General features: G+C 30.9%; 60 protein-coding genes and 1 riboswitch (2 of these 61 only partly in view). Of the genes, 51 read left to right on the top strand and 9 right to left on the bottom strand.

Going from position 1 to position 57,671, the window contains the following annotated elements; genetic code table 11:
* Positions 1-23, top strand: partial view of a glycyl radical protein gene (locus tag EDD60_RS09150; RefSeq protein ID WP_066451024.1) — the 3' end only. The gene continues 2,332 nt to the left of window position 1, outside the view; the window shows 23 of its 2,355 coding nt (coding positions 2,333-2,355); its start codon lies off the left edge, out of view; it ends in the stop codon at positions 21-23.
* Positions 1-924, top strand: partial view of a glycyl-radical enzyme activating protein gene (locus EDD60_RS09145; protein ID WP_066451020.1) — the 3' portion only. It extends 15 nt beyond the left edge of the window; only the last 924 of its 939 coding nucleotides appear in the window; its start codon lies off the left edge, out of view; it ends in the stop codon at positions 922-924. Before EDD60_RS09150 ends, EDD60_RS09145 begins: the two co-directional genes overlap by 38 nt.
* A gap of 12 nt (positions 925-936) precedes the next feature.
* Complete coding sequence (locus tag EDD60_RS09140; protein ID WP_066451017.1) at positions 937-1,617, top strand: fructose-6-phosphate aldolase; 681 nt, start codon at positions 937-939, stop codon at positions 1,615-1,617.
* A gap of 104 nt (positions 1,618-1,721) precedes the next feature.
* Positions 1,722-2,489 carry a nucleoid occlusion protein gene (gene noc, locus EDD60_RS09135; RefSeq protein ID WP_066451116.1) on the top strand — a complete coding sequence of 256 codons (768 nt, stop codon included), beginning with the start codon at positions 1,722-1,724 and terminating at the stop codon, positions 2,487-2,489.
* A gap of 193 nt (positions 2,490-2,682) precedes the next feature.
* Complete coding sequence (locus EDD60_RS09130) at positions 2,683-3,522, top strand: PD-(D/E)XK nuclease family transposase (protein ID WP_132226381.1); 840 nt, start codon at positions 2,683-2,685, stop codon at positions 3,520-3,522.
* Between the two features lie 55 nt (positions 3,523-3,577).
* Positions 3,578-3,680: riboswitch (TPP riboswitch) on the top strand.
* 53 nt (positions 3,681-3,733) lie between these two features.
* Complete coding sequence (gene thiM, locus EDD60_RS09125; RefSeq protein ID WP_066447729.1) at positions 3,734-4,558, top strand: hydroxyethylthiazole kinase; 825 nt, start codon at positions 3,734-3,736, stop codon at positions 4,556-4,558.
* Positions 4,545-5,189 (top strand): thiamine phosphate synthase, encoded by a 645-nt coding sequence (thiE, locus tag EDD60_RS09120; protein ID WP_066447726.1) that lies wholly within the window; start codon positions 4,545-4,547, stop codon positions 5,187-5,189. Before thiM ends, thiE begins: the two co-directional genes overlap by 14 nt.
* Complete coding sequence (locus EDD60_RS09115; RefSeq protein ID WP_066447724.1) at positions 5,186-5,824, top strand: HAD family hydrolase; 639 nt, start codon at positions 5,186-5,188, stop codon at positions 5,822-5,824. The genes thiE and EDD60_RS09115 overlap by 4 nt, the downstream gene beginning before the upstream one ends.
* A 1-nt stretch (position 5,825) precedes the next feature.
* Positions 5,826-6,608, top strand: coding sequence for a bifunctional hydroxymethylpyrimidine kinase/phosphomethylpyrimidine kinase (thiD, locus tag EDD60_RS09110; RefSeq protein ID WP_066447722.1), 783 nt, complete (start codon positions 5,826-5,828; stop codon positions 6,606-6,608).
* Between the two features lie 102 nt (positions 6,609-6,710).
* Positions 6,711-7,427 carry an ABC transporter ATP-binding protein gene (locus tag EDD60_RS09105; RefSeq protein WP_066447719.1) on the top strand — a complete coding sequence of 239 codons (717 nt, stop codon included), beginning with the start codon at positions 6,711-6,713 and terminating at the stop codon, positions 7,425-7,427.
* Positions 7,424-8,164 carry an ABC transporter permease gene (locus tag EDD60_RS09100; RefSeq protein WP_066447717.1) on the top strand — a complete coding sequence of 247 codons (741 nt, stop codon included), beginning with the start codon at positions 7,424-7,426 and terminating at the stop codon, positions 8,162-8,164. The genes EDD60_RS09105 and EDD60_RS09100 overlap by 4 nt, the downstream gene beginning before the upstream one ends.
* 11 nt (positions 8,165-8,175) lie before the next feature.
* Complete coding sequence (locus tag EDD60_RS09095; protein WP_132226380.1) at positions 8,176-9,018, top strand: MerR family transcriptional regulator; 843 nt, start codon at positions 8,176-8,178, stop codon at positions 9,016-9,018.
* Positions 9,019-9,042: 24 nt separating this feature from the next.
* Here EDD60_RS09095 and EDD60_RS09090 read toward each other — a convergent pair whose 3' ends face one another.
* Positions 9,043-10,077: a lactonase family protein gene (locus tag EDD60_RS09090; protein WP_132226379.1), complete on the bottom strand. Its 1,035-nt coding sequence runs from the start codon at positions 10,075-10,077 to the stop codon at positions 9,043-9,045.
* Positions 10,078-10,250: 173 nt separating this feature from the next.
* Between EDD60_RS09090 and EDD60_RS09085 the strand changes: the two genes are divergently transcribed.
* The 3 genes from EDD60_RS09085 (at position 10,251) to EDD60_RS09075 (ending at position 13,379) form a co-directional block, all read left to right on the top strand.
* Positions 10,251-10,742, top strand: a complete 492-nt coding sequence (locus tag EDD60_RS09085) for an Lrp/AsnC family transcriptional regulator (protein ID WP_066447703.1) — start codon at positions 10,251-10,253, stop codon at positions 10,740-10,742.
* On the top strand, positions 10,742-11,911 hold the full coding sequence (locus EDD60_RS09080) for an aminotransferase class I/II-fold pyridoxal phosphate-dependent enzyme (protein WP_066447700.1): 1,170 nt from the start codon (positions 10,742-10,744) through the stop codon (positions 11,909-11,911). The genes EDD60_RS09085 and EDD60_RS09080 overlap by 1 nt, the downstream gene beginning before the upstream one ends.
* Before the next feature lie 94 nt (positions 11,912-12,005).
* Positions 12,006-13,379 (top strand): [FeFe] hydrogenase, group A, encoded by a 1,374-nt coding sequence (locus tag EDD60_RS09075; RefSeq protein ID WP_066447698.1) that lies wholly within the window; start codon positions 12,006-12,008, stop codon positions 13,377-13,379.
* Between the two features lie 14 nt (positions 13,380-13,393).
* On the opposite strand, the gene EDD60_RS09070 is transcribed toward EDD60_RS09075, so the two are convergent.
* Genes EDD60_RS09070 through tgt form a run of 3 tightly spaced genes read right to left on the bottom strand, consistent with a single transcriptional unit; the run spans position 13,394 to position 16,183 of the window.
* Positions 13,394-14,023, bottom strand: a complete 630-nt coding sequence (locus tag EDD60_RS09070; protein WP_066447694.1) for an epoxyqueuosine reductase QueH — start codon at positions 14,021-14,023, stop codon at positions 13,394-13,396.
* Positions 14,023-15,048 (bottom strand): tRNA preQ1(34) S-adenosylmethionine ribosyltransferase-isomerase QueA, encoded by a 1,026-nt coding sequence (gene queA / locus EDD60_RS09065; RefSeq protein ID WP_066447731.1) that lies wholly within the window; start codon positions 15,046-15,048, stop codon positions 14,023-14,025. The genes EDD60_RS09070 and queA overlap by 1 nt, the downstream gene beginning before the upstream one ends.
* 1 nt (position 15,049) lies before the next feature.
* Entirely contained in the window at positions 15,050-16,183 is a 1,134-nt protein-coding gene (tgt, locus tag EDD60_RS09060; RefSeq protein WP_132226378.1) for a tRNA guanosine(34) transglycosylase Tgt, read from the bottom strand.
* Between the two features lie 561 nt (positions 16,184-16,744).
* On the opposite strand from tgt, the gene EDD60_RS09055 reads away from it, so the two are divergent.
* Entirely contained in the window at positions 16,745-17,368 is a 624-nt protein-coding gene (locus EDD60_RS09055) for a helix-turn-helix domain-containing protein (RefSeq protein ID WP_082787388.1), read from the top strand.
* A gap of 252 nt (positions 17,369-17,620) precedes the next feature.
* Positions 17,621-18,787 carry an MFS transporter gene (locus EDD60_RS09050; RefSeq protein WP_066447689.1) on the top strand — a complete coding sequence of 389 codons (1,167 nt, stop codon included), beginning with the start codon at positions 17,621-17,623 and terminating at the stop codon, positions 18,785-18,787.
* Positions 18,788-18,806: 19 nt separating this feature from the next.
* Here the strand turns inward: EDD60_RS09050 and EDD60_RS09045 are convergent, their stop codons facing one another.
* Positions 18,807-19,748 carry a TIGR03943 family putative permease subunit gene (locus EDD60_RS09045; protein WP_066447687.1) on the bottom strand — a complete coding sequence of 314 codons (942 nt, stop codon included), beginning with the start codon at positions 19,746-19,748 and terminating at the stop codon, positions 18,807-18,809.
* The gene (locus tag EDD60_RS09040; protein ID WP_066447684.1) at positions 19,748-20,842 is read right to left on the bottom strand and encodes a CobW family GTP-binding protein; all 1,095 of its coding nucleotides are present in this window, start codon (positions 20,840-20,842) and stop codon (positions 19,748-19,750) included. Before EDD60_RS09040 ends, EDD60_RS09045 begins: the two co-directional genes overlap by 1 nt.
* A gap of 159 nt (positions 20,843-21,001) precedes the next feature.
* Here EDD60_RS09040 and EDD60_RS09035 point away from each other — a divergent pair, with 159 nt between their 5' ends.
* From EDD60_RS09035 to EDD60_RS08965, 15 genes are all read left to right on the top strand, one after another.
* Positions 21,002-21,430, top strand: a complete 429-nt coding sequence (locus EDD60_RS09035; protein WP_066447682.1) for a MarR family winged helix-turn-helix transcriptional regulator — start codon at positions 21,002-21,004, stop codon at positions 21,428-21,430.
* 12 nt (positions 21,431-21,442) lie between these two features.
* Positions 21,443-23,167, top strand: a complete 1,725-nt coding sequence (locus tag EDD60_RS09030) for an ABC transporter ATP-binding protein (RefSeq protein ID WP_066447681.1) — start codon at positions 21,443-21,445, stop codon at positions 23,165-23,167.
* Entirely contained in the window at positions 23,167-25,026 is a 1,860-nt protein-coding gene (locus EDD60_RS09025) for an ABC transporter ATP-binding protein (protein WP_066447678.1), read from the top strand. The genes EDD60_RS09030 and EDD60_RS09025 overlap by 1 nt, the downstream gene beginning before the upstream one ends.
* Positions 25,027-25,156: 130 nt before the next feature.
* Positions 25,157-25,960 (top strand): PHP domain-containing protein, encoded by an 804-nt coding sequence (locus tag EDD60_RS09020; protein WP_132226377.1) that lies wholly within the window; start codon positions 25,157-25,159, stop codon positions 25,958-25,960.
* A gap of 56 nt (positions 25,961-26,016) precedes the next feature.
* Positions 26,017-26,628, top strand: a complete 612-nt coding sequence (locus EDD60_RS09015; RefSeq protein ID WP_066450313.1) for a recombinase family protein — start codon at positions 26,017-26,019, stop codon at positions 26,626-26,628.
* Between the two features lie 138 nt (positions 26,629-26,766).
* Entirely contained in the window at positions 26,767-27,606 is an 840-nt protein-coding gene (locus tag EDD60_RS09010) for a GGDEF domain-containing protein (RefSeq protein ID WP_066450307.1), read from the top strand.
* Positions 27,607-27,809: 203 nt separating this feature from the next.
* Positions 27,810-28,895: a 3-phosphoserine/phosphohydroxythreonine transaminase gene (gene serC, locus EDD60_RS09005; protein ID WP_066450304.1), complete on the top strand. Its 1,086-nt coding sequence runs from the start codon at positions 27,810-27,812 to the stop codon at positions 28,893-28,895.
* 10 nt (positions 28,896-28,905) lie between these two features.
* Entirely contained in the window at positions 28,906-30,057 is a 1,152-nt protein-coding gene (locus EDD60_RS09000) for a 3-phosphoglycerate dehydrogenase family protein (RefSeq protein WP_066450301.1), read from the top strand.
* A 113-nt stretch (positions 30,058-30,170) separates the two neighbouring features.
* A complete protein-coding gene (locus EDD60_RS08995; protein WP_066450297.1) occupies positions 30,171-31,133 on the top strand; it encodes a hypothetical protein in 963 nt (320 codons plus the stop codon).
* A 132-nt stretch (positions 31,134-31,265) separates the two neighbouring features.
* The gene (locus tag EDD60_RS08990) at positions 31,266-31,484 is read left to right on the top strand and encodes a FeoA family protein (protein ID WP_195600128.1); all 219 of its coding nucleotides are present in this window, start codon (positions 31,266-31,268) and stop codon (positions 31,482-31,484) included.
* 2 nt (positions 31,485-31,486) lie between these two features.
* Positions 31,487-31,708 (top strand): FeoA family protein, encoded by a 222-nt coding sequence (locus EDD60_RS08985; protein WP_132226376.1) that lies wholly within the window; start codon positions 31,487-31,489, stop codon positions 31,706-31,708.
* Between the two features lie 47 nt (positions 31,709-31,755).
* On the top strand, positions 31,756-33,930 hold the full coding sequence (feoB, locus tag EDD60_RS08980; protein WP_066450287.1) for a ferrous iron transport protein B: 2,175 nt from the start codon (positions 31,756-31,758) through the stop codon (positions 33,928-33,930).
* Positions 33,908-34,072 (top strand): FeoB-associated Cys-rich membrane protein, encoded by a 165-nt coding sequence (locus tag EDD60_RS08975; RefSeq protein WP_165973140.1) that lies wholly within the window; start codon positions 33,908-33,910, stop codon positions 34,070-34,072. The genes feoB and EDD60_RS08975 overlap by 23 nt, the downstream gene beginning before the upstream one ends.
* 117 nt (positions 34,073-34,189) lie before the next feature.
* Positions 34,190-34,942, top strand: coding sequence for a DeoR/GlpR family DNA-binding transcription regulator (locus EDD60_RS08970; protein ID WP_066450321.1), 753 nt, complete (start codon positions 34,190-34,192; stop codon positions 34,940-34,942).
* Positions 34,939-35,301: an HIT family protein gene (locus tag EDD60_RS08965; protein WP_066450284.1), complete on the top strand. Its 363-nt coding sequence runs from the start codon at positions 34,939-34,941 to the stop codon at positions 35,299-35,301. Before EDD60_RS08970 ends, EDD60_RS08965 begins: the two co-directional genes overlap by 4 nt.
* Positions 35,302-35,322: 21 nt before the next feature.
* Here EDD60_RS08965 and EDD60_RS08960 read toward each other — a convergent pair whose 3' ends face one another.
* Positions 35,323-36,219 (bottom strand): glycyl-radical enzyme activating protein, encoded by an 897-nt coding sequence (locus EDD60_RS08960; RefSeq protein WP_066450281.1) that lies wholly within the window; start codon positions 36,217-36,219, stop codon positions 35,323-35,325.
* A 181-nt stretch (positions 36,220-36,400) separates the two neighbouring features.
* Between EDD60_RS08960 and EDD60_RS08955 the strand changes: the two genes are divergently transcribed.
* Positions 36,401-38,812 (top strand): glycyl radical protein, encoded by a 2,412-nt coding sequence (locus EDD60_RS08955; protein WP_066450280.1) that lies wholly within the window; start codon positions 36,401-36,403, stop codon positions 38,810-38,812.
* Between the two features lie 22 nt (positions 38,813-38,834).
* On the opposite strand, the gene EDD60_RS08950 is transcribed toward EDD60_RS08955, so the two are convergent.
* A complete protein-coding gene (locus EDD60_RS08950; protein WP_066450277.1) occupies positions 38,835-39,569 on the bottom strand; it encodes a class I SAM-dependent methyltransferase in 735 nt (244 codons plus the stop codon).
* Positions 39,570-39,618: 49 nt separating this feature from the next.
* Positions 39,619-39,960: an SdpI family protein gene (locus EDD60_RS08945; RefSeq protein ID WP_066450272.1), complete on the bottom strand. Its 342-nt coding sequence runs from the start codon at positions 39,958-39,960 to the stop codon at positions 39,619-39,621.
* A 187-nt stretch (positions 39,961-40,147) separates the two neighbouring features.
* On the opposite strand from EDD60_RS08945, the gene EDD60_RS08940 reads away from it, so the two are divergent.
* From EDD60_RS08940 to EDD60_RS08855, 18 genes are all read left to right on the top strand, one after another.
* Positions 40,148-40,999: a phosphate ABC transporter substrate-binding protein gene (locus tag EDD60_RS08940; RefSeq protein ID WP_066450269.1), complete on the top strand. Its 852-nt coding sequence runs from the start codon at positions 40,148-40,150 to the stop codon at positions 40,997-40,999.
* 138 nt (positions 41,000-41,137) lie between these two features.
* Complete coding sequence (locus tag EDD60_RS08935) at positions 41,138-41,959, top strand: phosphate ABC transporter substrate-binding protein (RefSeq protein ID WP_082787448.1); 822 nt, start codon at positions 41,138-41,140, stop codon at positions 41,957-41,959.
* 10 nt (positions 41,960-41,969) lie between these two features.
* Complete coding sequence (gene pstC / locus EDD60_RS08930; RefSeq protein WP_066450267.1) at positions 41,970-42,902, top strand: phosphate ABC transporter permease subunit PstC; 933 nt, start codon at positions 41,970-41,972, stop codon at positions 42,900-42,902.
* Positions 42,895-43,758 carry a phosphate ABC transporter permease PstA gene (pstA, locus tag EDD60_RS08925; RefSeq protein ID WP_066450266.1) on the top strand — a complete coding sequence of 288 codons (864 nt, stop codon included), beginning with the start codon at positions 42,895-42,897 and terminating at the stop codon, positions 43,756-43,758. The genes pstC and pstA overlap by 8 nt, the downstream gene beginning before the upstream one ends.
* Entirely contained in the window at positions 43,759-44,514 is a 756-nt protein-coding gene (gene pstB, locus EDD60_RS08920) for a phosphate ABC transporter ATP-binding protein PstB (protein WP_207905311.1), read from the top strand.
* A 44-nt stretch (positions 44,515-44,558) separates the two neighbouring features.
* Entirely contained in the window at positions 44,559-45,218 is a 660-nt protein-coding gene (phoU, locus tag EDD60_RS08915) for a phosphate signaling complex protein PhoU (protein WP_066450264.1), read from the top strand.
* Between the two features lie 11 nt (positions 45,219-45,229).
* The gene (locus EDD60_RS08910) at positions 45,230-45,916 is read left to right on the top strand and encodes a response regulator transcription factor (protein WP_066450262.1); all 687 of its coding nucleotides are present in this window, start codon (positions 45,230-45,232) and stop codon (positions 45,914-45,916) included.
* Entirely contained in the window at positions 45,909-47,633 is a 1,725-nt protein-coding gene (locus tag EDD60_RS08905) for a sensor histidine kinase (RefSeq protein WP_132226375.1), read from the top strand. The genes EDD60_RS08910 and EDD60_RS08905 overlap by 8 nt, the downstream gene beginning before the upstream one ends.
* A 45-nt stretch (positions 47,634-47,678) precedes the next feature.
* Positions 47,679-48,005 (top strand): PTS lactose/cellobiose transporter subunit IIA, encoded by a 327-nt coding sequence (locus EDD60_RS08900; RefSeq protein WP_243646663.1) that lies wholly within the window; start codon positions 47,679-47,681, stop codon positions 48,003-48,005.
* A gap of 56 nt (positions 48,006-48,061) precedes the next feature.
* Complete coding sequence (locus EDD60_RS08895; RefSeq protein WP_066450257.1) at positions 48,062-49,345, top strand: PTS sugar transporter subunit IIC; 1,284 nt, start codon at positions 48,062-48,064, stop codon at positions 49,343-49,345.
* A gap of 66 nt (positions 49,346-49,411) precedes the next feature.
* Entirely contained in the window at positions 49,412-51,244 is a 1,833-nt protein-coding gene (locus EDD60_RS08890; RefSeq protein ID WP_066450256.1) for a BglG family transcription antiterminator, read from the top strand.
* The gene (locus tag EDD60_RS08885; RefSeq protein ID WP_243646662.1) at positions 51,241-51,912 is read left to right on the top strand and encodes a hypothetical protein; all 672 of its coding nucleotides are present in this window, start codon (positions 51,241-51,243) and stop codon (positions 51,910-51,912) included. Before EDD60_RS08890 ends, EDD60_RS08885 begins: the two co-directional genes overlap by 4 nt.
* Entirely contained in the window at positions 51,909-52,673 is a 765-nt protein-coding gene (locus tag EDD60_RS08880; protein ID WP_066450318.1) for a ChbG/HpnK family deacetylase, read from the top strand. The genes EDD60_RS08885 and EDD60_RS08880 overlap by 4 nt, the downstream gene beginning before the upstream one ends.
* A 70-nt stretch (positions 52,674-52,743) precedes the next feature.
* Positions 52,744-54,114: an FAD-dependent oxidoreductase gene (locus EDD60_RS08875; RefSeq protein ID WP_066450254.1), complete on the top strand. Its 1,371-nt coding sequence runs from the start codon at positions 52,744-52,746 to the stop codon at positions 54,112-54,114.
* 52 nt (positions 54,115-54,166) lie between these two features.
* The gene (locus EDD60_RS08870; RefSeq protein ID WP_066450252.1) at positions 54,167-54,970 is read left to right on the top strand and encodes a zinc ribbon domain-containing protein; all 804 of its coding nucleotides are present in this window, start codon (positions 54,167-54,169) and stop codon (positions 54,968-54,970) included.
* A gap of 15 nt (positions 54,971-54,985) precedes the next feature.
* Positions 54,986-55,741, top strand: a complete 756-nt coding sequence (locus EDD60_RS08865) for a hypothetical protein (RefSeq protein WP_066450251.1) — start codon at positions 54,986-54,988, stop codon at positions 55,739-55,741.
* Positions 55,742-55,857: 116 nt separating this feature from the next.
* Positions 55,858-56,769: a hypothetical protein gene (locus tag EDD60_RS08860; RefSeq protein ID WP_066450248.1), complete on the top strand. Its 912-nt coding sequence runs from the start codon at positions 55,858-55,860 to the stop codon at positions 56,767-56,769.
* Positions 56,769-57,485 (top strand): ABC transporter permease, encoded by a 717-nt coding sequence (locus EDD60_RS08855; protein WP_066450245.1) that lies wholly within the window; start codon positions 56,769-56,771, stop codon positions 57,483-57,485. The genes EDD60_RS08860 and EDD60_RS08855 overlap by 1 nt, the downstream gene beginning before the upstream one ends.
* Positions 57,486-57,671: the final 186 nt, after the last annotated feature.

Raw genomic sequence — 57,671 nt, 5'->3', positions numbered from 1 at the left:
GAACAGCATATGAAGATATCTAAAGCATTGGTATTTGATATCAAACGATTCGCTGTTCATGATGGTCATGGATTACGAACAACAGTTTTCTTTAAAGGTTGTCCTTTGCGTTGTCAATGGTGTCAAAATCCGGAAGGACTTTCATCTAAACGTCGTCCAATTTATTTTGAAAATAGTTGTATCCATTGTCGTCGTTGTGAACAATTTGCAAAAGCTGATCAAATGACATATCAAAATAATCGACCTTATTTCAATTTAGAATACCAAGGTGATTTTGATAATTTGATAAAAGCCTGTCCAGCTTCTGCCATTCGTTATGATAGTCAAGAATATGATATTGAAGAACTTATTGAAAAAATTAAAGCAGATGAAGTTTTCTTTAGAAATGGTGGAGGTGTCACTTTCTCAGGTGGAGAACCTTTTATGCAAGGAACGTTCTTAATTGAAATACTCAAAAGATGTAAAGAAGAAGGAATCCATACTGCGATAGAAACATCTTTATATACATCATTAGACTTGTTACAACAAGCCTTACCTTATTTAGATTTAATCTATGCTGATTTTAAAATCTTTGATGAGAAAAAACATCAAGAATATACAGGAGTATCTTCCTTAAAGATAAAAAATCATATACAATATATATTAGAAAGTGAACATAAAAACAAGGTTATTATCAGAACACCATTGATTCCTTTAATGAGTGCAACTGATAACAATATAATATCCATTGCTAAATTCTTAGTGAATATAGATAGTGAAGTTAAATATGAATTATTAAATTATAATCCATTGGCTTCATCAAAATATTCATTAGTTGATTTAGAATATGGATTAGGAGAATATCAAATGTTTAATAAGAAAGAAATGCAACATTTCTATGACATTGTTTATTCTACAGGTTTAAAAAATTTAATTATTGAATAGGAGAAAAGGAAAATGGAATTTATTATTGACACAGTAGACTTAGAAGAAATTAAAGATGCAGTAGATCACATGCCAATTGTAGGAGTGACAAGCAATCCATCAATTGTTAAAAAAACAAGTCCAAAGAACTTCTTTGAACATATGCGTGAAATTAGAAGTATTATTGGAATGGATAGAAGCTTACATATCCAAGTTATTTCTAAAGATTGTGAAACAATCGTTAAAGAAGCTCATCGTATTTTAGCAGAAATTGATGATCAAGTTTATATTAAAGTACCAGTTTCTTATGAGGGAGTTAAAGCAATTAAAATCTTAAAGAGTGAAGGTGTTCATGTCACTGCAACTGCGGTTTATGATTTAATGCAAGCTTATATGGCTTTAGCAGCAGGAGCAGATTATATTGCACCATATGTCAATAGAATTGGAAACTTAGGAAGTGATCCAATGGAATTAATTAATGAATTATCTTCTCGTATTACAATGGATGGTTATGATTGTAAGATTATAGCAGCAAGCTTTAAGGGTGTTCAACAAGTGAGAGATTCATTGAATTATGGAGCACATGCGATTACAGCACCAGTAGATGTATTAAAGACAATCTTTAAAAACCCAAGTATTGAAAAAGCTGTTGATGATTTCAATAGTGACTGGTATGCAATGTATGGAGAAGGAACAGGAATCTGTGATTTATAGAAGGAGATTATTCCTTCTTTTTATTTTTCTACAATGAAACAATTCTTTTGTTTTGATAGGAAAAATGTTATAATATGAAACGTATTGTAGAGGGAGTGAAGTTTGTGAAAGAACCAATGTATAAATTTATTGATATTAATAAGCTTGAAGCGAATGAAAAACAACCAAGAACACATTTTGAAAAAGAAAAGATTCAGGAATTGTCTGTTTCTATTCAACAAAATGGTTTATTGCAACCTATTGTAGTAAGACCATATCAAGGAAAATATCAAATTGTTGTAGGAGAAAGAAGATTTCGAGCATGTAAATTAGCAGGTTTACAAGAAGTTCCTTGTCTTGTTCAAGAGCTTGATGAAAAGCAGACTGCTACAGCAGCTATTGTTGAAAATATTCAAAGAGAAAATTTATCTCCTATTGAAGAAGCTTTAGCTTATCAACAATTATTAGATACACAAAATCTAACTCAGGAACAATTAGCTCAAAAAGTTGGTAAAAAACAATCAACAATTGCTAATAAATTAAGACTATTACAATTACCAATGACTGTTCAAGAAGCAGTAAGACGTAGAGATATTACAGAACGTCATGCTAGAGCTTTGTTAAAACTTGATACAACAGCCAAACAAAATAATATGTTAAGAGAAATTATGGATAAAGGTTTAAATGTTGAACAAACTGAACAGAAGATCAAGAGTAAGATTGAACCTAAAAAACCAAAAGCAAAAACAAAGAGTATTTCTCAGAACTTAAAAATTGCGATGAATACAATCCAACAAGCAATTCAAATGGTAGAACAAGCGGGTGTAGAAGTGATTGCTGATACACAAGAATTAGAAGATGAAGTGATATATACAATTCGAATGAAGAAATAGAACAATTCTATTTCTTTTTTTTCAAAAATAAAAAGAAAAATTGAATTTTTTTGCGTATATAAGTAGTAGGGAAGGTTTTTTTGTACATATGATCTTAAGGACTCTTTTTGTGTTTTCTATATCTATTTACTATAAGCAAATATTGTTGTATAATCTTTGTATAAGAGATCCTTCCCTAGAAAGAAGGTGTTCTATGACTACAAGTGTTCTAGAAAAAAGTTTGTCCTATGATGATCTCATTGCCTCGCTTAGACTGATCGATGATGACTTTATGAGAATCATCTTCAAGAATCAGGATTGTATTCAGCTCCTCTTGGATATTATCCTTGATGAGCATGTGGAAATCATTGAGAATGATTCCCAGTATGACCTTAAGAATCTCCTTGGCAGATCACTGACAATTGATGTATTGGTTAAAGACAATAGGGGTCATTACATCAATATCGAAGTACAGAGAGATGAAGCAGGCGCCCATCCCAAGCGGGCAAGGTATCATCAGAGTCTGATTGATTCATTTCTAAGCTTTCCAAATGAGAAATGGAGAGAGATTCCAAAGACAATTGTTATATTTATAACGGAAGAAGATGTATTGGGATATGATCTACCTATCTATCATGTGAGAAGAAGGATTGTTGAAAATGGAGAGAGCTTTGATGATGAAACAGAAATCATCTATGTGAATGCATCAATACAGGATGATACTGAGCTAGGGAGACTGATGCATGACTTTATGTGCAAAGAAGTTGAGAGTATGAATTATGAAGTGTTGAAGAAACAGGTAGGGTATTACAAAGAGAGTGAAGGAGGAAAGAGAGAGATGTGTGAAATCTGGCAGAAGATAAGAGATGAAGGTTACATGGAAGGAGAAAAATATGGTGAAATTAAAGGATATGCTGAGGGAGAGATGAATAAAACGATTGAATTTATAAAGAAGTTAATCACGAAGCATAGTTATACAATTGATGAGGTAATGGATTTACTAGATATACCAGAATCTCAACATCAACAGTATATTGAAAAGATATTATCATAATGATATCTATGTATTGAATGACATTGACGAGTTTGTTAGGAAAGATTATAATAAATATATCAAGAACGGGAGCTTATATATAGGCTGAGAGGAAGTTGTGAACTTCGACCGCACCTGATTTGGGTAATGCCAACGTAGGGATAGGAACTTAGATTTTGTGAAGTGATATACCATACGTGGCATATCACTTTTTTGTTGATGGAGGAATAATATGTTTGAAAAAATAATGAATAATGTAAAGATTCAAAAACCTTTAGTACATTGTATAACCAATTCAGTAACAATGAATGATTGTGCCAATGCTATATTAGCAGTTCATGGAAGTCCAATTATGGCTGATGAAATTAAAGAAGTGGAAGATATTACATCTATATGCCAAGCCTTAGTGATTAATATTGGAACTTTAAATGAAAGAACTGTAGAAGCTATGATAAAAGCAGGACAGAAGGCCAATGCTTTGAATCATCCGGTTATTTTAGATCCGGTAGGAGCAGGAGCAAGTTCATTTCGCAGTGAGACAACATTTCGGTTATTAAATAAAATACAATTCAGTGTGATACGAGGAAATATTTCTGAGATAAAAACAGTTTATCAAGGTATTGGAACAACCAAGGGTGTTGATGCTGATATCAACGATATTGTTAATGAAGAAAATCTTGATGAAACAATTGATTTTGCTAGAGAATTAAGTCAAAGGACAGGTGCTATTATCGCCATTACGGGAGCAATTGATATAATTGCTGATGCCAACCATGCCACTATTATAAGAAATGGTTGTCCTAACATGTCACGTATTACTGGAACTGGATGTATGTTAAGTGCCATATTAGGAGCCTATGTAGCAGTGAATCAAGATTCTATGTTTGATACCGTGAGTTGTGCAGTTGCTTTGATGGGGTATAGTGGAGAGTTGGCCCAACAAAAAGTGCAACAACAAGATGCAGGAACAGGAAGTTTAAGAGTTTATCTTATTGATGCTTTAAGTACTATGACAGCTGAAAAATTAAATGGAGGAATAAAAATTGAAGAAAGATAAAATAAAAAAAGCAATGCAGCTTTATTTGGTTACTGATCGACATTGGTTAAAAGCTCATAGTTTATATGAAGATGTTGAGGCAGCAATAAATGGTGGTGTAACATGTGTTCAATTAAGAGAAAAACATTTAAATCATCAATTGTTTGTTCAAGAAGCAAAGGAATTGAAAGAATTATGTAATCAAAATCAAATTCCTTTAATCATTAATGATAATGTTGAAGTCATGTTAGAAGTAGATGCTGATGGGATTCATGTTGGTCAAAGTGATATGCAGGCACAGGATGTAAGAAAGTTGATTGGATCAGATAAAGTATTAGGCGTTTCTGTTCAAACTGTTGAACAGGCAATAACAGCTCAAAATGCAGGTGCTGATTATTTAGGTGTCGGAGCTGTTTTTCCTACCGGAACAAAAGATGATGCAATTGAGGTGGATTTGGCTACACTTCAAGACATTTGTCAACATGTTGATATTCCAATTGTTGCGATTGGAGGAATAAATCAAGAAAATCTACTACAATTAAAAGGTAGTGGTATTGATGGAATAGCAGTTGTGAGTGCTATTATGGCTGCCGAAGATATTATCGAAGCAACAAAGCAACTTAAAGAAAGGACAAAGGAACTTTTGTTATGAAAAAAGTATATATATTTGATTTAGATGGAACTTTATTAGATTCTTTGAATGCTTGGGATAATATTGGAAATAAGTATCTAAAGACGATCAATGTACAAGGCAGCAATGATTTAGATGAGCAGGTTTCAAATATGACAATTGAAGAAGCAGCTCATTATATGAAAGTTCATTTTGGTTTAAAGCAGAATATTGATGAAATTAAAGAAGGAGTATGTACTCAAATAAAAGACCAATATATGTACCATATTTTACTTAAGCCAGGTGTTCAAACATTTTTAGAAAAATGTTTAAAACAACATATAAAAATGTATATTTTTACCGCAAGTGATTTATTATTAGCGAAGTTAGCCTTAAAAAGATTAAAGATTGATCAATATTTTCAAGCTATTTATTCTTGTGATGATTATGGTTATACAAAAAATCAACCTGAAAGTTATTTACATTTAATTGATGGTATTGGTTATAAAATTAATGAATGTATTGTTGTGGAAGATGCATTGTATGCAATTCAATCAGCTAAACAAGCTGGTTTATATGTAAAAGCTATATATGATAAAAATAATGATAACGATTGGTTAAAAATCTGTCAAATTGCCAATCAAAATTATATATCATTTGATGAGATGGAGGTATAAGATGAAAACAGTATTAACAATTGCAGGAACAGACCCAACGGGTGGAGCAGGAGCTCAAGCAGATTTAAAGACATTCACAGCACATAAAGTTTATGGAATGAGTATTATAACAGCATTAGTTGCTCAAAATACACTAGGTGTTAAAGATATTATGAATGTTACTCCACAATTCTTAGAAGAACAGTTTGCCTGTGTCTTTGAAGATATATATCCCGATGCGATTAAAATAGGAATGGTATCTGAAACTCAATTAATACATAAAATTGTAGAACAATTAAAGAAATATGATGCTAAAAATATTGTTGTTGATCCAGTCATGGTATCAACAAGTGGCTCACGTTTATTAGAAGATAGTGCTTTAACAGCTTTAAAACAAGAATTAATCCCTTTATCTAGTATCATTACACCCAATATTCCAGAAGCCGAAGTTCTTGTTAATCATCCTATTCAAAACAAAGCTGATATGCTCAAAGCAGCAAAAGAAATAAGTGAATGGTATCTAGGATATATATTAATTAAAGGTGGTCATTTTGAAGAATGTGCAGATGATTTATTATATCATGCAGATGAAGTGATATGGTTAGAATGTGAACACATTGATAATCCTAATACCCATGGTAGTGGATGTACTTTATCGAGTGCAATTGCTAGTCATTTGGCATTAGGATATGATATAGTCACAAGTGTAAAAAAAGCAAAGGAATATATTACTGGAGCTTTAAAGGATAATCTAGATTTAGGTCATGGTAGTGGACCATTAAATCATTGCTGGAATATGAAATAAATAGGTTTTATAGTAAGTGAAAAGTTGAATAAAAAACTTTTCACTTTTTTCTTGACTGTCCTCTTACAGGAGCATTTAAGCTATATTTAGGAGGAAAAGAACATGGATAAATGTATAGAAGTTAAAGATTTAACAAAGATATTTGAGGCTAGAAAAGTTGTTGATCAACTTTCATTTGATGTCAATGTTGGAGAGGTTTATGGTATTTTAGGTCATAATGGAGCAGGAAAAACAACCACAATTGAAAGTATTTTAGGTTTAAATCAACCAGATTGTGGATATGCACTTATTTTTGGTAAAAATGCAAGAAATGAAAGAAAAATACTTTTTGAAAGAATAGGGGTTCAGTTACAGGTAAGTTATTATCAAGATAACATTAAAGTTATTGAGGTATGTGAAGAAATTGCAGCGTTATATCAAAATCCAGCTGATTATCATCAGTTACTTCACCAATTTCAATTAGATACTTTTAAAAATCAATATGTTGATCAATTATCCGGTGGAGAAAAACAAAAATTATCACTTGTTATTGCTTTAATCCCTCAACCTGAAATCATCTTTTTAGATGAATTAACAACGGGGTTAGATGTTGTTGCTAGACGTGAGGTATGGAATATATTAAAGAATTTAAAAGAAAAAGGAATGACTATTGTTTTAACAACACATTATATGGAAGAAGCACAGTATTTATGTGATCGTATTTTATTGTTAAAACAAGGGAAAAAGGTTATTGAAGGAACAGTTAATGATATTATGCAATCTGGACCTTATCAAAATTTAGAAGAAGCGTATTTAACATTAATGGAGGAAAAACAATGAAACGATTTATGACATTACTAAAAATAGAACAAAGATTAAGTTTACGTTGTCCAGATGGATTAATATTTGGAATAGGTATGCCAGTAGGAGTCTTATTAATGATTGGGCTTATTGCTGAACAACAAACAATTTCTCAAGAGAATTATACCTTTTTACAAAGTGCATTTGCATCACTAATAACAGTAGGAATATGTGCAACAGCATTTATGGGTATCCCCTTAACAATTGCAAATTATCGAGATAAGAAGATATTAAAACATTTCTTTGTGACACCAATGAGTCCAAAATTAATTCTATGTGTACAATTTTGTATTGGAGCAATTATTTCTATTTTATCAGCTCTGCTTGTATCAATATGTGCGATTGTCATATTTCATTATCAAATGGAAGGTAGTATATTATATTTTATTCTAGCTTACTGTTTGATTCTTGTTTCTATGTATAGTTTAGGAATGATTATTGCCAGTCTTTGTCCAAATTTAAAAGTTGCAAATGTAGTTTGTACATTTGTTTACTTTCCAATGTTATTTCTTTCAGGGGCAACAATTCCTTTTGAGATATTTCCTCAATTCATACAAAATCTTGCTAAAGTCTTACCATTAACTCAAGGTATTTCTTTATTAAAAGATATCTCATTAGGAATTTATCATCAGGATATGATTTACTCTATTATATATTTATTGGTGATGGCAATTATTGGGTGTATAATTTCATTAAAGACATTTCAATGGGAATAGAGGTGAAAATGATGGAAAATCAATATCAATGTGAAAGAGAACCACAAAAGTTATATAAAATTGGAATCTTTGCTCAAATGAATAAAGTAACCATTAAAACATTAAGACACTATGATGAAATTGGGATACTTAAACCATATTATATAGATGAAAACAATGGCTATCGTTATTATATCTCAGATCAATTACCCATTCTTCATCAAATTCTTGCTTTAAAAGAAATTGGGTTCTCATTAGAAGAAATTAAACAAGTTATTGCAGGATCTTCAGAAGAAAAACTATTGCAAAAGAAAAAAAGTCAACTCATGTTAGAGATGGCTGAAATAACAAAGAAAATAGCAAGTATTGAAAGTTATCTAACAAGCGATGAACTACAAAATGAATATCATGTTGTTATTAAATCAATCCCGGAAGTTATTATTGCATCTATGCGTGTGCATTTAAATGGTTATCCAGAATTATTTGATAAAATGCCTAAGATGGGAATGGAAATGGAACAACAAGGATGTGAATGTGCAATTCCTGAATATTGCTTTACAATTTATTATGATGGTGAGTATCGTGAATCAGATATTGATGCGCAAATATGTGAAGCTGTTACAGAACTAAAAGAAGATACAGAAACATTAAAGTTTAGTGTTTTACCTGAGGTGGAAATGGCAGCGTGTGTATTACATAAAGGACCATATGAAACTTTACCTAAAGCATATAGTGCAATTATACATTTTATTGAAGAAAGTGGTTATGAAATTGTTGGATATCAAAGAGAAACTTATATAGATGGAATATGGAATAAAGAAACACCGGATGAATGGTTAACAGAGATTCAATTTCCTGTGAGAAAAATAAAATGACAATGCGAACATTGTCATTTTTTCTTATCTTTCCACTGCAATACAAACAGGGGCAGGTAATTCAATAGAAGAATCACTCAATAATAACTTTTCATTAGGTTCATCAAAAGTTAAAACCTGTAAAATATTATCATCTTGACAACCTACAATCAAATATTGATCATCAATAATATTAAAATCACGAGGACCTTTACCCGTATGAACCATATATAATAATGAAATCTTTCCACTTTCTTTATTAACACGATACATAGCAATACTATCATGTCCACGATTTGAAACAAACAAATGGTCACCACTTGATGTTAAACGAATTGCAGAAGCACTTGAAAAACCTTTAAAATGTCTAGGAACACAATGAATAGCTTGTATCAAATTAAAACGTCCTTCATTATATTTAAAGACCATAATATTATTAGCAATTTCATTAACGAGATAGGCAAAACGTCCATCTTTAGAAAAAATCATATGACGAGGTCCAGAACCAGGAAGAACATTTAAAGTATAGTCAGAATCTTCTAAAAGAATGCCTTGATTATAACGATACATAACGACTTTATCGGCTCCTAAATCGACTGAATAAACAAATTGTTTATCTGGGGTAATACCAACACAATGAGCATGAGGACCAGTTTGACGCTTTAATAAATCAGGACCGAGACCTTTATGGTGAACAGCACAAATCTTTTTGGTAATTGTTTTGTTTTCTAACTGATAAGAAGCGGTTGCTCCAACATGATAGTTAGCAGCAAATATATAGCGTTGTTGATCATCGACGCAAAGATGTGTATAAGAACGACCGCTAGAACTATAATTATTATTTAAAATCAACTCATCATTATAGATAGAAAAACTTCCTAATCCACCACCATCACTGTGTGAACTCGCATTTTTATAAGCGACATACAAAACATGATCATCAATAATCATATATGAAGGGTAGTCTTGTGTTACAATTTGTTGAATTCTTTTCATTTCTAAAGTCTGTTCATCAAATTTCATAATATAAATACCCTTACCATCATTTTTTCCATAACTTGATACATAAAATGTTTTCATAATTTAAACCCCTTTCATAAATCTATTTTAGCACAATCGTATTGTATTTACTAATAATTGATAAATGAATTTTATATAATTTATAAGAATAGTTTATTGTGATAAATAAAATAAATCTTTTCTAAAGGATAAAAATGTATTACAATAAATATAATATAAAAGGAGGAAGCGTTATGGAAGATAAGTTATTATTAAGTTTGTTACAAAGAAATGCGAGGATGAAAATTACTGACCTAGCGGCCGCCTTAGATGAAACTGAAGATGATGTCATTGAAAAGTTAAGTGATTTAGAAAGACAGAAGGTTATTTGTGGGTATCATACAATTATTAATTGGGATTTAACAAATACAGAAATGGTAACTGCATTGATTCAAATCAATGCAAGTCCTGAAAGAGAATATGGATATGATCGTATTGCAAGTCGTATTTATAAATATGATGAAATTGATACAATGTATTTATTAAGTGGTAGTTTTGAATTTGTAGCAATTGTTAAAGGAAAAACAATGCAAGAGGTTGCACACTTTGTTGCGAGTAAGTTAGCTTGTTTAGATGGGGTTAGTGGAACATCTACTTATTTTGTATTAAAACAATATAAAAATGATGGAGTTATCTTAATTGAGGATGAAGATGGTCAAAATGATAGATTGGTGGTGACTCCATAATGAATTATGATGATATGTTAAGTGAACGTGTAAAAACAATTAAACCAAGTGGGATTCGTAAGTTTTTTGATTTGGCATCACAAATGGATGATGTTATTTCATTAGGAGTTGGAGAACCTGATTTTACAACACCTTGGTCAATTAGAGAAGCAGCTATCTATTCAATTGAAAAAGGGAGAACTTTCTATACTGCTAATCAAGGATTAATTGAACTTAGAGAAGAAATATGCAAATATTATAAACGTCGTTTTGGGGTATCATATGATCCTAAAGAGAATTGTATTGTGACCGTAGGTGGTTCTGAGGGAATTGATATTGCGATTAGAGCAATTCTAAATCCTGGTGAAGAAATGATAGTTTTAGATCCTGGGTATGTTGCTTATACACCAGGAGTTGAATTAGCTGGTGGAATACCAGTTTCTATTCAATTAAGACATGAAGATCAATTCAAGTTAACACCAGAATTATTAAAAGCAGCAATTACTCCTCGAACAAAAGCAATCTTGTTAAACTATCCATCAAATCCAACAGGTGGATTTATGACAAGAGAAGATTATGCTAAGATTGTACCAATTATTAAAGAATCAGGAATTATTGTCTTATCAGATGAAATCTATGCTGAATTAAGTTATGAAGAAGAATTTTGTTCAATTGCTGCATTTGATGAAATCAAAGATCAAGTGATTGTTGTAAGTGGTTTTTCTAAGGCGTTTGCTATGACGGGATGGCGTTTAGGATATATTCTCGCAAATCCAATTTTAACGAAAGCGATGAATAAAATTCATCAATATGTTATTATGTCTGCACCATCACCTGCTCAATATGGAGCTATTGAAGGATTAAGACATTGTCAAGAAGAAGTAGAAAGAATGCGTGATTCATATAAAGCAAGAAGAAATTTCTTAGTAAAAACATTTAATGATATGGGACTTGAAACATTCAAACCACAAGGAGCATTCTATGTTTTTCCTTGTATTAAATCTACAGGTCTAACTTCTGATGAATTTTGTGAAAAACTATTAGAAGATCAAAAGGTCGCTTGTGTACCTGGTACAGCATTTGGATCAGCGGGTGAAGGATTTGTCCGTGTATCTTATGCTTATAGTATTGATGAGTTAAAAGTTGCTACACAAAAAATAAAAGAATTTATTGAAAAAATTAGAGATTAGAGAAGCATTTATTGGTGTTTCTCTTTTTAATTTGACAATATTTTACATAATGCTATAATAATAGTAACGATTACTAATAAAAAGGAGAATAATTATGAGTAAGCATTTAGGAATGGATATACGTGTACCAATTGAATGTGATAATCCATCAATTCAAAGAGATGAAGAAAAATGTATTAAGTGTGGTCAATGTAAAAATATTTGTCAAGATTATATTGGTGTTCATGGAACATATACTTTAGAAGAAACAGGAGATAAAGCTGTTTGTATTAACTGTGGACAATGTGCTAATGTTTGTCCTGTTTCAAGTATTCATGAAACATATGAATATCAATTGATTCAAGAAGAAATGAAAAATCCTGATAAAATTATTATTTTCAATACTTCACCATCAGTAAGAATTGCTTTAGGTGAGGAGTTTGGGATGGCAGATGGCTCATTTGTTGAAGGAAAAATGGTGGCACTTCTTAGAAAATTAGGTGCAAAGTATGTTTTGGATACTAACTTCTCAGCTGATTTAACAATTCTTGAAGAAGGAACAGAATTGATTAGAAGATTAACAAAACAAACAAAACCATTACCACAGTTTACAAGTTGTTGTCCAGCCTGGGTGAAATATTTAGAAATCTATCATCCTGATATGCGTGATAATCTTTCAACTGCAAAGAGTCCAATTGGTATGCAAGGACCAACGGTCAAAACATACTTTGCTAAAAAGATGAACTTAGATCCAACAAAGATTGTAAATGTTGCAGTGACACCATGTACAGCTAAAAAATATGAAATCAGACGTGAAGAAATGTGCGATGCAGGAAAATACTTAGGTATTGAAGGTATGCGTGATATGGATTATGTCATCACAACAAGAGAACTGGCAAAATGGGCAAAAGAAGAAAATATTGATTTTGCCTCATTAGAAGATTCTTCATTTGATCCTTTGATGGGCGAAGCCAGTGGTGCTGGTGTTATTTTTGGTAATTCTGGTGGTGTTATGGAAGCAGCTTTACGTACTGCTTATGAAATTATGACTGGTCAAAATGCTCCGGCTGATTTGTTGAATTATACTCCAGTTAGAGGACTAGATGATGTCAAAGAAGCAAGTGTAGAAATTAATGGAATGACTGTGAATATTGCGGTTATCTTTGGAACAAAGAATGCAAGTGAATTTATTGAAAAAATGAAAAACGGTGATAAACAATATCACTTTATTGAAGTGATGACTTGTCCAGGTGGATGTATTGGTGGCGGTGGTCAACCAAAAGATACAAAATATCAAGGAGACATTTTACGTGCAAAACGTATCGCTGGATTATATAATAGAGACCAATCTATGACATTAAGAAAGAGTCATGAAAATCCAGAAATCAAACAATTATATGCAGAGTTCTACCAAGAACCAATGAGTGATTTGGCAGAAGAAATGTTACATACATCTTATACAGATAAAAGTAAAGAATTAGGAAAATAAAAAAAGCGAGAAAGTTATTTTTGACTTTCTCGCTTTAACATTTCTTCATAACTAAACATACAACCACAATAATTTTGTCGATACATTTCATATTCTTTGGTCATTTGAGTTGATTTTAAATAACCATTGTTTTTCTTAAAATCAGCATATAGAAATTTTGGTGAATCACTTTGCCAAGCATCTCCAATTTCATTAATCCATTGACTATTCTTATGTGGTGAAACACTTAATACAGTTGTCCAATAATCATAATGATGGATTTTTGCATAATCAAATGTTCTACGCATTCTTAAACTATAACATAAACGACATCTTATACTTCCTTCAGGAAGTTCTTTGAGTGGATACATATGACTTAACCATTCACTAAAGTTATAAGGATCTTCTATGACTTGAATATCTTGATGAAAATCCTGATTAAATCTTTCAATAAAATGAAGCAATTCTTGAAATCTTCTTTGATATTCATCACTAGGATAGATATTAGAATTAGAATAATAAATGGTAATTTGAAAATGTTCACACAATTCTTTAATGACATTACTTGAACAAGGTCCACAACAAACATGAAGTAATAAAGATGGTTTTGTATCACCAATCTTTTTTAATTCTTCTTGAAGCTTTAAATCATAATTGATTTTCATTATTGAATAAACATCGCATCACCAAATGAGAAGAAACGATATTTTTCTTCCACAGCATGATGATAAGCCTTCATAATAAAGTCTTTACTTGCAAAAGCACTAACTAACATGACAAGTGTTGATTTAGGTAAATGGAAATTTGTAATTAAAGCATCAATAGCTTCAAATTGATATCCTGGATAAATAAAGATATCAGTGCTTTCTTGAGTTGCTTTAAATTCTCCATATTTTTTGAAGTTTGCTTCAAGTGTTCTTGTTGAAGTTGTTCCAACACTAATAATACGTTGTCCATTCGCTTTGGCTTCATTTAATTGTTTTGCAACATCTTCATCAATCATATAAAACTCACTATGCATATGATGTTCTAAAACATCATCAACTTTAACCGGTCTAAAAGTACCAAGTCCAACATGTAAAGTGACATCTAATATTTTAACCCCTTTTGCTTTGACTTTTTCTAAGATTTCATCAGTAAAGTGTAATCCAGCTGTTGGTGCAGCGGCACTTCCTTCAATCTTGGCATAGACTGTTTGATAACGATTTTGATCTTCTAGTTTTTCTTTGATATAAGGTGGTAAAGGCATTGTTCCAAGCTTATCTAAGATTTCATAGAAAATGCCATCATAAATCATTTGAAAATGACGAATTCCTTCTTCACCAATATGAACACATTTTGCTTTTAAAGAACCATCTCCAAAAGTAATGATAGTATCCATTTTCACTATCCTTGCATTACCAACTAAACATTCCCATACATCATTCCCTAAGTCTTTTAACAATAAGACTTCAACATGACCATTTGTTTCTTCTTTTGTTCCATAAAGTCTGGCAGGAATAACCTTGGTGTTATTTCTAACCAAGATATCTCCTTCATGTAAATAATCTAAGATATCATAGAAATGTTTATCTTCAATTGTTTGATTCTTTCTATCTAGTACCATTAAACGAGAAGTATCTCTCTTTTGTAAGGGAGTTTGCGCAATTAATTCTTCAGGTAAATGATAATCAAATTCACTTAATTTCATATTAAAACGCCCTTTCATAAACGTCTCTACCATAACTATTTAAGAATTCTTCTTTAAAATCTAATAAACGATCTTCTTTAATCGCTGTTCTTATATCTTCACTTAATTGTAATAAGAACGCAACATTATGAATAGAGAGTAAACTTTTTCCAAAAATTTCATCACACTTATGCAAATGTCTTAAATAAGCACGTGTGTAATTGCGACAAGTATAACAATGACATTTATCATCAACAGGAGTAAAGTCATATTTATACTTTTCATTATTGATATTCATACGACCAGAGTGAGTCATTAATGCTCCATGTCTTGCGACTCTTGTTGGTAAAACACAGTCAAACATATCAATTCCTCGGATTGCTCCTTCAATTAAATCAATAGGATTTCCAACACCCATTAAATATCTTGGTTTATCTTCTGGTAACCATTTGATGGCATCATCAATCATTTTATACATAACATCTTTAGGTTCACCAACACTTGTTCCCCCAATTGAATATCCAGGGAAATCCATTTTTACTAATTCCTTAGCACTCAATTCTCTTAAATCTTCATATTCTCCACCTTGAACAATTCCAAATAAAGCTTGATCATCTCTTTGATGAGCATCTTTTCCACGTTTTGCCCAACGTAAAGTTCTTTCCACACTTTGTTTCATATAATCATGAGTACATGGATAAGGTGCACATTCATCAAAACTCATAATAATATCAGCACCTAAATCATTTTGAATCTGAATAGCTTTTTCAGGAGATAAGAATAATTTCTTACCATCAACAATACTTTTAAAAGTCACGCCTTCTTCTTCAATCTTTCTTGTCTTTCCAAGTGAAAAGACTTGGAAACCTCCACTATCTGTTAAGATAGGTCCATCATAATTCATAAATTTGTGTAAACCACCAGCCTGTTTTACAACATCTTCACCAGGACGTAACCATAAGTGATATGTATTTGCTAGAATCACTTGAGAGTTCATTTCCTTTAATTGTTCAGGAGAAATTCCTTTTACAGTTGCGAGTGTTCCTACAGGCATAAACATAGGTGTTTCTACATCTCCATGAGGAGTGTGTAAAATCCCATATCTTGCTCCAGATTGTTTACATACATGTTTTAATTCATACCAAAAACCTTCCATTTTTTCACCTCTTTTTAGCCACCCACCATTATACATGAAAGTATGACTAAGTTCAAATTTTATTCAAATAAAATATTTGCTTAAAGCTAATTTTATGATATAATAACTATGGTATTACCATAACGGTAGGCGGTGTCCTGAGTCAGTATGATCGAGGGACTGAGACATCTCGTTTCAATAGATATCTTCTTAAGAAGAAATATAAAAACGGGAGGTGATATAATGAGTGATTTTGAAACCTTAACGATTATGTTAATGATTCTTAATATTATCATTGTATTATTTCTTGAGATTATCAAGAAGTCAAAAAAATAACCGCCCCTAGCCAAGGATTGCGGTTATTTTAAACACCTAAATCTTAGGACACCGTCTATCGGTAATACCTTTTACATCCTCATTATAAATAGTTTTATAATAAATGTCAATAATTTGCAAAAAGAAAATAAAATATTGTTTGATAGACTTCTTTTTATAGTTGCAACTCTTACGGGCGCCATTGCCAAGTTGACTATGTAGCAAGCCATCATGGGTTTTGGTATAATGATGCAAGGAGGTAGGGTTATGAATTTAAGTGAAAAATTATTAAAGTTAAGAAAACAAAGTGGATTGTCTCAACAAGAATTAGCTGATCAACTCAATGTTTCAAGACAATCAGTTTCTAAATGGGAGTTAAATGAAAGTGTTCCTGATATTTCAAATATATTAGCGTTAAGTGAAATTTATCATGTGAGTACAGATTATTTATTAAAAGATTCTATTGAAAATGATACAAAGGAAAATCGTATAGATTTAATGATTGTTATTTCTACATGCATTGTTTTTATAGGATTGTTAAGTGCATATATGTTGTGGAAACATTATCAAAATTCGATTTGTTTATTAGTAGGGATGTTGATTCAAATTATAGGTATAATTGTCTTTGAAATATTTGCTTTACCTACACATCAACAAAAGTATCAAAGAAAATTCTTTAGTATAAATATATGGTTATTATGTTTTATACCAATTTTTTATATGAGTGAATATACAATGACTTATCAATTGATTTATAACAAACTTCATCAATTGATTGATGGAAGTATGAGCAGTATTTTGTTGTTTTATTTACCAACTTTTCTTTCATTGCTTTTGAGTTTTATTATCTTTGTCTTGATAAGAAAATATATATTTAAAAATGATAAATAACTTTACACAAGACTTTATCAATGGTAGTATTATAAACATAGGGAGGTGGGACACATGTTTATCAATCAACAAAGAAATACAATTTTATATCATGATGCATGGTGTCACACTATAACATTTTTTGATGGTTTTCTAAACAAGGGACGAGTGCGCCCAAAATAGGGGAACCATGTTTATGATGAAATAGAAGGTTCCATTTGTATGGAATCTTTTTTTGTTCCCCAAAAACAAAAGAAAAGGGGATTAATAATAATGAAAAAGAATTTGTATTTGAATTATATATTTGAGTTTTTATTGAACTTTAAATTAACATCTTTACTTTGGCCAACATTTCTTGTAATCAAAGGTTTTTCGTTGGTTGATGTTGGAATTTGTGAAAGTGTCTTTCATATCACTTCGATGCTTGGAGAAATGCCAACAGGAATTATTAGTGATTTATATGGGAGACGTTTAAGTCGATTATTAGGAAGAATGGTTGAGATTGTTTCAATTATCTTACTTATTTTTGCAAGACAAGAATGGATGATTTATTTATCGTTTATTTTACAAGCTTTGTCATATAACTTAGAATCTGGAACTGATAGTGCTTATGTTTATGATTTGTTGCTTGAATATAATGAACAAGATGAATTTGCTAAAATTCAAGGAAAAAGGGAAGTGGTTATTCAAGTTGCGATGTTGTTATCGACGACTATTGGTGGTATTATTGCAGGATTGAGTTATCAATTGACTTATGGATTATCTATCCTAATCATCATATTATCAATATTTGCTTTATTACAGATGAAAGAAATTAAAAATAAAGGATATATCAAAACCAATATCCTTCATGATATGAAACAACAAGTTGTTATGAGTTGTGAATTAATCAAACAAGATCATCAAATCTTTTATTTGATATTAAGTACCGCCTTATTTTCAGCATCACTAACAACAGCTTATTACTATTTAACAAATTATTGGAAAGAATTAGGTGTCAGTATTTCAGCAATATCTATATTTCTTTCATTAGAAAATATAACAGGTATTATAGCGGGAGTAATCACTTATAAAATTATGAAAAGATATTCACAAAAGAGATTATTGTTGGTATTACCAATTGGAATTGTGATTTCATCTATAGGTTTACCATTTTATCCACTTTCTATCTTATCAATATGTGTTATGGCTTTTTTTGAGACAATCTTATATATTGCTATAACAACTTTCTTAAATGAGAAAGTAGAAAGCCAGATGCGAGCAACCCTTCTTTCTCTTATGTCAATGGGATTTAGTATTGTTATGATTGTTTATTTTCCATTGATGGGATTGATTGGAGATATGTTTGGATTAAAGGTGGCATATCTTTGTTTATTTGTTATATTATGCTTTATTTATATCATTTATCAATATGTGATAAGAAAAAGGTATGAACAATAAAAAAAGAGGACAGTGTCCTCTAATCAAATGTCACATATTCATTTTCTAAAGGTGGAACGACTTTTAAGTCTTCCACTTTTAATATACAAACTTCTCCACCAATATCAGGATCATAATCAAGTTCTATTTTTCCTTTCACTTGAATCCATTCATTTGGAATTAACTGTTTTGCTGCTGGGTGTTCACAAACCATACCAATTAAAGAGGTATCTTCTTCACAACAAACCATAGCCAAACGTCCAATCACAAAACCATCAACTAACTGTTTATCACGACCAATAAATTTTCCTTTTAAAGTCACCGTTTTCCCTGCATATTTATCTGGATGATCTAAAGCATCCATACAGAAAAGTCCAAAATCATGATCTAAAATATTTAATTCATCACTAGAAATATCAAATGGTAATTCATCATCATCCATAGTATTGACGGTTCCATCAGCTTTTTCATAGATGATTTGACAAGTTGAATTAATCGCTTTGATATTATTTCTTAAAAATGATTTTTTAACAGTTTCATCAATACGATTAAATATTAATAAATCCGTATGAACAACATGTTGATAAAGTAATGAACGCATATTTTGAATATATAATCCAAATGTTTGTGCATTAATGGTTGTTAAAACTTGAACAACTTCCCATCCTTCAGGTTTACTACATGCTAAGAAACGATTGACATTAAACATTCCATTGAGTTCTACTAAAACTTGAGTTGGATTGTATTTGTTTTTTAATTCTTCAAAGAATTCATATGTCCATTCATCTTCACTATTCACATAAACAAGATCACAGTTACATGCTTCGATTTCTTCTTGATTATATTCAACTTCACCTTGCTCACTGACAATCAATAAAGACTTTTCACCTTCACAAAAATCTGTGGTTGTGATTGTATCATTGATAAATGATGTTTTTCCACTGTCTAAAAAGCCAGTAAATAAATAGATACGTGTTTTCATTATTCAACTCCAAACAATTCACAAATTTTATTTTCTAATAAATCTTTACCAATCACACAAATACGACCAGTATAGTCAGCAGGACCAACACGCACTTCATATTCACCAGGAACTAAATCAAAATGCAGCCATGTTTTATCAGGTGTAGGTAAAATACCTTTTGCACGCAAGATATCTCCAAATTCTTTTGAAGAAGATAGTGTTTTTAAAATATCTTCTAATTGTTCTTTGGTATAAGTCTTGATTGTTTCTTTACCCATACTTGTAAAGACTTCATCAGCATGATGATGGTGATGATCGTGATGGTCATGTCCACATTCACATTCGTGGTCATGTTCGTGATGATGGTGTTCATGATGTTCATGTCCACAACTACATTCATGGTCATGGTGGTGTTCGTGTTCACAATGTTCATCGTGGTGATGATGTTCGTCATGTTCATGATGATGACCGCAAACAGGACAGATATCAGCTTCTTTTAACAAAATATCTTTAAGAGAATCTTTATTTTCAATGGCGTTCATAATTGTTTCACCAGTTAATTCATCCCAAGGTGTTGTGATGATGTTTGCACTTGTGTTCAATCCTTTAATAATATCAATAGCTTGTTGAATCTTATTTTGATCAACATCTTGAGTACGACTTAAAATAACTGTAGAAGCATATTCAATTTGATTATTAAAGAATTCACCAAAGTTAGTTGTATAAATACGACACTTCTTAGCATCAATAACCGTGACAAAACTATTTAATTGTAATTCTTCATCTTGAACATCTTGTACCGCCTTAATAACATCAGAAAGTTTTCCAACTCCAGATGGTTCAATGATAATACGATCAGGATGATAATCATTCACAACTTTTTCTAAAGCTTGACTAAAATCACCGACTAATGAACAACAAATACATCCAGAGTTCATTTCTGTAATTTCAATACCTGCATCTTTAAGAAAAGAACCATCAATTCCAATTTCTCCAAATTCATTTTCAATTAAAACAACTTTTTCATTTCCTAAACTTTCTTTAATTAATTTTTTAATTAGTGTTGTTTTTCCAGCACCTAAAAAACCAGATATAATATCAACTTTACTCATTGTATCAACCTTCTTTCCGGATATATTATATCACTCGTATTTTTAACAGGCAAATGAAACATCATACAAGATCTTTTTGTGACTTTCTTGACAACTTTTACATATAGTATTATAGTTAGTATGCTAATAATTAGCAAGCTAACAAAAGGAGGCTAAGAGATGAAAACACCATTATATATTCTTTTATTTAAGGTTTTTCATGCACAAAGAAATAAAACTAGAGCAAATATGAATGAATATGATTTGGCTCCAGGACAACCTAAAGTATTACGCTATATTTCTTCACATAGCGAATGTAAGTTAAAGGATATTGCGATAGAATGTGATGTAGAACCACCAACAGTGAGTAAAATACTTAACAGTTTAGAAGATAAAGGCATGATTTATAGAGAAGTCAATCCAAAAAATAAACGAGCATATCAATTAAGTTTGACACCTGTAGGAGAATCGGCATTGGAAAAGTGGAGTGAACATTGCCTGGAAATAGAAAAAATTTCTTTAGATGGTTTTACTGAACAAGAAAGAGAACAATTTAAAGAATATTTATCAAGGATGTATATTAATCTAACAGGGAAAGAATTAAGATAGGGGGATGAGATTATGCTAAAACGTTTACTACCTTATATTAAAAAATATAAAAAATATTTAATTTTAGCTTGTCTTTGTGTAATTGGAGAAACTGTTTTTGAATTGGTTATACCTGCTTTAATGGCAGATATTATTGATAAGGGGGTAGCTAGTGGTGATAAGAGTTATATTATAAGTCAAGGAGCATTGATGATTGGGTGTGCAGTTATTGCTTTGATATTAGGTATCATGTATGCGCGTTTTGCAGCAACGGCTGGACAAGGCTTTGGGGCAGAACTTAGAAAAGATGAATTTCAAAAAGTTCAGAATTTTTCGTTTGCGAATACTGATCATTTTTCAACTTCATCTTTGATTACTCGTTTAACAAGTGATGTGACTGTCTTACAAACAGCTATTAGTAATGGAATTAGACCACTTGTTAGATCTCCGTTTATGTTATTGATGGCATTATTTTTTACTTTTACAATTAATGCAAATTTAGCATTGGTATTTTTGATTGTTATTCCAATATTAGCTGTTGGATTATTCATTATTGTAAGAAAAGTTGGACCTCTTTATCGTTTGATGCAATCAAGTATTGATAAAGTGAATACAGTTGTTCAAGAAAATTTAAATGCTATAAGAGTTGTTAAATCCTATGTAAGAGAAGGTTATGAAGAAGATAAGTTTAATAAGATTAATGAAAACTTAAAGGAAAATAGTGAACATGCTTTTCGTACTTCCGTTTGGAATATGCCTTTGTTTCAATATGTTATGTATTTAACAATTATTTGTATTATTTTCTTTGGGGGACAAATGATTCTTAAAGGTTCTATGAAAGTTGGAGAATTAACAGGATTTTTAAGTTATGTTATGCAAATCTTAAATTCATTGATGATGATTTCAGCAGTCTTTTTGATGTTGACAAGATCAATTGCAAGTGTTGAACGTATTATTGAAGTCTTGGATGAAGTTCCAGATATTCATGATCCACAAAATACAGAATTGATTGTTCATCAAGGAAACATTGATTTTAAAAATGTATATTTTAAGTATAAAGAAGAAGCTAATGAATTTGTTTTAACCGATATTCAGTTACACATACCAGCAGGATCAACATTAGGTATCTTAGGGGGAACTGGTTCTGCCAAAACAAGTTTAGTACAGCTAATACCAAGACTTTATGATGTAAGTGAAGGTGAAGTGCTTATTGATGGTCATAATGTTAAAGATTATTCAATTGAGCATTTAAGAGATAGTGTGGGTATGGTTTTACAAAAGAATACTTTATTTAGTGGTACGATTAGAGAAAATCTTTTATGGGGAAATGAACATGCGAGTGATGAAGATATTAAGTGGGCATGTCATGTAGCTTGTGTTGATGAGTTTATTAATCAGTTTCCTAAAGCTTATGAAACAGATATGGGACAAGGTGGTGTTAATGTATCTGGTGGACAAAAACAACGTTTGTGTATTGCTAGAGCATTATTGAAACATCCTAAAGTATTGATACTTGATGATTCAACAAGTGCCGTTGATACAGCAACAGAAGCAAGTATTCGTGAAGGATTAGCAACGCTTAAAGAAACAACAAAAATTATTATTGCACAACGTGTTTCATCTGTACAACATGCTGATCAGATTGTTATTTTAGATGATGGACATATTGAAGCAATTGGAACACATGAAGAATTATTAAAGAATAATAAGATATATCAAGATATTTATTATTCTCAAATGGAAGGAGCTGGTTTGTAATGGCAAGACAAATAACAAATGCAAAACCAAGAGATATGTTAAAAACTCTCGCTTCTTTTAGAACATATATGGGACATCATAAATATGCATTATTTGGAGTTGCTTTATTGGTTATTGTGAGTACTGGAGTTAATCTTTGGGGAACTTTTCAAATTCGTACTGTTGTTAATAAGTATATATTACCTGGAGATTATCAAGGATTAGTGCATTTTATTATTTTTATGGGTATTGTTTATGCGATTGGAGCAACCTCAACAGCCATTTATAAGCAATTAATGATTCATACATCACAAAAGATTGTTAAAGAAATGCGACAAGATTTATTTGATCGTATGCAAAAGTTACCTATTAAATATTTTGATAGTCATACACATGGAGAAATAATGAGCCATTTTACTAATGACTTAGATACAGTTCAAGACGCTTTTAATAACTGTTTTGATAACTTAATTCAAAGCTTTATTATGATTGTCGGAACTTTAATATTGATCTTTGTTTTAAGTTGGCAATTGTCACTTATTGTATTATTTTGTATGATTATTATGTATTTTGTTATTCAATATCTAAGTAAACGTAGTAAATATTACTTTTCACATCAACAAGCAGCTATGGGGAATTTAAATGGTTTTATTGAAGAAATGGTTGATGGAGTAAAAGTTGTTAAAGTCTTTAATCATGAAGAAAAGAATATTGAAGAATTTAATCGTCGTAATGAAATTCTTCAACATGCTTCTACTGAAGCATTAACTTATTCTGGTAGAACCATTCCAACAGTTGTAAGTATTTCTTATTTCAATTATGCATTAGTTGCTTGTATTGGTGGCTTCTTTACAATTGCTGGAATGATGGATTTAGGAAGTTTATCTTCATATTTGATTTTTGTTAGACAAACAGCTCAGCCAGTAAATCAATTTACCCAACAATTAAACTTTGTATTAGCTGCGATGGCAGGGGCAGAAAGAATATTTGAAATGATGGCTGAAAAAGAAGAAATTGATGATGGAAAAGTCACACTTGCAAGAGTGAGAGTTCATCATGATGGAACAATTAGTGAATGTCAAGAATATACAGGACATTGGGCATGGCGTCATCCTCGTGATGATGGAAGTATTGAACTTGTTCAGTTAAAAGGTGATGTGCGTTTCCATGATGTTGTTTTTGGTTATAATGAAGATGTCACAATTTTAAAAGATATTAATTTATTTGCTAAACCAGGTCAAAAGATTGCTTTTGTTGGAAGCACGGGAGCAGGAAAAACAACTATTACAAATTTGATTAATCGTTTTTATGATATTCATAGTGGAAGTATTACTTATGATGGGATTGATATTAAATTAATTAAAAAAGATGATTTAAGAAAATCAATATCTATAGTTTTACAGGATACACATTTATTTACTGGTACAATTGCAGATAATATTCGTTATGGGAAATTAAATGCAACTATGGATGAAGTTATTGAAGCAGCTAAATTGGCTAATGCTCATAGTTTTATCAAACGTTTACCAGATGGGTATAATACAATGTTATCGGGGGATGGAGCTAACTTGTCACAAGGACAACGTCAACTTTTAGCGATTGCTAGAGCGGCTATTGCTAATCCACCAGTCTTGATTTTAGATGAGGCAACAAGTTCAATAGATACTCGTACAGAAAAACTTATTGAAAAAGGTATGGATCGCTTGATGGAAAATCGTACTGTCTTTGTGATTGCACATAGATTATCAACGGTTAGAAATTCTAATGCAATCATGGTCTTAGATCATGGTGAAATTATTGAACGTGGTAGTCATGATGAATTGATTGCCCAAAAAGGACGTTATTATCAATTGTATACAGGACAATTTGAATTGGATTAAACTTGTAAATAATAACAAAAACCATTCATGTATGAATAATTGAACAGATATCAAATCTGTTCTTTTTCTTATCATATTTATTTACAAATAAATATGATTTCATATAATTATGCAAAAGGGGATGATTAATATGATAGATGGTCATATGCATTTAGAAAATGGACCACTTACAAAAGAATATGTGCTTTCTTTTGTAGAAGCAGCAAAGCAAAAGGGATTAGATGAGATTCAAATACTTGATCATACACACAGATTTATAGAATTTGAACCCATTTATGAAGAATTAAAGCAATATGAAGTTCAAAAAGTATGGTTGGAAAATAAAAAGATGAAATTCAAAGATCATATCAGTGACTTTATTCAATTAATGGAAGATATCAAAAAGATGGATTTACCTGTTAAAGTCACATATGGTTTAGAAGTTTGTTATGTACCTCAACATGAAGAATATATAAGAAAAGTATTATCACAATATCATTTTGATTTTATTGTAGGAGCTATTCATTCTATTGATGGAATTTTATATGATATGAGTTTTTCAAAAGAATTGTTGTGGGATAAATATGATGTTAATCATATTTATAAGAGATATTATGAACTTGTTTTTCAATTGGTTGAATCAGATTTGTTTACTCAATTAGCACATCCAGATACAATTAAATTGTTTAATATTTATCCAACATATGATTTATTACCAACTTATGAAAAATTAGCTCAATTATTAAATCAACACCATATGAAAGCTGAAAATAATGTAGGTTGTTATTATCGATACAATCATCAAGATTTGGGGCTATCTGATGAATTGTTGAAGGTGTTTAAAAAGGCACATGTACAACTGATAACGACTTCAGATGCTCATCAGCCTAGTGATGTTGGAAGTTATATAAAAGAAGCGGTACAAAGAATTGAAAGTATCAGTCTTGATGATTGATGCTTTTTTGTTTGTCTTTTTGTCATTTTGCCTACAATAAAGATGGAGGTGAAAGTATGAAAGAAGAAGTTTATGGATATGTGAGAGTTTCTAGTAAAGATCAAAATGAAGAAAGACAAGTTATAGCAATGTTGAATTTTGGTGTTTGTCAGTCACATATCATTGTTGAAAAACAATCAGGAAAGAATTTTAATAGACCCAAGTATCAAAAACTTGTAGAAAAGATGAAAAATAACGATACATTAGTGATAAAGAGTATTGATCGGTTAGGTAGAAATTATGAAGAAATTATTGAACAGTGGCGAATGCTAACAAAAGAGAAACATGTTAGAATTGTTGTTTTAGATATGCCTTTACTAGATACAAGAAAAGAACATGATTTAATAGGAACATTGATTTCAGATATTGTTTTACAATTATTGAGCTATGTTGCTCAAACAGAAAGGGAATTTATTCATCAAAGGCAGGCTGAAGGGATTGCAGCAGCTAAAGCTAGAGGTGTTCACTTTGGACCACAGCGTATTCAGTTGTCCTATGAATTTGATCATTATGCTTATTTATGGTCCAAGGGAGACATTTCATCGCGTAAGGCAGCCCAACGATTAGGAATTTCATATCAAACATTTTTAAGACGTGTGAAGGAAAAAGAATATCAAAAAAATTTGTGAGATTGTCACAAATTGTAGAATTTTTGTCACACATGAATATAAAAAGAAAAATAGGGGATATACTCGCAATATTCTCTTAGTTTCAGTATATACCCCTTGTGCCAAATTGTCTACAACCTGTCACAGAGAGGAAGTTTTATGAATAAATATCAAGTAATAAAATGTAAATTAAAGATATTAAAATTAAAACTGAATAGTTTAGATACATTAAAACGATTTAAAAATATAACTGTATTTCAATATATGGTAAAAAATCAAAGACTTTATATTGTATCTTCTTCATGTTGTTCATATACTTCTTTTTTGAATGATTTAAAAGAAAAAGATGAATTGATATTTAAGGATATATTATTAGGATTAAATCAAAATCAAAGTGATACTTTACAATTGAAATTAAATAATGATTGGTTTTTAGTAGAGTACCAATATATTTATAAAAGAAAGCATCTTTATCGTATTGAGGGGTTGTTGATTCATATTAATGATTTAAAGAAATATGAAAATCAATTGTTGGAAATATCTCGAAAAGATGGATTGACATATCTTTATAATAAGGTAACTGTTGAAGAAATGATTAAAAATGAAATAGATAACTTGAAGCAGGGAACGTTATTAATGGGAGATATTGATAGTTTTAAGAAGTTAAATGATCAGTTAGGACATCTTCAAGGAGATCAAATATTAAAATGGTTTGCTAGTCAACTCAATGAAGTCTTTCATTCTGATGTGATTGGAAGAATTGGTGGCGATGAGTTTGTGGTTTTTATGAAAGATACACAACATAATGAGATTATAAGAAAGCTTAATATGTTATTTGATAAAGTGATGTATCAATATGAAAAAGTTCCTTTTTCTATTAGTGTTGGGATAGCTAGTTATAATGGTCAAGATACTTATGAAGAATTTTTTAATAAGGCAGATTGGGCTATGTATAAAGCAAAGACTTTAAAACAAAAATTTTATATCTATGAAGAATAATCTATTGAATAAAGCCAATAGATTATTTTTTGTTCTATTTATAAAATTAGTAAATATAATAAGAATAGTTATAGAAATATAACAAAATTGTATACAATTTAAAGTAAATTATTAAAAAATTTATGATTTTTAATAATATTACTGGACAAATTTGTTTAAATCAAATATAATGACAACAACATTTAAAAAGGAGGACGTCAACAATGACACAAAAAAGAGTTTACAATTTTTCTGCAGGTCCATCAACATTACCTGTACCAGTATTAGAAAAAGTAGCGGCTCAAATGTTGAACTATAAAGATAGTGGAATGAGCGTAATGGAAATGAGTCATAGATCATCGTCCTATCTTGAAATATTTAATGAAACGAAAGCTTTATTAAAAAAGGTTTTAAATATACCGGATAACTATAAAATCTTATTTATTCAAGGAGGGGCAACTCAGCAATTTTCTACCATTCCACTTAATTTATTAAAGAATGGGAAAGCTGATTATATTATTACTGGAGCGTTTTCTAAGAAAGCTGCTCAAGAAGCAAAAAAATTTGGGGATATTCATATTGCATATGATGGAAGTGTTAATAACTTTAAACATATTCCTACACAAGATGAATTAGATTTAAGAGAAGATGCTTCATATGTTCATTTATGTGCGAATAACACAATCTATGGAACAGAATGGAAGTATGTACCAGATACAAAAGGTGTACCAATCGTTGCAGATATGTCATCAAATATTTTATCTAAACCAATTCGTGTTGCTGATTATGGCATGATTTATGCTGGAGCACAAAAGAATATGGGAATTGCTGGTTTAGGCGTTGTTATTGTAAGAGAAGATTTAATTCAAGATCATAAGGAGAATATTCCTGTTTTAATGGAATATAATACGATTGCGGATAATGATTCTATGTACAATACACCACCAACATTTTCTATTTATGTTTTAGGATTAGTTCTTGAATGGATTGATTCTTTAGGTGGTTTAGAAGTTATGCAAAAGAAGAATCAAGAAAAAGCACAATTATTGTATGATTATTTAGATCAAACAGATTTTTATCAAACACATAGTGATGCTGATAATCGTTCAATAATGAATGTGACATTCACATGTCCAAATAAGGACTTAGATGCTAAGTTTGTCAAAGAATCAATTGCGGCAGGAATGTCTAATTTAAAAGGACATCGTTCTGTTGGAGGAATCCGTGCATCTATTTATAATGCTATGTCATTAGAAGGGGTAGAGACATTATTAGCATTTATGAAAAAATTTGAAGAAGAAAATAAGTAGGTGACCATATATGAATAAAATTAAATTAATGAATAAAATTTCACCAGTGGGGCTTGATTTGTTTGGGGAACAATATCAAGTTGGTGAAGATATTGATGATGAGGATGGGATTCTTGTCCGTTCAGCAAGCTTACATGATTATACATTTAATAAAAATTTAAAAGCTATTGCTAGAGCAGGAGCAGGAGTTAATAATATTCCTATTGATCAATGCAGCAATGAGGGGATTGTTGTATTTAATACACCGGGGGCTAATGCAAATGCTGTTAAAGAATTGGTATTATGTGGACTTCTATTATCATCACGTAAAATTGTTGAAGGAATTGATTGGGTTAAAACTTTAGAGGGGAAAGATGATGCTAGCAAATTGGTTGAAAAGGGGAAAAGTCAATTTGTTGGTCCAGAATTAGAAGGTAAGAAATTAGGGATTATTGGTTTAGGTGCAATTGGTGTTCATGTAGCTAATGCAGCGATTAAATTGGGGATGGAAGTTTATGGATTTGATCCATATATTTCAGTGAATGCTGCTTGGGGAATGAGTAAATGGGTTAAAAATGCTCAAAATATGGAAACAATCTTTAGTGAATGTGATTATATTACACTACATGCACCAAGTACTAAAGAAACAAAAGGACTTATCAATAAAGAAAGTATTGATATGATGAAAGATGGTGTGCGTATCTTGAATTTTGCTAGAGGGGATCTAGTTAATTCAACTGATGTTTTAGCAGCAGTCAAAGAGGGGAAGATTGCTAAATATGTAACAGATTTTGCATCACCAGATATTATTAATCAAGAAAATGTGATTGTCATGCCACATTTAGGAGCTTCAACTCCTGAATCAGAAGATAACTGTGCACGCATGGCAGTAAAAGAGATAAAAGATTATCTAGAAAGTGGCAATATTGTGAACTCAGTTAACTTCCCATATATTAACGAACCACGTACCACAAAATATCGTATTTGTTTAATTCATAAAAACATACCAAACATGCTCGCACAATTTGCCACTCTTTTAGCTAATCGTGAGATTAACATTGAAAACATGGTTAATAAAGCCAAAGGAGAATATGCTTATACAATCATTGAAACAAATGATGTTGTAGATATGAATGATTTTGAAGCATTAGAAAATGTTATTAAAGTTAGAGTTATTGAATAAAAAATGAGGACCTTAAAATCAAATCTGATTTTAAGGTTTTTAACTGGAAAAAGAATTATTTCGTTTCTACGACAAAGTATGATAAAATAAAAGCTAAGAGGAGAAGGACATGTATGAAGAAATTAGGAATATTACTGCTTATTAGTTTTTGTTTATTAGGATGTCAGCCTAGAGATGAAGTTCCAACACCAGAAAAAGTATCAGAAATAGAAATATCAAAGTCATATACATTTGATGAACAATTACGTTATGAAATTGTCAAAAGTACAGTAACAAATAAAATAGAACCAACCAATAAAAATAATACTTATCGATCAATAAAACCAAAACAAGATGAAAATCAATTCATTGATGTTGTATTAAAAACAAAGAATTTATCCAAAAAAGAATATGTCTTAAAAGATATTTATCAAGGAACATTTGTCATTAATCATCAATCATATAAAGCATCTCTAGCAATTGAAAATCTTAAGTATAATCAAATAAGTCAAACTGATACACTTAAAGAAGATGAAGAAAGATATATTCATATCTATTGTGAAATCAATGAATCAAATATCAAAGAACAAGCTAATTTGAAATTAAAAATAAGAAATAAGGAAGAAGTCCAATACAATTTTTCGACATTACAAGAACCAGAAGTTATTCAAACTCAAAAATCTGTGGGAGATTCATTAAATTTAAAAGATAGTCATATCACAATAGATGAGATCTTACAGACACAGAAAATAGAACCATCAAATAAAGGATTCTTCTATAGCTATCATCCAACAGATAATGATAATGAAACATTTGTTGCCTTAAAAATAGAGCTTAAAAACACTAGTGAACATACTATTGATCCAAGTGAATACATCTATTGCATATATACAATCAATCAACAGACAATTCAATCTCAAATCATTATTGAAAGTGATAATCATAAATCAATATCAACAACTGGAAAGATAGAACCATTAGAAACAAGGACACTTTATTTAGCTATGCCTGTGAAAAATGATTTATTAAAAGACACAGGAAAAATTGATATGTTTGTAGAAGGAAATACTTTTGAAATTTTGGGAACACAGGATTAATGCTTGTGTTCTTTTGTTTGATAAAAAACTTGACAAATAGAAAGTAAAAGATTATATTTAGTTCATAGGTTAGCAAAGTCTAACCAATTATTTGATAGCAAAGTTAGTTTAAACTAACCAAGGAGGATAAATATGCCATTAACATTTGTAGGAATTGGAGAAGTTCATAAGATATTAAAAGTAAAGGGTCAAGAAAAAAGTAAGAAATTTCTTGAAAGTCTAGGTTTTGTAGAAGGTGCACAGGTGACGATTGTTTCTTATAATCAAGGAAATATCATTGTTAATATAAAAGAATCAAGGGTTGCAATTAGTCAAGAGATGGCACATAAAATTATGGTGGAGGGTGCATAAAGATGTATACATTAAAGGAAGTCAAGGTTGGAGAAGTTGTAAGTGTCGTGAAATTGCATGGTGAAGGTGCAACAAAGAGAAGAATTATGGATATGGGAATAACTAAAGGAACTCAGTTAACTGTGCGTAAAGTTGCTCCATTAGGGGATCCTATTGAGGTCAATGTTCGTGGATATGAGTTATCATTGAGAAAAGCTGATGCGGCAATGATTGAAGTTCAATAATATGATTTTATATTAAAGTTAGTCAAAACTAACTAAGGAGGGTATATATGAAAATAACAATAGCTTTAGCAGGAAATCCTAATAGTGGAAAAACAACATTGTTTAATGTATTGACGGGTTCTCATCAATATATTGGAAATTGGCCAGGAGTCACAGTTGAAAAGAAAGAAGGAAACTTAAAAACAAATAAGGATATTAAAATAACAGATTTACCAGGAATTTATTCTTTGTCACCTTATACTTTAGAAGAAGTTGTAGCAAGAAATTATTTATTGGATGAACATATTGATGTTATTTTAAATATAGTTGATGGTATGAATTTAGAAAGGAATCTTTATTTAACAACGCAGTTGTTGGAATTAGGGATTCCAACAGTCATTGCAGTGAATATGATGGATTTAGTTAAAAAGAATGGTTATCATATTGATATAAAGGCATTATCAAAAAAATTAGGGTGTCCAGTTATTGAAATATCTGCATTAAAGGAAAAAGGAGTTGAGGATATTGTTGATGAAGTCATGAAAGTTGCTCATCAGGAAGTCACAATTCAACATTATTTTTCTTATGATATTGAAAGAACAATTGAAGATATCCAAAATCAGTTACCATCTGATATAGTATTATCACAAAGAAGATTTTTTGCGATTAAATTATTTGAAAGAGATCAAAAATTACAAGCTCAATTATCACAAAAAATAGATATAGAAAATCTCATTCAAGTCATTGAAAAACAAGAAGATGATGATAGTGAAAGTTTAATAACGAATGAAAGATATCAATATATTACTTCTATTATTGATGAATGTTATAAAAGAAAAAATCAAAACCAATTATCTATTTCTGATAAAATAGATCAAATTGTTACGAATAGATGGTTAGCATTACCTATATTTGCTTTCATTATGTGGTTTGTTTATTATATTTCAGTAACAACAATAGGCACTATGGCAACCGATTTTGTAAATGAATCTATATTTGGTGAAGGTTTTGAATTGTTTGGAAGCATGATTCCAAGTATTCCAGATTTTATTCGTTCAGCATTACAAATGATAGGAGTAGCAAGTTGGCTAGAAGGATTGATTGTAGATGGTATTGTAGCAGGAGTTGGAGCAGTTTTAGGATTTGTTCCACAGATGCTGGTGTTATTCTTTTTCTTAGCTATTTTAGAAGGTTGTGGCTATATGGCAAGAGTTGCATTTATCATGGATCGTTTGTTTAGAAAGTTTGGGCTTTCTGGGAAGTCATTTATTCCAATGTTAATTGGAACAGGATGTGGAGTTCCAGCAGTTATGGCAACACGTACAATTGAAAGTAGCCGTGATCGTAAAATGACTATTATGACAACAACATTTATTCCTTGTTCAGCAAAGTTACCGATTATTGCTTTGATAAGTGGAGCATTATTTAATGGTGCAAGTTGGGTGGCTCCAAGTGCTTATTTCATTGGTATGGCAGCAATTGTTATGTCGGGAATTATTTTAAAGAAAACGAAAATGTTTGCTGGTGAAGTTGCCCCTTTTGTCATGGAATTACCAGCTTACCATATTCCACCAGCAAGAAATATAATGAGAAGTGTGTGGGAAAGAGGTTCATCATTTATAAAAAAAGCTGGAACAATTATCTTGTTGTCAACGATTTTTGTCTGGTTTACAAGTTACTTTGGTTTTGTTGACGGTCAATGGAGAATGCTTGAAGCAAGTGAATTAAATAACAGTTTATTAGCGATGTTAGGAAGAATGATAGCTTGGATTTTTACGCCACTTGGTTTTGGACATTGGCAAGGCGCTGTCGCAACTATCACAGGCTTGGTTGCAAAAGAAAATGTTGTAAGTACTTTAGGTATTCTATATGGTTTTGGTGAAGTCGCAGAAAATGGTGTTGAATATTGGCCGATGTTAGCTTCAACCTTTACCATCGCTTCAGCATATGCCTTTTTGGTTTTTAATCTTTTATGTGCCCCATGTTTTGCCGCTATGGGAGCGATAAAAAGAGAAATGAATAGTCGAAAATGGTTTATATTTGCGATTGGTTATCAAACGATTTTTGCTTATATTATGGCATTTTTGATTTATCAATTGATAACCTTTATTACAACTCTTTCAATAACATTTGAAATGTTGATTGGGGTGATTATAATGCTGGGACTAATTTATTTATTAATTAGACCTTATCCAAAAAAGATGAAAGAAGATGAAACTTATGATGAATTGGATTTTGAATAACTTATCAACGATTATCGTTGCAGTTATTCTTCTTATTATTGTGATAATGATTATTAAGCATCAGATTCAAACAAGACATACTTGCAGCAGTGGTTGTGGGGGCTGTCCAATGGCTGGAAAGTGCCATACTCATAAAAAGTAATCTTCGGATTACTTTTTTTCTATATAAAATATATTCATTTTTGAAATAATAAAAAGTTGCATTTGAAATATCTATATGTTACCCTAAAGAAAGAAAAGGGTGATGAAAATGGCAAAAATGTCAGAAAGACATACAAAAATATTAGAATTATTAACCGAAAATGATAAAGTCGAAGTAACAAAACTTTCAGAACTTTTACAAGTTTCACAAGTAACTATACGAAAAGATTTAGATTTACTAGAACAAAAAGGATTAATCATCCGTGCTCATGGTTTTGCAACTTTAAATTCAAGTGACGATATTAATAATCGATTAGCATATCATTATGATTTAAAACAAAAAATAGCTAAACTTGCATGCGAATCAGTTGAAAATGGAGAAACAGTGATGATTGAATCTGGCTCTTGTTGTGCTTTATTAGCGTTAGAAATAGCACAAACAAGAAAAGATGTGACCTTAATTACAAACTCGGCATTTATTGCTGATTATGTTCGTAAAATGCCAACAATTCGGATTATTTTATTAGGAGGAGAATATCAAAAAGAATCTCAAGTCATGGTAGGACCAATGACAAGAAAATGTGCAGAAACATTCTTTGTAGATAAATTCTTCATTGGTACAGATGGTTTTTCTGAAGCTTCTGGTTTTACGGGTAATGATTATATGCGTAGTGAAACAGTGCGAGATATGGCTAAACAGGCTGCTAAGGTTATTGTTGTGACAGAATCATCTAAATTCAATCATATTGGTAATGTTAATTTATTACCAACAAAAGATGTAGCTTGTGTTGTGAGTGATGATGGGATTCCAAGTAGTTGTGAACAATATTTATTAGAACAAAATGTAATGATTAAGAAGGTAGCATTATGAGTTGTTTGTTTTGTGAGAAACATGATTATATTTTAGAAAATGATTATGGTTATGCAATTTATGATGATTATCCAGTGAGTCTAGGACATATGCTGATTATTCCTAAAAAACATATTGTTGACTTTTTTGAGGCTGATGAGCAGACACGCCTTCATTTATTCAAGTTACTTGATGAAGCAAAGCAATTATTAGATGAAAAATATCATCCTGATGGTTATAACATTGGGATGAATTGTCAAATGGCAGCTGGTCAATCTATTATGCATTTACATATTCATCTTATTCCCCGTTATATAGGAGACACACCTTCACCTAAAGGTGGTATTAGAGGGGTTATCCCAGGAAAAATGAGTTATTAAAAAACTAGGCATATACCTAGTTTAGAAGAAACAATCAAGACCTTGATCAATAAATATTTTTTGATAGTCCTTTAAATCCTCTGGATGAAGGGCTTTTTTATTTTTAAGTGTATAATCTCGATTTAACATTTCATATTTCTTTTCACCAAATTGATGAAAAGGTAAAAGTTGAACACGTTTTGCTCCAACAGATACCAAAAGCTTTGCTAAACCTAATGCATCATCAAGTGATGCGTTAAAATCAGGAATTACTGGGATTCTTGGTAGGACTTCAATATGATGTTCAATGGCCCATTTTAAATTTGAAATAATTAATTCATTATAGACAGCAGTTCCTTTAAAATGTTGTTGACTATCATAATGTTTAACATCAAATAACAACAAATCAAATAAAGGAGCTAATTCATGGAATATATCTGGCTCAATATAACCAGTTGTTTCAATCGCCATATGTATATTCTTAGCTTTCAGTTTTTCTACTAACTCCCTAACAAAAGCAGGCTGACTCATTCCTTCTCCACCAGAAATCGTTACTCCACCATCTGATTCTTCATAAAAATCTTGATCTTGCAAACAAATTCTCACAATTTCATCAGTATCTTTTAATTCTCCTTCATGACTTAAGGCTTTTTGTGGACAGGCTTGCACACATGATAAACAACCAACACATTGATCTTGTTGAATGATAATTCGTTGGTTTTGATGTTTAATCGCATGATGAGGACATACGTGAACACAAGTTTGACAATGGACACATTTTTCTTGGTCATAAAGAATTTGAATATGATCAAGTTGCGATTCAGGATTAGAACACCATTGACATCTTAAAGGACAACCTTTTAAAAAGACAGTTGTGCGAATCCCTGGACCATCATGAATACTAAATTTTTGAATATTAAAAACCATTCCCTTTGACATAAGATCTCTCCTTTAGCATCTTTATCATAACATGTGAATATGTAAAAGTAAATAAAATATTACGAATGAAACTATAACATATTTTGTATGGGATAAATATTGACTTTATATTTTATTGTGATAAGATATAATTGGAAATGAAAAAGAAATAACTTTCAAATGAAATAAAGGAGGAAGCATAATGAAAAATGTTGAGCATTTTGGAGATTTGACACCACGTATGAATGAATTTAGAGAGAAGGTTTTAGAAAAGAAACCATATATCTGTGCTGAGCGAGCACTCTTAGCTACAGAAGCCTATAAAGAACATCAAAATCAGCCAGCTGTTATGAAAAGAGCTTTGATGTTAAAAAATATTTTAGAGAAGATGTCTATTTATATTGAAGATGAAACTTTGATTGTTGGAAATCAAGCATCTTCTAATAAAGATGCACCAATATTTCCTGAGTATACATTAGAGTTTGTAATTGATGAATTGGATAAGTTTGAAAAACGTGATGGAGATGTTTTCTATATTACTGAAGAAACAAAGGAAGCTTTGCGTTCAATTGCTCCATTTTGGGAAAATAATAATTTAAGAGCTAAAGGTGATGCTTTGCTTCCTGATGAAGTGAGAGATATTATGTCTACAGGATTACTTGGAATGGAAGGTAAGTTAAATTCTGGGGATGCTCATTTGGCAGTCGATTATCAGACTGTTTTACAAACTGGTTTAAAGGGATATGAGGAAAGAGTCAAGAGATTAAAAGCAGAATTGGATTTATGTAAACCTGAAAGTATTGATAAATATATGTTTTATAAGGCTGTCTTGATTGTGATTGAAGCAGTGAAGATATATGCGGATAGATTCAGTCGTTTAGCATATAAAAAAGCTCAAGAGACTAGTGGGAAAAGAAAAGAAGAATTATTAGAGATTTCTAGAATTTGTGCTAAGGTTCCTTATGAACCAGCTGAAACTTTTCAAGAAGCCATTCAATCAACATGGTTTATTCAATTAATCTTACAAATTGAATCAAATGGGCATTCATTATCATATGGACGTTTTGATCAATATATCTATCCTTATCTTCAACATGATTTAGATGCTGGAATAATTACTGAAGATGAAGCAGTTGAATTATTAACAAACTTGTGGATCAAGACCTTAACAATCAATAAAGTTCGTTCACAGGCTCATACGTATTCATCAGCAGGAAGTCCAATGTATCAAAATGTAACAATTGGTGGTCAAACACCAGATAAAAAATGTGCAATTAATAAATTATCATATCTTGTCTTAAAATCAGTTGCTCAAACAAGACTTCCTCAACCAAACTTGACAGTTAGATATTATAATGGAATACCTCAAGAATTCTTAGATGAAGCCATTGAAGTTATGAAATTAGGAACAGGAATGCCAGCTTTCAATAATGATGAAATTATCATACCATCATTTATTGATTTAGGTGTTAAGGAAGAAGATGCTTATAATTATTCAGCTATTGGATGCGTAGAAACCGCAGTACCAGGTAAATGGGGATATCGTTGTACAGGAATGTCATACTTGAATTTCCCTAGAATCTTACTTTGTGTTATGAATGATGGTATTGATTTAACGACAGGTAAGAGATTTGTCAGTGGCAGCGGACATTTTAAAGATATGAAATCTTTTGAAGAATTACAGGCCGCTTGGGATAAAGCAATCAGAGAATTGACAAGAGTTTCTGTGATTGTAGAAAATGCAGTAGATATAGCTGGAGAGCGTGAAATTCCGGATATCTTATGTTCAGCCTTGACTCAAGATTGTATTGGACGAGGAAAGACAATTAAGGAAGGTGGAGCAATCTATGACTTCATTTCTGGATTACAGATTGGGATTGCCAATATGGCAGATAGTTTAGCAGCTATCAAAAAGCTTGTTTATGAAGAAAAGAAAATTACACCAGAACAATTATGGAATGCTATGCTTGCAGACTTTGAAGGTGAAGATAATCAAAGAATTCAATCTATGCTTATTCATGATGTTCCTAAATATGGAAATGATGATGACTATGTTGATCAATTGGTTGTTGAAGCCTATAACTCTTATATCGATGAAATGAAGAAATATCCAAATACACGTTATGGTAGAGGCCCAATTGGTGGGATTCGTTATGCAGGAACATCATCCATCTCAGCAAATGTTGGACAAGGTCTAGGAACAATGGCAACACCTGATGGAAGAAAGGCACGTACACCACTTGCTGAAGGATGTTCACCAGCCCATGCGATGGATAAGAGTGGACCAACAGCAGTCTTTAAGACAGTATCAAAATTACCAACACATGAGATTACTGGTGGAGTATTATTGAATCAAAAAGTGACACCACAAATGTTATCAACTGAAGAAAACAAGATGAAGTTAGAAATGATGATTAAGACATTCTTTAATCGATTACATGGATATCATGTTCAATACAATGTCGTAGATCGCGAAACATTGATTGATGCACAGCTTCATCCAGAAAACCATCGTGACTTGATTGTTAGAGTTGCAGGATATTCAGCATTCTTCAATGTCTTATCAAAAGCAACACAAGATGATATTATTGAAAGAACTGAACAAACTTTATAAAATGAAAAGAAGCTATATGAAGTTATAGCTTCTTTTGTGCTTTGATTAGTAACATCATAGGCCTTCTCATTTCATCTTTCATACCGGGAAGATCCATCATATGAGCAGGTGGCATTGGTTCAACAACATTCTCAATGATAAAATCATTTTCTAATAAAGTATTCAGATAGGTTGTTAAAGTACGATGATATTTGATGACTGATTCACCTAAAAAGTGTGCTTCTCTTTTTCCCTCATAATAGTAATTATCTACTGGAAAATGAAGAATTTGACCATTTTCATCATAATACCAATCTTGTGAACCTTGTGCAGTAAAGATAGGATGTTCTACAGAAAAAACAAAATAACCACCTGGACTTAACCAATGAGAGATATTTTTAACAAGTCCTTGAAAATCATTTATATAATGAAAGGCTAACGAACTCATCACAATATCAAAAGAATTTTCTTGATAATCTAAATCTTCCATAGCACTATTTTGATAAGCAATATGTGGATGATGATGTTTTTGCTTAGCTACATCTAACATCTTTTGTGAAATATCGACACCTATTACACTTTTAGCAAGATGTTCCATAGCGTACCAGCAATGCCATCCATAACCACAGCCTAAATCAAGTACACGTTGATTAGTAAAGTCTGGTAATAATTTTTCTAATTCATGCCATTCTCCAGCTCCTTCTAAACCTTGTTGAGAACGACTCATCTGACTATATTTTTGAAAAAATGAATCTTGATCATATTTGTTTTCTTTCATAATGACCTCCTATTTATAAAGATAATGAAAATAGGTATTTTGTCAATACCTATTGGTCAAATCTACCTAATGCTATTTCTACCCAAGCCATTGGTAGAAATAAGAAAACAATTTGAATACTTAAAATTGTAATGAGGGTGTTGATATCAGAAAGAGCAATTCGTGGTAATAGAAAAATAGTAACAAAAATTAATGCTATTCCAACTAATGTCCATGTTTTACCCATACAAGCTTGGGCATAGTCCCAAGCATCCTGAGATAACATGCTTTTTCGACTATGATAACCATGATGGGGATTGATTGTTCTAACTGGTAAAAACCACATTTTTATACCCATAATAATCATGATAATCGGAATAAGAAAACTAAAGACTTTTACAAATAGTGACATAATCATTCCTTCTTTCTGTTTCTATTATACTCCTATTCTTTTGAAAAGTTATCGAAAGTGAACTACAAAATTGATAAATCTGTTTAACAAAAAATTAACTTAAACTCAAGATAATCTGTCTATTTTAAAATAATAAAAAAATATAAACTATACTCGTCAATAAGAAAGACAAGGAAGGAAAGATATAATGAAAAAATTAGGAACTTTATTATTAGCGTGTGTATTGAGTTTAAGTTTAGTTGGTTGTGGAAATAGTGAAACAAATCAGGGAGAAAGCACAAAAGCAAATGTCAGCGGTAAAGTTGTTTTAGAAGGATCAACTTCAATGGAAAAACTGATGAATGCTTTAAAAGAAGCAATTCGTGAAGATTATCCAGAATTATCATTAGAACCACAATTTACTGGATCAGGTTCAGGAATCAAGGCGGTTGCCTCTGGGAAAGTGGATATTGGTAATTCTTCAAGAGCTTTAACTGATGAAGAAAAAGCTCAAGGAATTGAAGAAAATGTAGTTGCATTAGATGGGATTGCAATGATTACTGAAAAAAGTAATACTGTAAAAAATTTAACAAAACAACAATTAGCAGATATCTATACTGGTAAAATTAAGAATTGGAAAGAAGTTGGTGGGGCTGATCAAAAGATTGTTGTCGTTGGACGTGAAGCGGCTTCAGGAACAAGAGGAGCATTTGAAGAAATTTTAGATATTAAAGATAAGTGTCAATATGCTAATGAATTAAATGAAACAGGTGCTGTAGTGGCTAAGGTTCAAGAAACTAAAGGAGCTATTGGTTATGTTTCTTTAGATATTGTTGAAGATAGTAAGGATAAAGTGAATACTTTACAGTTAGATGGTATAACAGCAAGTGAATCAACAATTTTAGATGGCAGCTATCAATTACAAAGACCATTTGTTATGGCAACAAAAGGAAAGATTGAAGAACAAAGTGAACAAGTACAAGCTGTATTTAATTTCATTAATAGTGAAAAAGGACAAGCAGTTATTAAACAAGTTAAATTAATTATTCCACAAAAGTAGTCACGAATTATCGTGACTTTTATTTTTGGGTATACTATTTACAAAATCTTAACACATTTTATACATGTCTTTGATATTTGTTAAAGATAAAACAATATAAACTATGCTTGTGTTAAGAAAAAGTAAGGTGATTATAAAGTGAATAAAATAAAAGTTATTTCTTTAGTTTTTCTTGTTGTGATTGGTGCGACCATTTTTGGCTGTCAGGCAAAAGCAGAAGATCCTTATCATAAGGTATCATTAGATGGTTCAACGTCAATGGAAAAACTGATGAATGCATTAAGAGAAGGTGTAAGTGAAGAATATCCATCTTTACAATTAGAACCACAGTTTACTGGTTCTAGTTCAGGGATTGAAGCAGTTCTTCAACATCGAGCAGATATTGGAAATTCATCAAGAGCTTTAAAAGCAAGTGAAAAGAAAAAAGGCTTAGTAGAAAATATAGTCGCAATTGATGCAATTGCAGTGATTACAAGTAAGGATAATCCTGTCAATAATCTAACTCATCAACAATTGATTGATATTTATAAAGGGAAGATTAGAAACTGGCAGGAAGTTGGTGGTAATAATCAGCCGATTGTAGTTATTGGACGTGAAGCTGGTTCGGGCACAAGAGTAGCATTTGAAGAACTTCTTAAGATTGAAGAACAATGTCAATATGCGAATGAATACAATGAAACAGGTCCAGTTATGGCAAAGGTTGGTTCAATTTCAGGGGCAATTGGTTATGTTTCTTTAGATGTCTTAGATGAAAGTGTTAAAGCTTTATCGATTGATAATGTAGAAGTTAATCAGGAATCTATTCAATCAGGAAAGTATTTATTACAAAGACCATTTGTGATGGCAACTTATGGTCCAATTGAAAAACAAAGAAAAGAAGTTCAAGATGTCTTTTATTATCTTCAAAGTCCAAAAGGACAAAAAATTATACAATCAGTAGGATTAATGAGTCCACAATAAGGAGGACATTATGGAAAGAAGTATGTTATCAATTCTCGCTCATCATAAAAGTAAATCAACTGTTGAAAAAGCAGCAGCAATTATTTTAAAAGGTTGTGCAATTGTTTCAATTATTGCAGTGTTATCTATTACTGCATATATGTTTATTTCAGGAACACCAGCTTTGTTTAAAGTTGGGTTAACAGATATTTTATTTGGTCAGGTTTGGGCGCCTACCGCGACACATCCAGAGTATGGAATTTTATATATTATACTAACATCTATTTTAGGAGTATTTCTTGCTATAGGGATTGCGGTTCCAATTGGTTTATTAACAGCTATTAATTTATCAGAAATTGCTTCAAAAAGAGTGAGAAAGGTTGTAAAATCAGCGATTGAACTCTTAGCAGGTATTCCTTCTGTTGTGTATGGACTCTTAGGAATCCTCATTATCAATCCACTCATGTATCAACTTGAGTTGTTTATCTTCAAAGATTCTTTAACCCATCAATTTACAGGGGGCTCTAATTTAATCTCGGCTATTCTTGTTTTAGCCATTATGATTTTACCAACATTAATTAATATTAGTGAAACAGCTTTAAAAACAGTCCCTGATGATTATCGAAAAAGTTCTTTAGCTTTAGGGGCAAGTCAAATTCAAACTATTTTTAAAGTCGTTTTACCAGCAGCTAAGAATGGGATTATGTCAGCAATTGTTTTAGGTGTTGGACGTGCAATTGGTGAAGCAATGGCAATATTATTAGTGGCTGGTAATTCAGTAAATATACCTTTACCATTTCATTCTGTTCGTTTTTTAACAACGGCGATTGTTACTGAAATGAGTTATGCATCTGGATTACATCGTGAAGTTTTATTTACGATTGGTTTGATTTTGTTTATCTTTATTATTTGTATTAATTTAGTATTGACTTATATTTTGACAAGGGGTGATCAACATGAATAACAGTATTTATGAAAAGAAAAGTAGGGTTATTGATAATGTTGTTCATGTTTTGATTCAGTTGTCTACTTTTATTTCGGTTTCGTTATTAGTAGTTATTATTGGATATATCTGTTATCGAGGGATTCCACATTTTTCGTTTGATTATCTTATTCAAACAACAAGCATTTTAAAGAATACTGTAGGGATTTTACCTAATATTATTAATACTATTTATATCATTGTTGTAACCTTAGTGATTGCTTGTCCAATTGGAATAGGTGGCGCTATTTATTTAAATGAATATGCAACAAATAAAAAGTTTGTGAATATCATTTCCTTTACAACCGAGGTTTTAGCTGGGATTCCTTCAATTATTTATGGTTTATTTGGAATGTTGTTTTTTGGTGGTGTATTGAAATTAGAATATTCAATTTTAACAGGGTCTTTAACACTTGCCATTATGATTTTACCGATTATCTCAAGAAATGCACAAGTTGCTTTGCAAGCTGTACCTAAGAGTTATCGAGAAGCGGCTTTAGGCATGGGCTCAACGAAATGGTATATGATTAGAAGTGTTCTTTTACCAAGTGCGATTCCGGGTATTTTAACGGGAGTGATTTTAGCAATGGGTCGAATTGTAGCTGAGTCGGCAGCTTTACTATTTACTGCTGGAAGTTTATCCGTGTTGCCTAAAAGTTTATTTGGACATCTTTTCTCTAGTGGTGGGACATTGACAATTCAGCTTTATTTAGAGATGGCAAAGGCTCATTATGAACAGGCATTTGTTATTGCATTTATATTAATATTAATTATTTTGTTGTTGAACTTTATAGCAAAATGGATTTCAAATCAATTTGATGTGAATAAGAGAGGATAAATTATGGCAAAGATACAAGCAAGAAATTTAAATCTTTATTATGGTGAAAAACATGCCTTAAAAGATGTGAGTTTAGATATTATGGAAAATAAGATTACAGCTTTTATTGGTCCTTCAGGATGTGGTAAATCTACATTCTTAAAGACTTTAAATCGTATGAATGATTATGTAAATAATGTAAAAATTGAAGGTGAAATCTTATTAGATGATGAAAATATATATGATAGTCGCGTCGATACAACGATTTTAAGAAAGAAAGTTGGAATGGTTTTTCAACAACCTAATCCTTTTCCTATGAGTATTTATGATAATGTTGCTTATGGACCAAGAATACATGGGATTAAAAATAAAAAAGAATTAGATGTGATTGTAGAAAAAAGCTTAAAAGCAGCAGCGTTATATGATGAAGTTGCGGATCGTTTACATTCTTCAGCATTAGGATTATCTGGTGGACAACAACAACGTCTATGTATTGCTAGATGTCTAGCAGTTGAACCAGAAGTCATCTTGTTGGATGAACCAACCAGTGCCTTGGATCCCATTTCAACTTTAAAAATTGAAGAATTGCTGATGGAATTAAAGAACAAGTATACGATAGCCATAGTCACTCATAATATGCAGCAAGCATCACGTATTGCTGATTATACTGCTTTTTTCTTAGTAGGTGAAATGGTGGAATATGGTAAGACAAAAGATATTTTCTCATTACCTCAGGATAAGCGAACTGAGGATTATATTACTGGACGTTTTGGTTAATGGTTGTGTTTTGATGAAAAAATAAATATAATGGAGGTAGTATTATGATGCGTAGAGTTTTTGATGAGCAATTGGATAAGTTAAATATTGATTTAACAAAGATGGGTCATTTGGTTGAAGTTTCTATAGAAAATATGATTGATGCTTTTAAACATCATGATAAAGCTTTGGCTAAAGAGATTATTGAAAATGATCGATTGATTAATGATATGGAAAGAAGTATTGAATCTAGGGCTTTTAGTTTAATTTTACGCCAACAGCCAATTGCTAGTGATTTGAGAAATGTGACTTCAGCTTTAAAGATTGTTACTGATTTGGAAAGAATTGGTGATCAGGCAGCTGATATTGCAGAAATTATTTATCATTTTGAAGGGAAACATGCTTATCGTACAGTCGAACATATTCCAACTATGGCTAAGAAGGCAAAAATTATGGTTCATGAAGCGATTGATGCTTTTATTAAAAAGGATTTAACAACGGCTCAAATGGTTAAGGATATGGATGATGAGATTGATAGTTTGTTTGAAGAAGTAAAACAAGAGGTTATTGAAATTTTAAAGGAAAATAGTGAAAAGGTGGATTATTGTATTGATTTTCTTATGATTGCTAAGTATTTAGAAAGAGTAGGAGATCATGCTGTTAATATTTGTGAATGGTTAGAGTTTAATCAGACGGGAACAGTCAATCAACACCGACTTATTTAGGAGGAAGAAAAATGAACGAGCGTATATTTGTCATAGAAGATGATGAAAATATTCAGGAAATTGTGAAATTATCATTGGAATCCAATGGTTATCAAGTTATTTTGTTTGATAATGCTATTGATGCGATTGCAGCTTTCCATGAATTTGCCCCAGATCTTGCAATCTTTGATGTTATGTTACCACAAATGGATGGAATTACAGCAGTAAAGAAAATTAGAGAAACAAATACCCAAGTTCCCATTTTAATTTTAAGTGCTAAAGATACTGAAATTGATAAAATTCATGGTTTAGATAGTGGCAGCGATGATTATATGACAAAACCATTTGGCGTTCTTGAACTATGTGCTCGTGTTCGTACATTATTAAGAAGGGTACAACCAAAATCAAAACAGATTAAAACTCCAAGTCTAACAATTGATAAATCAACACATGTTGTGACTCATTTTGATCAGATTATGGATTTGACACATAAAGAATATCAATTGTTGTTATATTTAATAGAAAATAAACAACGTGTTGTTGAAAGAGATGAATTATTGAATAATATCTGGGGTTATGATTTTATAGGTGAGTCTAGAGCGCTAGATGTGCATATTAGATCATTAAGAAAGAAATTAGATGATGATGGAGAAAAATATATTAAAACAATTCGATCAGTAGGTTATCGATTTGTTGAAAAGGAGGATTCACATGACTAAGTCAATCCTCCGTTATTTTATATTTATTTTAATTATTGCTCTTTTAAGCAGTTGTTTTCTTTCAGCAACACTTATTTCAAATGGTTTGTTGAATACAACCAAAAGAGAAATGTTATACTCGTTGAAGTTAATTGATTATGCAATTGATAAAAATCAATCCCTTGAACAACAAGTTGATAAACTTAATCCATTAGCTTATTCCGATCAAACCCGTATTAGTATTATTGATACAAAAGGAAATGTCGTTGCCGATACAGTATCACGTTCGATTTCAGAAAATCATTTTGAACGTCAGGAAGTCCAAGAAGCTTTTAAACATAAAGAAGGTTATGCTATTAGACGTTCAGAAACAACAGGAGAAAAGACGTTATATGTAGCCTATTATAATCAAGATTATGTTTTACGATTATCAATTCCTTATAATGGTCTTATTGATTATTTGCCTTCGTTAATACCGGCTTTATCTATCAGTGCAATGATCTCTTTTGTGATTGCTTTCTTTTTATCAAGAAAGTTAGCCTATACTATTTCTAAACCAATTATTGAAATTAGTGATAGTTTAGATCATATGACAAAAGATTTTCGTTTTGATTTAAAGAAATATGATTATCAGGAGTTTAATATTATTGTTAATACAATTCATAATCTTTCTCATCGTTTACGTAAGTCGATGAGAGAAGTGAAATTAGAACGTATTAAAATGGATGAAATCTTAAAACAAATGAATGAAGGTTTTGTTTTATTAGATGAAAATTATAAAATATTAAGTATTAATGCTAGAGCTATTTCTATTTTAGGGGATATGAAACCCTATGATCAGTTTATGGATTATCTATATTATCCAGAAATCATTAATGCTTTAGAAAATAATGTTCCTAAACAAGAAGTACAAATAAAAATTAATCATAGTATTTATGCTTGTTATATTTCACGTGTTTATTTAGGTACGACACTTTTGTTTGTTGATATAACCGCAGCAAAAAAAGCTGAAAAAATGCGTAGTGAATTTTTTTCTAATGTTTCTCATGAATTGAAAACACCAATGACTTCGATTAGAGGATATAGTGATTTATTGGCACAGGGATTAATTCAGGATGAAAGTCAAAAACAAAGAATGTTAGAGAAGATTCAAGATGAAGTGAATAGTATGTCTGGATTGATTAATGATATTTTGATGTTGTCAAGAATTGAAAATATGGATATTGAGGTTGAAATGCTTCCTTTAAAGATGAAAGGTTTGGTTGAGGAAGTGCTGGATAGTTATGAAGTGGAGATTGCTAAACATGATATTCATATGGATGTTACTTTTGATGATATGACTTATATTGGGAATCATCAACAAATTTATACTTTGCTTAATAATGTTATTGGAAATGCGATTAAGTATAATAAAGATCATGGAAGTGTGAGTGTACGTATTGAAGAACTGAGTGAGGCAATGAAGATTGTTGTTAAGGATAGTGGTATAGGGATTCCTTTAGCAGATCAATCACGTGTGTTTGAAAGGTTTTATCGGGTGGATAAAGGAAGAAGTAGACAACGTGGGGGAACAGGACTTGGTTTAGCTATTGTGAAACATATTGTTTCGCATTATAAAGGAACTATTCATTTAATGAGTGAACTTGATAAAGGAACAACAATTGAAATAATTTTACCTCAACAACAATTACAAGTGATGAATCATTTCCGCAAGGATAGGAAATATAAGCGTCTTTAAAAAGACGCTTTATTTTTTATAATAGGGATTGTAGGAGTTGATGATATGAAAAAAGAAGAAATGACAAATGATACAATATCAGTTATACAATTAACAACTCAGACTCAACAGTTTTATCATCAAGCTTTTATGTATGTAAAGCAAGATAATTATCATCAAGCACAATACTGTTTAGATAATGGAAATAAGCTCCTATTAAAGGCTCATCAAATACATGCCAAATTGTTGAATCAAGAATGTGAACTAGACTTGTTGCTAGTTCATGCTGAAGATATGTTAATGTCCTTACAATTATATAAGTCAATGATGAAAGAATTTATTGATTTATATAAAACTTTTCCTACCCTTAGAGGAAATAAACAGTCTTTGTAATGAATTGAACTATTATATAATGATATTGTAGAAATGCATCGAAAGGAGAGGGAAGAATGCAGAAATTTATGGATAAGATGGAAAATGTTTTAGCACCACTCGCAACAAAGGTTGGTGGCAATCGTATATTAAAAGCTGTCTCTACAGCCTTTAATATGATTATGCCTTTAATTATTATTGGAGCTATTTTTTCATTAGTAAGTACTTTATCAATTGGTGGATATCAAGCTTTTTTACAAAGTAGCGGAATTGGTAAAATCTTAGCTTTGGTTGGTAAATTTACAACCGATTTAATGGCATTATATGTTGCTTTTGCAGCTGGATATGCCTATGTCAGAAACGAAGGAATGAATAATGATGCAATACCTTCAGGTTTATTATCAGTATTAGCTTTCTTTATTATGACACCTTTAACAGAAGTCATGATTAATGAAGTGCCAACAACAGTTCTTTCATTTGATTATTTAGGTTCTAAAGGTTTATTCACAGCTTTATTAGTGGGGTTACTTGTTGGATTTATTTATACTTTTGTAACTAAAAAAGGTTGGGTTATTAAAATGCCAGATGGAGTTCCACCAACTGTTGCTAAATCTTTTAGTGCATTAATTCCAGGGTTTGTGATTACCGGAATTTTCTTAGTGATTAATGGGATCTTTAATGCTTTGACAGGTGCGACATTTAGTGAATGGTTATATAGTGTGCTAGCGGCTCCATTATCAGCTTTATCTGGAAGTGTTATTACTTTCTTGGTTTTATTGTTTATTTGTCAAGTGTTCTGGTTCTTTGGGATTCATGGCGGTCAAGTCACAATTCCATTTATGATGATTTTATTTATGCAAGCTGGGGTTGAAAATCAAGCCGCTTTTGGAACTGGGCAACCAATGCAAAATATTGTAACAGTCGGGTTTCTTTATTTCTTGATGTTAGGTGGAGCAGGAAATACGATGGGCTTAGCTCTGGATATGTTATTATTCTCAAAAAGCAAGCGATATAAATCGTTAGGAAAATTATGTATCTTACCATCTATATGTAATATTAATGAACCAGTTATCTTTGGTATGCCAATTATTTTAAATCCAGTTATGGCAATTCCATTTTTACTTGTTCCTCAGATTACAGCAATCATTACTTATTTTGCAATGAATTTAGGACTTGTTTCTTTACCAAGAATTGCTTTAGGAGCAACTGGAACGCCACTAATTTTAGATGGTTGGATGATTGCCGGTCTTTCTGGAATTATTCTAGAAGTTATCTTAATTGCTTTAACAGCAATTATATATTATCCATTCTTTAGAGTTCAAGATCATATGGCTTGTCAAGAAGAAGGAATAAGTGAATAAAATGAGGCTGGAAAAACCAGCCTTTTCAAAGTAATTATGATAAAATAAAGATGGAGGTGCACAGTAATGGATAAAAATCAAAAAAACTTACTTATTGAACTGATGAATCATGAAACACTCTCAGGTAAAGACTTAGCCAGTCGTATTCAAATGAGTACAAGAAGTGTACGCACCATCATTAAAAATATCAATGAAAATATCATTGGAGCAAGAATTGAATCAGGAAGTTTTGGTTATCAATTGCATATTGAAGATTCAGAATTATTTTTATCATATTTACAAGGTAATCAAGATGATACATCACGATTTCTTTATTTGTTTAACCGATTTATAGATAATCAAAATTATTTAAAAATAGATGATTTATGTGATGAACTTTATTTATCAAGAACCCAATTAAAACAAGAATTAAAAAAACTTAGACAATATTTTGTAGAACATGGCATTATGATAGAAACAAAAGCTCATTATGGGATGAGGTTGGATGGAAATGAAATAAATATAAGAAAGGCAATTGGGCATTTACAAGACTATCCAATAGATAAAAGTATTTTTGAACAGATTAAGAAAATATTGATATCAAGTATCGCGAATTATGATTTTGTAGTAACTGATGATAATCTTGAAAATATTTCTCATTATTTATATATTGCTTATATTCGTACAAGCAAACATCATTTTGTGAGTATTGATGAAGCTTGGATGAAAGAAATTAAAGAGGAAAAAGAATGGTTATTAGCAAGTTCTATGATGATATTAATGAGTCATATTTTAAATATGGAGTATCAAGAAGGAGAAGTTGCTTATTTGACTATGCACTTATGTGGAAAGAATAGTCAACAAACTTCACAACTCTATATTGATCAAGAAATATACAATGTCGTTAATGAATTTTTAAAAGTTATTGAAAAAAGTTCGGGGATTTTATTGAGTACAGATTTGAATCTACAAGTGTCCTTATCACTTCATATGATTCCTTTATTAAAAAGAATCCAATATCAAATGTATATGGATAATCCATTATTGTTGGATATAAAAAAGAGGTTAATAGTCGCTTATGAATTAGCGGTTAAAGGTTGTGAATTGATTAATAAACATTATCATTGTCAATTACCTGATGATGAAATTGCTTATTTTGCTTTACATATTAATTTATCTTTAGAACAAAAAAAGAATCATATATATAAAAAGAATATCTTACTTGTTTGTTCTTCTGGAGTAGGAAGTGCCAGGCTTTTAGAATATTTCTTTAAAGAACATTTTAGGGATTATATTGATATCTTAGATGTGTGCTCGTTACTTGAATTAGAAAATCATAATATGGAGCCATATGATTGCATATTTACAACTGTTCCTTTATCAAGACAAATATCTATTCCTATCTTTATGATTCATAGTTTAATGGGGTATGAAGATACACTCAAAATATCGCATCAATTGAAACAGTTAAATCAAATACCAATTATGCAATACTTTCCAAAACAATTATTTTTTGCTGATCAGCAATTTTCAAGCAAAGAAGAAGCAATACATCAAATCATCAAACAATGCCATCAATACTATCAATTGCCTGATTCCTTTGAATCATTGGTATTAGAAAGAGAACAACTTGCAACAACAGAATTTAATGATTTTGTTGCTTTTCCACATTCTCATCGGCCTGTCACATCACAAACATTTGTATCCGTGACAATTTTAAAAAAGCCATTATTATGGAAAAATCATCATATTAGAATCATTTTATTATCTTCAATTGAAAATAAGATGATAAAAGAATTAGATCATTTCTATCAAGCTATTTCTACATTTTTAAGTCAACAAACATTACAATGGGAATTAATTCAAAATCCAACCTATGAACAACTACAAGAAATAATGAAGAAGGTGCAAAAACAATGAAAAATATCTTATTGGTTTGTGGAGCTGGGATGTCAACGAGTTTACTGGTTCGTAAGATGCAAGAAGCTGATATTAATCATGAATATCATATTCGATGCAGTGATACTTTGAGCGCTCATTTATTGTTGCTAGAAACAGATATCTTTTTATTGGCACCGCATATTGCTTATATGAAAGATGAATATCTTCATAAATGTCTTGAACTCAATATTCCCTTTTTGATTATTGATGGTGTTGACTATACAAAGATGGATGGTGAAAGTGTATTAAGAAAGACTCAACAGGAATTAGAAAAGTATAGCAAAGAAAATCCTTTTCAAGTCGTCTTGGTGCATAGTCGTGTGGGAGCTATGTCAGATTTAATTGCCCTTGATATGAAGAAAAAGCTTCAAAGTGATGAAAAAGATTGGCAAATCAAATCCTTAGCAATTGATGATTTTGATAATCAAGAGGCACATATTGTATTGTTAGAACCACAAATTGGTTTTGAAAAAAAGAATGTTGAAAGAATCTTGCATAATCCATTTACCATTGTTGATGTTCCAGCAATGTCTTTATATGCCAGTTTTGATGGAAGAAAGATGTTAGATTATATACATCAGATATACGATCAAAAATTAGAAGAAAAGAAAAAAGAATTAAAAGAAAGGATAGATGAAAAAATATGAAATTAATTATGCGTGCAGATGATCTTGGTTTTAGTGAAGCTGTAAGTTTAGGAATATTAAAAGCAGTTAAAGATGGAGTGATTACAAGTGTTGGACTGATGCCTAATATGGAAAGTGCTCAGTTTGGTTATGAATTAATTAAGGATTGTGATATTGCATTAGGTCAACATACAAATATATGTGTGGGAAAACCACTAAGTGATCCTCGTCTCATTCCCTCACTTGTTCAAGCAAATGGTGAATTTTGTTCAAGTAAAGAAATTCGAGCAAGAGAAAAGGATACAATTAATATACAAGAATGTGAGATAGAAATCGAAGCACAACTTCTTAGATTTCAAGAAATAACAGGGAGAAATCCGGATTATTTTGAAGGACATGCTGTTTTTTCTAAGAATTTCTTTATTGCTTTAGAGAATGTTGCAAAACGTCATGGATTGTTTTTCTGTAATCCGGCTTTGGATAAAGAATGGGAAAAGCAAAATGGGATTGTTGGTTTACCATTTTTTAAAGCTGATGAACAAGGACTTTATAATCCTCAACAATATATGGAAGAAAATCTTCATTATATAGAAGAAAATGCTTGTTGTGTTGCTATTTTTCATCCAGGATATTTAGATCATTATATCTTGACGCATTCATCATTTACACATGTACGAGCAATGGAATGTGATTTTTTATGCAGTGAATGGTTAAAAAAATGGTTAGCTCAGCATCAGATTGAACTGGTAGATTTTAGAAATTATCAAGACATAGCTTTATAGTTATGTCTTTTCTATATGATAAAGAGGTTTAAAATCTTGTTTTTTGTCGATAATAAAGCTGGTGATAAATATGAATCAATCTTATTGGCAAAAAACTTCTAAAAAAAGAATAGGAAAAACATTACATGATGATTTAACTGTAGATGTTGTGATTATTGGTGGTGGATTATCAGGTGTAGGATTAGCTTATCAACTCAAAGATAGTGGTAAACAGGTCGTTGTCTTGGATAAAGATGAAATGGGTAGTCATACGAGTGGACATACCACAGCAAAAATTTCTACCTTGCATGATACTCTTTATGTTGACTTGGTAAAACATTATGATGTTCATCAAGCTTATCTTTATTATAAGTCTAATGAACGCGCATTAAATGAAATCAAAACAATTATTCAAAAAGAAAAGATTGATTGTGATTTTCAAGAAAACAATGCTTATATATATACGGATGATCCAGGCTATGTCAAAATCATTCAAGCCGAAAGGGAAATCTTACAATCATTAAGAGTAGAAACTTTAAAAGATGAAAATCATTTAGAGTCATTAGGTTTAAAACATCAGGCTATCTTTCACCCTTTAAAATATTTATATAGTCTTATACAGATTTGTGAAAAAGCAGGGGTGACTTTTTATGAACATAGTGAAGTCACACATGTTGAAAGAAAAGATGATTCTTTTGTATTGAATGTCAATAATAAACGTATCCAATGTCGTTATCTTGTTCATGCAACAAGATATCCCTTTATAAGAAAAGGTTTGTACTTTTTTAAATTGTTTCAGCAAAAAGAATATATTGATTATGTTGATGAATATCAAGGAAAAGATAGTTATTTATGTATTGATCAAACAAAGAGTTATCGACCATTAGAAAGACAGGATAGTTTACAAATTCATCGTGATGCAAAAGATTGGTTTGCCCAAGATAGTATTCCACTCCGCGGGATTCCTTACATTGGCAGATTAAGTCGTTATAGTAATGAATTTATTATATATGGTTTTCAAAAATGGGGAATGACTTTGTCACAAGTTGCTGCTCATTTAATAAGTGATTTGATTTTAGAAAAAGACAATCCCTATGAAGAACTTTATAGTTGTCATTATTTTTCAATGTCTTTTGCAATGAAGTATAAAGATAAAATGTGGAAAAATACGAAGCGTGGAATGATTACTAATCGTTTTTTAGACGAACCAATCGCTTTGTTGGAAAAACAAGATGGGATGATTACAAAAGTTAATGGGAAATTAACAGCTGTTTATAAAGATAAAAAAGGTGAACTTCATTATCTGTCTCCTTATTGTCCGCATTTAAAATGTGTTGTAGAATTTTGTAAAAAAGACCAAACATGGACATGTCCATGTCATCAATCGGTTTATGATGCTTATGGAAAACTGGTTGAAGGACCAAGTTTATATTCTTTAACTTCTAAGAAAATAGATGAGTAATTCTTTCATTTTATAAATAAATCCCGTATACTTAAAGTAAGGGGATGAGAGAATGAAATGTGATGTTTGTGGAACAAGGATAATGCCTGGAGAAAAAGAATGTCCAAATTGTGGATATAAGTGGAAAGATAGTCATGTAAATACTTTTGATGTGACATCACAAAGCCATGAACATATTCAAGTGAAAAAATCTCAACAATCATTGAATAAGAAAGATAGATATCCAAGGTGGTTTTATGTTATTTTCATTATTGCTGTTATGGGGATTATTGGGTCAATTGCTGTTCCAGCACTTATTTCTCGTTATCATATTGAGGATTATCAAAAATATACTTTTCAAGAATTGATGAATAAAGGTTATGGGGATAGTGATGTATTACTCAAGGTTATAAATGAAAAAGATGAGGCATTCAATTATTTTAAATATGATTTACAACTTGTAGAAGCTAATGTGCAAGAAAATAGTTATTTAGATGGTAAGGATGTTAATGGTTTATCTTTTGAAGTATCTGGTTATAAAGATGATACTTATTTTGGAATGCGTTATGAATATGATCAAGATGGTGAAATTGTCAGTAAAGAATTGTTCTTTATTAATCGTACAGATGAAAGTATTAGGGAAACATTAGATTTTCAAGTTGATAATAGTGTTGTGCATTCTTTAGCAAATTATATAGGTGTAGGTGATATTGATGAGAACTTAAAACGAGCTTGTCAAAATCTAGAAAAGGGTGACCAGGAAATCTATGAAACAAGTCAATTTGTTGGGGATACTAAAATTTATTTATCAGAACAAGCAGAAAGTGAAGAATCAGCAGCTTATCGAACATATTGTTCAGTTGAAATAGTAAAATAAGCGAGGGGAAAGAAAATGAAGTGCAAGGTTTGTGGGACGTGGTTACCATTAGGAGTACAGGAATGTCCAAATTGTGGGTGGAAGATCAATGATCAGCATGGAGGTACAAATTCAACACAACAAACTCGAAAGAAAAGTAAAAAATGGTTATTAGGAATTTTCTTGTTTATTGTTATGATTGTGGGGTTGGTGAACTATCTACCATCATTTGTTGATCACTATCGTTTTATGGATTTTGAAAAACATACTTTTGAAGAATTGTTAGATAATGGTTATAATGAAGATCCAGTTCTTTTAAAGGTTATAGAAAAAAGAGATAATGTTAAGAAATATTTTGATGATATTTTAGATTTTGATTGTGTTTATACAAAGAGTAGTGCCTTAGCTGGAAGGAAGTACATTGATTTAATATCGTTTGTTGTTAGTGGTGAAAAAGATGGAATTACTTATTATTTAAGTTATAGATTTGATAAAAACGGAGAAAATACAAGTCAAACATTAGGTTTTGATTATTATACAAATGTAGGTATTCATGAAAAATTAGATTTACAAACTGATAGCCAGATTATTCATTCGTTAGCAGAATATATTCAAGTTAATGATGCTGATGATTTGCTTAAACAAGCATATCAGGTATTTAAAAAGAATGATGATCATATGTATGAAGGACGCATAACAATAGGCAATAAAGATATTTGTATAGATGAAAATGAATTGGTTGACAGTCAAGTATCATATCATATTAATGGTTCGATAAGTTGTAACAATTGATAAGATTTCTTATCAATTGTTTTTTTACAAAAAGGACGTTTTGTTGATCTGTAGGCGTTTTGATAGTATTTGAAGTTAAAAAGTATTATAATAAAAAGTAAATAAGGAGGGATTTTATGAAGAAAATATTATTAATGTTGATGATGGTAGGGGTGATACTTACTGGATGCTCAACATCAAAATCAGCAGATGAAATGAAAATTTTGACACCTAATGGAGCGCCTGCTTTATCATTGGTAGGTGTTTATGAAGATGTGACAAAGAATGGAAAGATTAATATTGTTGAAGGTAGTGACTTAGTAAGCAGTGAGTTAATGAAAGCAGATAGTGAATATGATGCTATTGTTGCACCCATTAATTTAGGTTGTCAATTATTAGCTAAGGGAAAAACTGATTATAAATTAGCAGGTGTTTTGACATGGGGAAATCTTTATCTTGTTGAAAATGAAGGTGTTCAAAATAATGAATTAGCAGCATTTGGAGAACAAGCTGTTCCAGGTATGATTTTTAAATTAGTAAAAGATTCTAATGATGTGATGAAAAATGCGAAAGTAACTTACTATAATGCTGTGAGTGATGTGCAAGCACAAGTATTGGCAGGAAAAGTACAATATGCATTAATGGCTGAACCAGCTGCAACGGCAACTATTGCTAAGGCAAAACAAAATGGAAAGACAATAAAGAATATTGCATCTTTACAAGAGCTTTATCAAAAACAGACAAATTCTAAACAAGCTGGATATCCGCAAGCAGCTATCTTTGTTAAAAATAAAGAAGATGTTAAAGAATTATTGGTGAAATTAGATGAATTTACTAATAAAGAAGCTGTGAAAGAAGATAATAATATTGAAGAATTAGTTAATAAAATTGGAGCAGAAACATTTGGTGTTCCTAATGCAGCAATTGCAGCGAAAACATGGAAGAATCAAAATATTCATTATCAAGAAGCGACTGCAGTTAAAGATGATATTCAATCAATATTAAAAACATTCCATATTGAATATAGTGATGATATGTTAGTGAAATAATGAAACATAAAGTTCGTTTGATTATTTGTATATTATTGTTGTGGCAACTACTAGCGTGGGGTATTCATAACAATGTTATTTTACCTTTTCCAAGTGAAACGATTGTAACTATGGGAAAGATGTTGGGTGATTTGAATTTTTATCAGACTTTACTTATAACTTTATCCCATGTACTGATTGTTGTTTTGATAAGTGTTGTTTTAGCATTTGTTTTAGCATACATAGGATATTGTTATAAAGTGGTAGATGAATATGTTTCACCTATTCTTTCTATTTTACAAGCAATCCCTAATATATCTTTTGTGATTTTGGTTTTATTGTGGGCTTCCTCTTTACAAACTGTTTATATAGTTTTGTTTTTAGTTGTTTTTCCGCTACTGTATCATAATTTTATATCGGGGTTTAAAAATATTGACCATGATTTAAGAGATGTCATTCTTTTATATGAACCATCATTTATGGATAAAATGTTGAAGGTTTATTTGCCTTTAATTCAACCAAGTGTTCTATCTGGCTTAAAGAGTTCGTTAAGTTTAGGTGTAAAAGTAACGGTCATGGCTGAAATATTAGCAGGACTGCCTTATGGAGTTGGTCGAGCTATTAATTTTGCAAGGATCCAATTTGATATGGTTAGTGTTTTTGCTTGGACCATTTGGTTGGTTATTATGATAATGTTTATTGATTTTTTATTAGAAAAGTTTATTCAAATTGAATAGACTTTTTTTGATGAATTTCAAATTTTATTGATATAATCAAACAAAATAAAACATTAAACAAATAACGAAAAAAGGATTATAAAAATTTTTTAAAAAAAGTAAAAAAAAGACTTGCAAAGGGAGGGATGAGATGGTATTATAGATGAGCACTCGGCAAGAGGGCAGCAAACGGACATTGAAAACTAA

Origin of the sequence: Longibaculum muris (assembly GCF_004343035.1) — a bacterium.
GTDB lineage: Bacteria > Bacillota_I > Bacilli_A > Erysipelotrichales > Coprobacillaceae > Longibaculum > Longibaculum muris.
This window is presented reverse-complemented; position numbering and strand designations above follow the sequence as displayed.

Bases quoted from the DNA above. Each gene is read 5' to 3' on its own strand.
- EDD60_RS08950 (WP_066450277.1), bottom strand. From the start codon at position 39,569: ATGAAAGAAAACAAATATGATCAAGATTCATTTTTTCAAAAATATAGT.
- tgt (WP_132226378.1), bottom strand. From the start codon at position 16,183: ATGGAAGGTTTTTGGTATGAATTAAAACATGTATGTAAACAATCTGGA.
- queA (WP_066447731.1), bottom strand. From the start codon at position 15,048: ATGAAATTAAGTGAATTTGATTATCATTTACCTGAAGAATTAATTGCG.
- pstC (WP_066450267.1), top strand. From the start codon at position 41,970: ATGGAAAGAAGTATGTTATCAATTCTCGCTCATCATAAAAGTAAATCA.
- EDD60_RS08870 (WP_066450252.1), top strand. From the start codon at position 54,167: ATGAAATGTGATGTTTGTGGAACAAGGATAATGCCTGGAGAAAAAGAA.
- EDD60_RS08900 (WP_243646663.1), top strand. From the start codon at position 47,679: ATGAAAAAAGAAGAAATGACAAATGATACAATATCAGTTATACAATTA.
- EDD60_RS09010 (WP_066450307.1), top strand. From the start codon at position 26,767: ATGAATAAATATCAAGTAATAAAATGTAAATTAAAGATATTAAAATTA.
- EDD60_RS08940 (WP_066450269.1), top strand. From the start codon at position 40,148: ATGAAAAAATTAGGAACTTTATTATTAGCGTGTGTATTGAGTTTAAGT.
- EDD60_RS09050 (WP_066447689.1), top strand. From the start codon at position 17,621: ATGAAAAAGAATTTGTATTTGAATTATATATTTGAGTTTTTATTGAAC.
- EDD60_RS08960 (WP_066450281.1), bottom strand. From the start codon at position 36,219: ATGTCAAAGGGAATGGTTTTTAATATTCAAAAATTTAGTATTCATGAT.
- EDD60_RS09095 (WP_132226380.1), top strand. From the start codon at position 8,176: ATGGAAAATCAATATCAATGTGAAAGAGAACCACAAAAGTTATATAAA.
- EDD60_RS09115 (WP_066447724.1), top strand. From the start codon at position 5,186: ATGAAAAAAGTATATATATTTGATTTAGATGGAACTTTATTAGATTCT.
- EDD60_RS08975 (WP_165973140.1), top strand. From the start codon at position 33,908: ATGATGAATTGGATTTTGAATAACTTATCAACGATTATCGTTGCAGTT.
- EDD60_RS08985 (WP_132226376.1), top strand. From the start codon at position 31,487: ATGTATACATTAAAGGAAGTCAAGGTTGGAGAAGTTGTAAGTGTCGTG.
- EDD60_RS09055 (WP_082787388.1), top strand. From the start codon at position 16,745: ATGAATTTAAGTGAAAAATTATTAAAGTTAAGAAAACAAAGTGGATTG.
- EDD60_RS09105 (WP_066447719.1), top strand. From the start codon at position 6,711: ATGGATAAATGTATAGAAGTTAAAGATTTAACAAAGATATTTGAGGCT.
- EDD60_RS08945 (WP_066450272.1), bottom strand. From the start codon at position 39,960: ATGTCACTATTTGTAAAAGTCTTTAGTTTTCTTATTCCGATTATCATG.
- EDD60_RS09000 (WP_066450301.1), top strand. From the start codon at position 28,906: ATGAATAAAATTAAATTAATGAATAAAATTTCACCAGTGGGGCTTGAT.
- serC (WP_066450304.1), top strand. From the start codon at position 27,810: ATGACACAAAAAAGAGTTTACAATTTTTCTGCAGGTCCATCAACATTA.
- EDD60_RS08970 (WP_066450321.1), top strand. From the start codon at position 34,190: ATGTCAGAAAGACATACAAAAATATTAGAATTATTAACCGAAAATGAT.
- EDD60_RS08965 (WP_066450284.1), top strand. From the start codon at position 34,939: ATGAGTTGTTTGTTTTGTGAGAAACATGATTATATTTTAGAAAATGAT.
- EDD60_RS09090 (WP_132226379.1), bottom strand. From the start codon at position 10,077: ATGAAAACATTTTATGTATCAAGTTATGGAAAAAATGATGGTAAGGGT.
- EDD60_RS09085 (WP_066447703.1), top strand. From the start codon at position 10,251: ATGGAAGATAAGTTATTATTAAGTTTGTTACAAAGAAATGCGAGGATG.
- EDD60_RS08855 (WP_066450245.1), top strand. From the start codon at position 56,769: ATGAAACATAAAGTTCGTTTGATTATTTGTATATTATTGTTGTGGCAA.
- EDD60_RS08860 (WP_066450248.1), top strand. From the start codon at position 55,858: ATGAAGAAAATATTATTAATGTTGATGATGGTAGGGGTGATACTTACT.
- EDD60_RS08910 (WP_066450262.1), top strand. From the start codon at position 45,230: ATGAACGAGCGTATATTTGTCATAGAAGATGATGAAAATATTCAGGAA.
- EDD60_RS09040 (WP_066447684.1), bottom strand. From the start codon at position 20,842: ATGAGTAAAGTTGATATTATATCTGGTTTTTTAGGTGCTGGAAAAACA.
- thiD (WP_066447722.1), top strand. From the start codon at position 5,826: ATGAAAACAGTATTAACAATTGCAGGAACAGACCCAACGGGTGGAGCA.
- EDD60_RS09130 (WP_132226381.1), top strand. From the start codon at position 2,683: ATGACTACAAGTGTTCTAGAAAAAAGTTTGTCCTATGATGATCTCATT.
- feoB (WP_066450287.1), top strand. From the start codon at position 31,756: ATGAAAATAACAATAGCTTTAGCAGGAAATCCTAATAGTGGAAAAACA.
- EDD60_RS08885 (WP_243646662.1), top strand. From the start codon at position 51,241: ATGAAAAATATCTTATTGGTTTGTGGAGCTGGGATGTCAACGAGTTTA.
- EDD60_RS08895 (WP_066450257.1), top strand. From the start codon at position 48,062: ATGCAGAAATTTATGGATAAGATGGAAAATGTTTTAGCACCACTCGCA.
- EDD60_RS09100 (WP_066447717.1), top strand. From the start codon at position 7,424: ATGAAACGATTTATGACATTACTAAAAATAGAACAAAGATTAAGTTTA.
- EDD60_RS09020 (WP_132226377.1), top strand. From the start codon at position 25,157: ATGATAGATGGTCATATGCATTTAGAAAATGGACCACTTACAAAAGAA.
- EDD60_RS08995 (WP_066450297.1), top strand. From the start codon at position 30,171: ATGAAGAAATTAGGAATATTACTGCTTATTAGTTTTTGTTTATTAGGA.
- EDD60_RS09075 (WP_066447698.1), top strand. From the start codon at position 12,006: ATGAGTAAGCATTTAGGAATGGATATACGTGTACCAATTGAATGTGAT.
- EDD60_RS08990 (WP_195600128.1), top strand. From the start codon at position 31,266: ATGCCATTAACATTTGTAGGAATTGGAGAAGTTCATAAGATATTAAAA.
- EDD60_RS09035 (WP_066447682.1), top strand. From the start codon at position 21,002: ATGAAAACACCATTATATATTCTTTTATTTAAGGTTTTTCATGCACAA.
- EDD60_RS09070 (WP_066447694.1), bottom strand. From the start codon at position 14,023: ATGAAAATCAATTATGATTTAAAGCTTCAAGAAGAATTAAAAAAGATT.
- EDD60_RS08905 (WP_132226375.1), top strand. From the start codon at position 45,909: ATGACTAAGTCAATCCTCCGTTATTTTATATTTATTTTAATTATTGCT.
- thiM (WP_066447729.1), top strand. From the start codon at position 3,734: ATGTTTGAAAAAATAATGAATAATGTAAAGATTCAAAAACCTTTAGTA.
- EDD60_RS08865 (WP_066450251.1), top strand. From the start codon at position 54,986: ATGAAGTGCAAGGTTTGTGGGACGTGGTTACCATTAGGAGTACAGGAA.
- EDD60_RS09080 (WP_066447700.1), top strand. From the start codon at position 10,742: ATGAATTATGATGATATGTTAAGTGAACGTGTAAAAACAATTAAACCA.
- EDD60_RS09045 (WP_066447687.1), bottom strand. From the start codon at position 19,748: ATGAAAACACGTATCTATTTATTTACTGGCTTTTTAGACAGTGGAAAA.
- EDD60_RS09015 (WP_066450313.1), top strand. From the start codon at position 26,017: ATGAAAGAAGAAGTTTATGGATATGTGAGAGTTTCTAGTAAAGATCAA.
- EDD60_RS09030 (WP_066447681.1), top strand. From the start codon at position 21,443: ATGCTAAAACGTTTACTACCTTATATTAAAAAATATAAAAAATATTTA.
- EDD60_RS09025 (WP_066447678.1), top strand. From the start codon at position 23,167: ATGGCAAGACAAATAACAAATGCAAAACCAAGAGATATGTTAAAAACT.
- EDD60_RS08875 (WP_066450254.1), top strand. From the start codon at position 52,744: ATGAATCAATCTTATTGGCAAAAAACTTCTAAAAAAAGAATAGGAAAA.
- phoU (WP_066450264.1), top strand. From the start codon at position 44,559: ATGATGCGTAGAGTTTTTGATGAGCAATTGGATAAGTTAAATATTGAT.
- EDD60_RS08880 (WP_066450318.1), top strand. From the start codon at position 51,909: ATGAAATTAATTATGCGTGCAGATGATCTTGGTTTTAGTGAAGCTGTA.
- EDD60_RS08955 (WP_066450280.1), top strand. From the start codon at position 36,401: ATGAAAAATGTTGAGCATTTTGGAGATTTGACACCACGTATGAATGAA.
- pstA (WP_066450266.1), top strand. From the start codon at position 42,895: ATGAATAACAGTATTTATGAAAAGAAAAGTAGGGTTATTGATAATGTT.
- EDD60_RS08890 (WP_066450256.1), top strand. From the start codon at position 49,412: ATGGATAAAAATCAAAAAAACTTACTTATTGAACTGATGAATCATGAA.
- EDD60_RS09140 (WP_066451017.1), top strand. From the start codon at position 937: ATGGAATTTATTATTGACACAGTAGACTTAGAAGAAATTAAAGATGCA.